The sequence below is a fragment of the Hymenobacter pini genome (assembly GCF_020421205.1).
GTDB classification, from domain to species: domain Bacteria; phylum Bacteroidota; class Bacteroidia; order Cytophagales; family Hymenobacteraceae; genus Hymenobacter; species Hymenobacter pini.
The window spans coordinates 113,712-171,382 of sequence record NZ_JAIZZH010000006.1 but is presented as its reverse complement, the minus strand read 5'-3'; the positions used below and the strand labels follow the sequence as shown (position 1 = coordinate 171,382).

Annotated in this window: 50 protein-coding genes (1 of these 50 only partly in view); 30 read left to right on the top strand and 20 right to left on the bottom strand. The window is 60.2% G+C overall.

Features of this window, described 5'->3' with window-relative positions; translation table 11 throughout:
* Positions 1 to 132 precede the first annotated feature (132 nt).
* Entirely contained in the window at positions 133 to 1,785 is a 1,653-nt protein-coding gene (gene glgP, locus LF252_RS20410; RefSeq protein ID WP_226271441.1) for an alpha-glucan family phosphorylase, read from the top strand.
* Positions 1,786 to 1,880: 95 nt separating this feature from the next.
* Here the strand turns inward: glgP and LF252_RS20405 are convergent, their stop codons facing one another.
* The 3 genes from LF252_RS20405 to LF252_RS20395 all read right to left on the bottom strand — a co-directional run bounded on the left by LF252_RS20405 (position 1,881) and on the right by LF252_RS20395 (position 4,528).
* A complete protein-coding gene (locus tag LF252_RS20405) occupies positions 1,881 to 3,056 on the bottom strand; it encodes a glutathionylspermidine synthase family protein (RefSeq protein WP_226271440.1) in 1,176 nt (391 codons plus the stop codon).
* Between the two features lie 119 nt (positions 3,057 to 3,175).
* The gene (locus tag LF252_RS20400; RefSeq protein WP_226271439.1) at positions 3,176 to 3,865 is read right to left on the bottom strand and encodes a hypothetical protein; all 690 of its coding nucleotides are present in this window, start codon (positions 3,863 to 3,865) and stop codon (positions 3,176 to 3,178) included.
* Positions 3,866 to 3,931: 66 nt separating this feature from the next.
* The gene (locus tag LF252_RS20395; RefSeq protein WP_226271438.1) at positions 3,932 to 4,528 is read right to left on the bottom strand and encodes an arylesterase; all 597 of its coding nucleotides are present in this window, start codon (positions 4,526 to 4,528) and stop codon (positions 3,932 to 3,934) included.
* A 272-nt stretch (positions 4,529 to 4,800) separates the two neighbouring features.
* Between LF252_RS20395 and LF252_RS20390 the strand changes: the two genes are divergently transcribed.
* From LF252_RS20390 to LF252_RS20360, 7 genes are all read left to right on the top strand, one after another.
* On the top strand, positions 4,801 to 5,931 hold the full coding sequence (locus LF252_RS20390; protein WP_226271437.1) for a hypothetical protein: 1,131 nt from the start codon (positions 4,801 to 4,803) through the stop codon (positions 5,929 to 5,931).
* Positions 5,932 to 5,958: 27 nt separating this feature from the next.
* On the top strand, positions 5,959 to 6,615 hold the full coding sequence (locus LF252_RS20385; protein ID WP_226271436.1) for a phage tail protein: 657 nt from the start codon (positions 5,959 to 5,961) through the stop codon (positions 6,613 to 6,615).
* A gap of 184 nt (positions 6,616 to 6,799) precedes the next feature.
* On the top strand, positions 6,800 to 7,324 hold the full coding sequence (locus tag LF252_RS20380) for a phage tail protein (protein ID WP_226271525.1): 525 nt from the start codon (positions 6,800 to 6,802) through the stop codon (positions 7,322 to 7,324).
* A gap of 2 nt (positions 7,325 to 7,326) precedes the next feature.
* On the top strand, positions 7,327 to 8,004 hold the full coding sequence (locus tag LF252_RS20375) for a phage tail protein (protein WP_317197876.1): 678 nt from the start codon (positions 7,327 to 7,329) through the stop codon (positions 8,002 to 8,004).
* A 19-nt stretch (positions 8,005 to 8,023) separates the two neighbouring features.
* The gene (locus LF252_RS20370; protein WP_226271435.1) at positions 8,024 to 9,535 is read left to right on the top strand and encodes a T9SS type A sorting domain-containing protein; all 1,512 of its coding nucleotides are present in this window, start codon (positions 8,024 to 8,026) and stop codon (positions 9,533 to 9,535) included.
* A gap of 124 nt (positions 9,536 to 9,659) precedes the next feature.
* A complete protein-coding gene (locus LF252_RS20365) occupies positions 9,660 to 9,977 on the top strand; it encodes a thioredoxin family protein (protein WP_226271434.1) in 318 nt (105 codons plus the stop codon).
* Between the two features lie 12 nt (positions 9,978 to 9,989).
* Complete coding sequence (locus LF252_RS20360) at positions 9,990 to 10,232, top strand: DUF6952 family protein (RefSeq protein ID WP_226271433.1); 243 nt, start codon at positions 9,990 to 9,992, stop codon at positions 10,230 to 10,232.
* 78 nt (positions 10,233 to 10,310) lie between these two features.
* On the opposite strand, the gene LF252_RS20355 is transcribed toward LF252_RS20360, so the two are convergent.
* Complete coding sequence (locus LF252_RS20355; RefSeq protein ID WP_226271432.1) at positions 10,311 to 11,723, bottom strand: hypothetical protein; 1,413 nt, start codon at positions 11,721 to 11,723, stop codon at positions 10,311 to 10,313.
* 147 nt (positions 11,724 to 11,870) lie between these two features.
* On the opposite strand from LF252_RS20355, the gene LF252_RS20350 reads away from it, so the two are divergent.
* The 7 genes from LF252_RS20350 to LF252_RS20320 all read left to right on the top strand — a co-directional run bounded on the left by LF252_RS20350 (position 11,871) and on the right by LF252_RS20320 (position 19,221).
* Complete coding sequence (locus tag LF252_RS20350; RefSeq protein WP_226271431.1) at positions 11,871 to 12,317, top strand: ribosome-binding factor A; 447 nt, start codon at positions 11,871 to 11,873, stop codon at positions 12,315 to 12,317.
* Between the two features lie 106 nt (positions 12,318 to 12,423).
* On the top strand, positions 12,424 to 13,233 hold the full coding sequence (locus tag LF252_RS20345) for a class I SAM-dependent methyltransferase (protein WP_226271430.1): 810 nt from the start codon (positions 12,424 to 12,426) through the stop codon (positions 13,231 to 13,233).
* A 95-nt stretch (positions 13,234 to 13,328) separates the two neighbouring features.
* Positions 13,329 to 14,558 carry an FtsX-like permease family protein gene (locus tag LF252_RS20340; protein ID WP_226271429.1) on the top strand — a complete coding sequence of 410 codons (1,230 nt, stop codon included), beginning with the start codon at positions 13,329 to 13,331 and terminating at the stop codon, positions 14,556 to 14,558.
* Positions 14,559 to 14,884: 326 nt separating this feature from the next.
* On the top strand, positions 14,885 to 17,854 hold the full coding sequence (locus LF252_RS20335; RefSeq protein ID WP_226271428.1) for a DEAD/DEAH box helicase: 2,970 nt from the start codon (positions 14,885 to 14,887) through the stop codon (positions 17,852 to 17,854).
* A 25-nt stretch (positions 17,855 to 17,879) separates the two neighbouring features.
* A complete protein-coding gene (locus LF252_RS20330; RefSeq protein WP_226271427.1) occupies positions 17,880 to 18,086 on the top strand; it encodes a hypothetical protein in 207 nt (68 codons plus the stop codon).
* 52 nt (positions 18,087 to 18,138) lie between these two features.
* The gene (locus LF252_RS20325; protein ID WP_226271426.1) at positions 18,139 to 18,591 is read left to right on the top strand and encodes an SRPBCC family protein; all 453 of its coding nucleotides are present in this window, start codon (positions 18,139 to 18,141) and stop codon (positions 18,589 to 18,591) included.
* Between the two features lie 96 nt (positions 18,592 to 18,687).
* Complete coding sequence (locus LF252_RS20320) at positions 18,688 to 19,221, top strand: hypothetical protein (protein ID WP_226271425.1); 534 nt, start codon at positions 18,688 to 18,690, stop codon at positions 19,219 to 19,221.
* A 7-nt stretch (positions 19,222 to 19,228) separates the two neighbouring features.
* On the opposite strand, the gene LF252_RS20315 is transcribed toward LF252_RS20320, so the two are convergent.
* Positions 19,229 to 19,699: a GNAT family N-acetyltransferase gene (locus LF252_RS20315; protein ID WP_226271424.1), complete on the bottom strand. Its 471-nt coding sequence runs from the start codon at positions 19,697 to 19,699 to the stop codon at positions 19,229 to 19,231.
* Between the two features lie 144 nt (positions 19,700 to 19,843).
* Between LF252_RS20315 and LF252_RS20310 the strand changes: the two genes are divergently transcribed.
* Together LF252_RS20310 and LF252_RS20305 are read left to right on the top strand one after the other, a co-directional pair.
* A complete protein-coding gene (locus LF252_RS20310; protein ID WP_226271423.1) occupies positions 19,844 to 21,034 on the top strand; it encodes a class I SAM-dependent rRNA methyltransferase in 1,191 nt (396 codons plus the stop codon).
* A 436-nt stretch (positions 21,035 to 21,470) separates the two neighbouring features.
* Entirely contained in the window at positions 21,471 to 22,448 is a 978-nt protein-coding gene (locus tag LF252_RS20305) for a hypothetical protein (protein WP_226271422.1), read from the top strand.
* Between the two features lie 347 nt (positions 22,449 to 22,795).
* Here the strand turns inward: LF252_RS20305 and LF252_RS20300 are convergent, their stop codons facing one another.
* The 7 genes from LF252_RS20300 to LF252_RS20270 all read right to left on the bottom strand — a co-directional run bounded on the left by LF252_RS20300 (position 22,796) and on the right by LF252_RS20270 (position 38,560).
* Entirely contained in the window at positions 22,796 to 23,665 is an 870-nt protein-coding gene (locus LF252_RS20300; protein ID WP_226271421.1) for a glycoside hydrolase family 16 protein, read from the bottom strand.
* Positions 23,666 to 23,782: 117 nt separating this feature from the next.
* Positions 23,783 to 25,042, bottom strand: a complete 1,260-nt coding sequence (locus tag LF252_RS20295) for a PKD domain-containing protein (RefSeq protein ID WP_226271420.1) — start codon at positions 25,040 to 25,042, stop codon at positions 23,783 to 23,785.
* 104 nt (positions 25,043 to 25,146) lie between these two features.
* On the bottom strand, positions 25,147 to 26,634 hold the full coding sequence (locus LF252_RS20290) for a RagB/SusD family nutrient uptake outer membrane protein (RefSeq protein ID WP_226271419.1): 1,488 nt from the start codon (positions 26,632 to 26,634) through the stop codon (positions 25,147 to 25,149).
* Positions 26,635 to 26,706: 72 nt separating this feature from the next.
* The gene (locus tag LF252_RS20285) at positions 26,707 to 29,841 is read right to left on the bottom strand and encodes a SusC/RagA family TonB-linked outer membrane protein (protein ID WP_226271418.1); all 3,135 of its coding nucleotides are present in this window, start codon (positions 29,839 to 29,841) and stop codon (positions 26,707 to 26,709) included.
* A gap of 654 nt (positions 29,842 to 30,495) precedes the next feature.
* A complete protein-coding gene (locus LF252_RS20280) occupies positions 30,496 to 32,499 on the bottom strand; it encodes a 7TM diverse intracellular signaling domain-containing protein (RefSeq protein WP_226271417.1) in 2,004 nt (667 codons plus the stop codon).
* Positions 32,500 to 32,534: 35 nt separating this feature from the next.
* Positions 32,535 to 34,406 (bottom strand): cellulase family glycosylhydrolase, encoded by a 1,872-nt coding sequence (locus LF252_RS20275; RefSeq protein ID WP_226271416.1) that lies wholly within the window; start codon positions 34,404 to 34,406, stop codon positions 32,535 to 32,537.
* A 152-nt stretch (positions 34,407 to 34,558) separates the two neighbouring features.
* Entirely contained in the window at positions 34,559 to 38,560 is a 4,002-nt protein-coding gene (locus LF252_RS20270; protein ID WP_226271415.1) for a galactose-binding domain-containing protein, read from the bottom strand.
* A 488-nt stretch (positions 38,561 to 39,048) separates the two neighbouring features.
* Between LF252_RS20270 and crtD the strand changes: the two genes are divergently transcribed.
* The 3 genes from crtD to LF252_RS20255 all read left to right on the top strand — a co-directional run bounded on the left by crtD (position 39,049) and on the right by LF252_RS20255 (position 42,025).
* Positions 39,049 to 40,548, top strand: coding sequence for a 1-hydroxycarotenoid 3,4-desaturase CrtD (gene crtD / locus LF252_RS20265; RefSeq protein ID WP_226271414.1), 1,500 nt, complete (start codon positions 39,049 to 39,051; stop codon positions 40,546 to 40,548).
* Positions 40,549 to 40,660: 112 nt separating this feature from the next.
* Positions 40,661 to 41,344: a carotenoid biosynthesis protein gene (locus LF252_RS20260; protein ID WP_226271413.1), complete on the top strand. Its 684-nt coding sequence runs from the start codon at positions 40,661 to 40,663 to the stop codon at positions 41,342 to 41,344.
* A 69-nt stretch (positions 41,345 to 41,413) separates the two neighbouring features.
* A complete protein-coding gene (locus LF252_RS20255; RefSeq protein ID WP_226271412.1) occupies positions 41,414 to 42,025 on the top strand; it encodes a TetR/AcrR family transcriptional regulator in 612 nt (203 codons plus the stop codon).
* 90 nt (positions 42,026 to 42,115) lie between these two features.
* On the opposite strand, the gene rpiB is transcribed toward LF252_RS20255, so the two are convergent.
* The 3 genes from rpiB to LF252_RS20240 all read right to left on the bottom strand — a co-directional run bounded on the left by rpiB (position 42,116) and on the right by LF252_RS20240 (position 44,947).
* The gene (rpiB, locus tag LF252_RS20250; protein WP_226271411.1) at positions 42,116 to 42,544 is read right to left on the bottom strand and encodes a ribose 5-phosphate isomerase B; all 429 of its coding nucleotides are present in this window, start codon (positions 42,542 to 42,544) and stop codon (positions 42,116 to 42,118) included.
* Positions 42,545 to 42,653: 109 nt separating this feature from the next.
* Positions 42,654 to 43,511: a twin-arginine translocase subunit TatC gene (tatC, locus tag LF252_RS20245; protein WP_317197875.1), complete on the bottom strand. Its 858-nt coding sequence runs from the start codon at positions 43,509 to 43,511 to the stop codon at positions 42,654 to 42,656.
* A 143-nt stretch (positions 43,512 to 43,654) separates the two neighbouring features.
* Positions 43,655 to 44,947: a serine hydroxymethyltransferase gene (locus LF252_RS20240; protein WP_226271410.1), complete on the bottom strand. Its 1,293-nt coding sequence runs from the start codon at positions 44,945 to 44,947 to the stop codon at positions 43,655 to 43,657.
* 361 nt (positions 44,948 to 45,308) lie between these two features.
* Here LF252_RS20240 and LF252_RS20235 point away from each other — a divergent pair, with 361 nt between their 5' ends.
* From LF252_RS20235 to LF252_RS20225, 3 genes are all read left to right on the top strand, one after another.
* Complete coding sequence (locus LF252_RS20235; RefSeq protein ID WP_226271409.1) at positions 45,309 to 47,534, top strand: beta-1,3-glucanase family protein; 2,226 nt, start codon at positions 45,309 to 45,311, stop codon at positions 47,532 to 47,534.
* A 132-nt stretch (positions 47,535 to 47,666) separates the two neighbouring features.
* Positions 47,667 to 48,179 (top strand): hypothetical protein, encoded by a 513-nt coding sequence (locus LF252_RS20230; RefSeq protein WP_226271408.1) that lies wholly within the window; start codon positions 47,667 to 47,669, stop codon positions 48,177 to 48,179.
* A 113-nt stretch (positions 48,180 to 48,292) separates the two neighbouring features.
* Positions 48,293 to 49,099, top strand: coding sequence for a hypothetical protein (locus LF252_RS20225; protein WP_226271407.1), 807 nt, complete (start codon positions 48,293 to 48,295; stop codon positions 49,097 to 49,099).
* An 86-nt stretch (positions 49,100 to 49,185) separates the two neighbouring features.
* On the opposite strand, the gene LF252_RS20220 is transcribed toward LF252_RS20225, so the two are convergent.
* The 3 genes from LF252_RS20220 to LF252_RS20210 all read right to left on the bottom strand — a co-directional run bounded on the left by LF252_RS20220 (position 49,186) and on the right by LF252_RS20210 (position 50,759).
* Entirely contained in the window at positions 49,186 to 49,887 is a 702-nt protein-coding gene (locus tag LF252_RS20220) for a metallophosphoesterase family protein (protein WP_226271406.1), read from the bottom strand.
* 72 nt (positions 49,888 to 49,959) lie between these two features.
* Positions 49,960 to 50,175: a hypothetical protein gene (locus tag LF252_RS20215; RefSeq protein WP_226271405.1), complete on the bottom strand. Its 216-nt coding sequence runs from the start codon at positions 50,173 to 50,175 to the stop codon at positions 49,960 to 49,962.
* Between the two features lie 83 nt (positions 50,176 to 50,258).
* Entirely contained in the window at positions 50,259 to 50,759 is a 501-nt protein-coding gene (locus LF252_RS20210) for a hypothetical protein (RefSeq protein WP_226271404.1), read from the bottom strand.
* A gap of 111 nt (positions 50,760 to 50,870) precedes the next feature.
* On the opposite strand from LF252_RS20210, the gene LF252_RS20205 reads away from it, so the two are divergent.
* The 7 genes from LF252_RS20205 to LF252_RS20175 all read left to right on the top strand — a co-directional run bounded on the left by LF252_RS20205 (position 50,871) and on the right by LF252_RS20175 (position 55,938).
* A complete protein-coding gene (locus tag LF252_RS20205) occupies positions 50,871 to 51,428 on the top strand; it encodes an NADAR family protein (protein WP_226271403.1) in 558 nt (185 codons plus the stop codon).
* Between the two features lie 12 nt (positions 51,429 to 51,440).
* The gene (locus tag LF252_RS20200; protein WP_226271402.1) at positions 51,441 to 51,704 is read left to right on the top strand and encodes a 4a-hydroxytetrahydrobiopterin dehydratase; all 264 of its coding nucleotides are present in this window, start codon (positions 51,441 to 51,443) and stop codon (positions 51,702 to 51,704) included.
* A 173-nt stretch (positions 51,705 to 51,877) separates the two neighbouring features.
* Positions 51,878 to 52,621 carry a 16S rRNA (cytidine(1402)-2'-O)-methyltransferase gene (gene rsmI / locus LF252_RS20195; protein WP_226271401.1) on the top strand — a complete coding sequence of 248 codons (744 nt, stop codon included), beginning with the start codon at positions 51,878 to 51,880 and terminating at the stop codon, positions 52,619 to 52,621.
* The gene (lnt, locus tag LF252_RS20190) at positions 52,605 to 54,299 is read left to right on the top strand and encodes an apolipoprotein N-acyltransferase (RefSeq protein WP_226271400.1); all 1,695 of its coding nucleotides are present in this window, start codon (positions 52,605 to 52,607) and stop codon (positions 54,297 to 54,299) included. The genes rsmI and lnt overlap by 17 nt, the downstream gene beginning before the upstream one ends.
* Positions 54,300 to 54,347: 48 nt before the next feature.
* Positions 54,348 to 55,151 carry an inositol monophosphatase family protein gene (locus LF252_RS20185; RefSeq protein WP_226271399.1) on the top strand — a complete coding sequence of 268 codons (804 nt, stop codon included), beginning with the start codon at positions 54,348 to 54,350 and terminating at the stop codon, positions 55,149 to 55,151.
* A 111-nt stretch (positions 55,152 to 55,262) separates the two neighbouring features.
* Entirely contained in the window at positions 55,263 to 55,463 is a 201-nt protein-coding gene (locus LF252_RS20180; RefSeq protein ID WP_226271398.1) for a FeoB-associated Cys-rich membrane protein, read from the top strand.
* Positions 55,464 to 55,596: 133 nt separating this feature from the next.
* On the top strand, positions 55,597 to 55,938 hold the full coding sequence (locus tag LF252_RS20175) for a hypothetical protein (protein WP_226271397.1): 342 nt from the start codon (positions 55,597 to 55,599) through the stop codon (positions 55,936 to 55,938).
* A 78-nt stretch (positions 55,939 to 56,016) separates the two neighbouring features.
* Here the strand turns inward: LF252_RS20175 and LF252_RS20170 are convergent, their stop codons facing one another.
* Positions 56,017 to 56,991: a hypothetical protein gene (locus LF252_RS20170; protein WP_226271396.1), complete on the bottom strand. Its 975-nt coding sequence runs from the start codon at positions 56,989 to 56,991 to the stop codon at positions 56,017 to 56,019.
* Between the two features lie 132 nt (positions 56,992 to 57,123).
* A protein-coding gene (locus LF252_RS20165; RefSeq protein ID WP_226271395.1) for a helix-turn-helix domain-containing protein crosses the window boundary here: on the bottom strand, positions 57,124 to 57,671 show its 3' portion. Its footprint extends 64 nt past the window's final position; only the last 548 of its 612 coding nucleotides appear in the window; its start codon lies off the right edge, out of view; it ends in the stop codon at positions 57,124 to 57,126.

Here is a 57,671-nt window from a genome sequence, read left to right as displayed (position 1 = left end):
CATTTTGGCATTCTTATTTGAATGCAATCCGGATGGTCCGCAGTTTTCCGCTTTTTTTGGGCTTTCAACCAGCCGGCTGGTTCTATATGAGCTGCCGGTAAGCTCTCACTCACCGCACATTCTTTGCTTCTGATGGCATTCGAGTTTAATCCCTATACCCCCGCTCCCGAGTTCAGCACTCCTGCTGCCTACTTCTCCATGGAGTTTGCCCTGGACCAGGCCCTGAAAACCTACTCCGGTGGCCTGGGCTTCTTGGCCGGCTCGCACATGCGCTCCGTGTATGAGCTCAAGCAAAACCTGGTAGGCATCAGCATTCTGTGGTCGTTTGGCTACTACGACCAAGGCCGCAATGAGGACCAGACCATGCGCGCCGACTTCCGCCTGAAGTATTACAGCTTCCTGCAGGATACCGGCCTGGTGTTCCCCATCACTATTCACAACGCGCAGGTGCTGGTGAAGGCCCTGTACCTGGCCCCCGACACGTTCGGCACGGCTCCCATGTTCTTCCTCACGACGGACATTCCGGAAAACGACTACCTCTCCCGCACCATCTCGCACCACCTCTACGACGCCGACACGGCCGCCCGCGTGGCCCAGAGCATTCTGCTGGGTGTAGGTGGGGGCAAATTGCTGGATCTGCTGGGCCGTCACACGGAGGTATATCACCTCAACGAGGGCCACGGCCTGCCCCTGGCCTTCTACCTCTACGATAAGCACGGCCGCAACCTGGACGAGGTGAAGAAGCGCCTGGTGTTTACTACGCACACGCCCGAGCTGGCCGGTAATGAGGAGCACCCCGTGAAGCTGCTGCACGATATGTCGTTCTTCGGCAACGTGCCGCTGGAGGAAGTGCGCGCCATGGGCCTGGTGGAGAATGAGCGGGTGAACTACACCCTCACCGCCCTGCGCTTCTCGCGCATCTCGAACGGCGTATCGAAAGTACACGGTGAGGTGGCCAACGATATGTGGGGCACTAACGCGGGCATCTGCCCCATCATTGCCATTACCAACTCGCAGAACGGCACCTACTGGCGCGACAAAGCCCTGCACGAAGCCCTGGAAGCTGGCGACGACGCGGCCCTGAAAGCCCGTAAGCGGGAGCTGAAAAAGCAGCTGTTCGACATCGTGGCCGACCAGACCGGCACCCTGCTCGACCCGGAGGTGCTAACCGTGGTATGGGCCCGCCGCTTTGCCGGCTACAAGCGCTCCGACCTGATTCTGCGCCACTTCGAGCGGTTCCTGGACATTGTGAACAATGCCGAGCGGCCCGTACAGGTAATCTGGGCCGGCAAGCCCTATCCCAAGGACTTTGGTGCCATCGGCCTGTTCAACAGCATCATTGAGAAGACCAAGAACCTGAAAAACTGTGCTGTACTGACCGGGTACGAGCTAGCCCTATCTGCGGCCCTCAAGAAGGGCTCTGATATCTGGCTGAACACGCCCCGCTACCCCCGCGAGGCTTCCGGTACCAGCGGCATGACGGCCGCCATGAACGCCTCCGCCAGCCTGAGCATCGCCGACGGCTGGATTCCGGAGTTCGTGCGCCACGGCGAAAACGGCTTCATCATTGAGCATACCGATATCAACCAGCCCGATGAAGTGAAGGACAACATCGAAGCCACCAACGTGCTTGACGTGCTCGAAAACGAAATTGTGCCTCTGTATTACGGCCAGCCCGAGAAGTTTCTGGAGCTGGTGAAAACCGGCATGCGTGAGGTAGAGCCCGAGTTCGAATCGCACCGCATGGCCACCGAGTACTACCAGCGCATGTACGACGCCAAGTAGTAGTCAAAAGGCAATAAACCGAAAGCGGGTTTTCCCTTCTCAGCTGAGGAGGGGAAACCCGCTTTCGGTTTTAACTAAACCGCGTGGGCCAGTTGCTACTCGGTGAGAACGTGCGGCACAAACTCCGAAAGGTTGGTGATGATACCCACGTCCCGGCGGAAGCTGAGGGCGCAGGCTTCGCCGGCCCAGAACACGCCGGCCTGGTAGCAGCGGCCTTGGGCATCAGTAGGGAAGTCGAGCCAGCGCTGGCGCACCTGGGGCTGGTCGGCAAAGTCGCCGGGCTGCTCCTGGCGTGTCTGCGTACCTTCCAGCTCGGTTAGGTTCTGGCCTTCGCGCCCGAACAGGGGCTTGCGTACGTGGTGACCCGGCAGGTCACGCAGGCTGGCTTCTACCAGCAGCGGATGGTGCGGAAACACCTCCCATAGGCGGGCCAGCAGGGCTTTGCTCTGGAACAGGAGTGCGTAGGCCGGGTTAGCAATGATCAGGTCACGGGTGAGCAATAGGTGAGTGAGGTCGGCGGTAAGCTCGGGCTCCTCATCAGCCAGCAGCTCCCAGGGTACCAGCTTAAACAGAAAGTCGAAACGCTGCCACTGCCCTGGAGCCACTTCGGCCCAAACACCCCGGTCCTCTCCTTCCACCGCCACGCGCATGGCGTCCGCGGAACAGCTGAAAGCGGTTTCAAACCCGGCCGCGCGGGCGGCTTCGGCTATTACGGCGCAGTTGGTTTCGTCCTCGGCGCTGTCGGGCAGGTGTACCAGCAGCAGATGGGGCACCAGGTCGGGGTTCAGCTCCCGCCAGTGATGCAACTGGGCTTCCAAAGCCTCAAACAGGCCGTTGGCCTGCCGTTCCTCGGCGGGGCGGCCGGCGGCCATCAGGCTGGCCCATTGCACCACGGCCGTTTCGGGGATGCTGGTGGCCGTGTCGGCGTTGAACTCCACTAGCTTGGGACCGTCGGGCGTCTGGGCCAGGTCGAAGCGGCCGTAGAGGTGCCAGTGCCGCTCGTCGTTCCAGCTGTGGCGCACGGCTTCCCAGAGGTTTGCGGGAATACCGAGCCGCTGCAGGAAGTCGTCGGGAATAGGGTCGGGCACGGCCTGTACCAGCATCTCGTAGAGCGTGTCGGCGGCCTGGAGCAGAGTTTCGGCCTCAGCTTCAGGCAGGGCCACGGCTTCGGGGGCCAAATAAGCGGCACAGGCGTCTTCCACGGCCCAGTCCCAGCCCAGCTGGCGAATGGCCGGCTCCACATTGCCCGACAGCGGCAACAAACGAATCATACGGTATTGGTTTAAGCGTCAGTTTTTAAGCAAACCGCACACTCACGGCTTATTGAAGCCCATTTTAAATTTCTGACAGTACTCCGAGGCACCGTTGAAACACGTGGACAGTGAAGAATTTATCCGCCGAAACCCCGGCTACCGCCCCGGCTGCCGAAGCCGCTGCTGCGGCTGCTGCGGGGTGCGGAGCTGCGGTAGGTGCTGCGCGACACGGTGCGCCGCACGGTGGGACTGGCGCTGATACCGGCGTTGCCGCTGGTGCGGCTGCCCGAGAAGCCCCGTCCGAAAAAGCTGCGCCGCTCATTGTCCCGCTCCTGGGCAATGGTTTGCCGCCAGCCGTTATTTCGCTGAAAAATACCGGGGGAGGCGTAGTAGCCGGGGTTAGGCGTAAGCCAGCGGCCGGCCATATACCCGATACCGCTCCACATGAGCACGTCCATCATGCTGGTGCCACCTACGCGGTTTTCAGGGTTGCGGCGGGTGTAGTCTTGCATCTGCTGCTGCAAGGCCTGGCCCTGCAGCGTGTCCACCTTGCCATCGAAATGCCGCAGGATGGCGGCTACTTCCTCCTTACCAGCGGGCCGCTCGGCCGTAATTTTCCACTGGCCCGGTTGGGTTTCCGTCATTTCGGTGATGACGCCCTGGCTGTAGGAGTCGGAGGCGGCATTATCCCAGGAGGAATCTGCCGCATCGGTACGGCTGTCATTGGAAGAGCAGGCGGGCAGGATACCCAGGCCCAGGCTTGCAGCCGCCGTGAGCAAGAACAGGTTGCGGCGCCAGTCGCCGAGGCGGTAAAAGGGGCGTTTCATAGCAGGAAAAGTGAGGAGGCAGAACGTGGGGCTAAAGTAGCAGATTTACCCTTCCGGGCTACCGCTTTACGGCTGCCGCTCCAGCACCGGGCGTAGCACTTGCCATACGTTGGCGGCCAGTAACTTCTGGCCCTCGGCGTTGGGGTGCACGCCGTCGGGTAGGTTGAGGTGGCGCTGGCCCATTACGCCGTGCAGCAGAAAGGGCACGAAATCGACCTGATTTTTCTCGGCCAGCTGCCGGAACAGGGCATTGAACTCCTGCGCGTAATGACCCAGCCGCCCGCCGCCCAGCGTGGCCAAGGGTCCCAAATCAAAGGGAAATTCCAGGCCTACCAGTACCACGCGGGCCTCTGGGTGGGCCCGCCGCACGGCATCCAGAATAAACTGCAGATTCTGGGTGGTTTCGCGCACTGGAATACCCCGCAGGCCGTCGTTGGCTCCCAACTCCAGCACAAACACGTCGATTTTCTCAAAGCGGGGCAGCACGGTGCTGATGCGCTGCCGGCCGCCGGCCGTGGTTTCGCCGCTCACACCGTAGTTGTAGACTTTGTAGGCGAGGCCGGCGGCGTCAATCCTTTCTTGAATACGGGCCGGAAACGACTCACTGGCGCGGAGCTGATACCCGGCCGTGAGGGAGTCGCCGAAGAAAAGAAGAGTGCGCATGGTAGGGAGAAAAGCGTGCGGAAAGGCCGGGGTACAAAGGCTACCCGGTTAATACGGTACGGGCACCGGGCTGGCCGGGCGGGCAGATGGCTGGGCTAAGAATTTGCTGGACTGAATAACCCCTTACATACGTAGGCGGTCATGGTCAAGGTTGCTACTATGGAGCTAGGGTTTTATAATATCCTCAGATTCAGTAGTAACAATCTGGTCTATACTTTCTAGCTTTGACACCTTATTTAGCACCGGTGGGTGCAGTTCTCTTTTTGGCGCGTATGGACAAAAATCTACAGTTTCAAGTGGTGGCCGCCGTGGTGCTGGCAACCGGCTCATTTTCAGCCCGCGCCCAGACCGGCGGCGTAAGTATTGGTACTCCTACGCCGAATGTGTCGGCGGTGCTGGAGGTGGCCACCACTACCACCACGCCTAAAGGGTTTCTGCCCCCGCGCCTGACTATGGCCGACCGGGACAGGATTGCCAGTCCGGCCGAAGGTCTGGTAGTGTATCAGACCGACAATACTCCCGGCATTTACGTGCGCACCGGCAACAGCTGGGTGCGCATGGTGGCCGATAACCTTGGCGACCATACCGCTACCCAGAACCTGAACCTGAACGGCAAGCTGCTCACTGGCTCGGCCGCCGCCACGGCTGGCTTGGCCGTGGATGGCAGCGGCAACGTGAACGTGCCCGGTAACACGGGCGTGGGCGTTACGGCCACCAACAAGCTCGACGTAGCCACCGCCACCCGCACCACCGCTAACCACCCCACCGCCCGGCCCCTGTACGTGACGGGTGCCCTCACCAGCACCAGCGGCGCGGAGTTCCGCACTTCCGATGCCAGCCAGGGCGTGGGCATCGGCTCCAACTCGGTGTACGCGGCCGGCTCGGCTGCCAATCAGGATTTGATTCTGCAGCCCAAGGGCACCGGCACTGTGGGCGTCGGTGGTGCCGTTACCGCAGTTTCGGCGGCCCTGGAAGTGAATGGCACCCGCAAAGGCCTGCTGCCCCCGCGTATGACAAAGGCCGACCGAGACCTGATTTCCAGCCCCGCCGTGGGCCTGCTCATCATCCAGACCGACAACACGCCCGGCCTCTACCAGTACACGGCCACGGGCTGGTCGACGGTGGGCGCGGGCAACTACACGGCCGAGAGCAACTCAGTGAATCCGGCCCCAACAACGGCCGTGACCGTGAATCCGGGCGTTACCAACATCGTGTACACCAACAACGCTGCGGCTAATGGCGTCGTGACGCTGGGCACGGGTACGGAAGGCCAGCGGCTGGTTATCGTCAACAACGACAATGAGTACCTGCAGGTGGTATCGGGCAGCGGCACGGGCAACATCCTGCCCAAATACGCGGCGCGCTACATCTACACGAACAGCGCCTGGCGCCGCGAGTCGTAGGCAGCCTGTTTTTTCCGTATTTCCGCTTTGAGTTCTGCTCGTTTTATGGCCGACTTCACTTCTTCGGCATCCGGCTCCGCGGCCGGTCGCCGCACGTTGCTTCAGCGCTTCCGGCGCTGGCTGCAGCCCACAGCGGCGGCCCAGCCCCGGCAGCTGGTGTCTATGCGCCCCACCGGAGGCCAGCCCTACGTGGGCGAAATTTCCATTTTCGCCGGCAACTTCGCCCCCGCTGGCTGGATGTTCTGCGAGGGTCAACTGCTGCCTATCTCCGAGAATGAAACCTTATTCAACCTGATTGGCACCACCTACGGGGGCGACGGGCAGGAAACCTTCGCCCTCCCTAACCTGCAAAGCCGTGTGCCGGTGCATCAGGGCAACGGCTACACTATGGCCGAGACGGGCGGAGTAGAAACTGTGAAGCTTACGCTCAACCAGATTCCGGCGCACACGCACACGGTGGGCGTTACCACCACGGCCGGTACCTCCGCCTCCCCCCTCGGAGGGGTCTTTGCCGACAGCGGCTCCAACTCGGCCCAGTACACACAGGCGACTACCGGCCTAGTAACCCAACCTAGCCAAACGCTGGGTGCCATGGGTGGGAGCCAGCCCCACGACAATATGCAGCCCTACCTGGCCGTGCGGTATATCATTTCATTGTTCGGAATTTTCCCCTCTCAGACCTAAGCCCCCTTCTATCATGCCGATACATAATGAGTTGCCAGCCGACGGCTCCTCGCGCCGGAGCTGGTTTAAGAGGATGGGGGCCGTGCTGGGTGGGAGCTTGCTGCTGGGTAAAAGCCGGGCTGCCGCGGCCAACCCGTTCGGCGTTGCCGGTACGCAGAGCAACGAGCCGTTCCTGTCGGAAATTATGCTGGTGGCCTTCAACTTCGCCCCTAAAGGGTGGGCGCAATGCAATGGCCAATTGCTGCCCATCAACCAGAACCAGGCCCTGTTTTCCCTGCTGGGTACTACCTACGGTGGCGACGGCCGAGTGAACTTTGCCCTACCCGACCTGCGGGGCCGGGTTATCGTGGGCGACGGCGACGGCTATATTCTGGGCCAGAAAGGCGGTGCTGATAGCCACACGCTGCTGGCCACGCAGATTCCGCCGCACGTGCACGGCATGAAGGCCAGTACGGCCCCAGGCACTACTCCACTGTCGGGTACATCAGGGCCCACGGTGCACAACTACCCGGCCGATAACGGCGGTGGCGGGCCCCAGTATGGTGCGGCCGGCACCGTGAATGCGGCATTGGCTAACTCCACGAGCACCACCCCGCCCGTGAACGTTTCGAGCTCGGCGGGCGGCAACCAGGCCCACGAGAACCGCCAACCTTACCTTACCCTCAACTACGTTATTGCCCTACAAGGCATCTTCCCCAGCCCCAACTAGCCGTGTCAGCCTTATCTATTGCTTCTTCCGCTCCCAGTCAGCCGGGCCGCCGCAGCCTGCTCAAGCGCTTGTCGGGCCTGGTGGCCGGAAGTTTTCTGGCCGGACCTCTGCAGGCCCTGCTGGGCCGCAGCACACCGGCCACGGCGGGCACGCTCACGGGCGGCTCCTCTCCTTTCGTGGGGGAAATAGTGATGTTTCCCTTCAACCACTTCGTACCTAAGGGCTACGCCCGCTGCGACGGGCAGCTTATGCCCATATCCCAGAATACGGCCTTGTTTGCTCTGTTAGGTACTATGTACGGGGGGGATGGAAAATCTACGTTTGCTCTGCCCAATCTGAACGGCCGCGTAGCCATCGGAACCGGCCAGGGTCAGGGGCTGAGCCTCTACGACCAGGGCCAAACCGGGGGCAGCGCCACTACCACTCTGGTGGAATCAGAAATGCCTACTCACCAGCATACCCTGGCCCTGACGTACAGCACAGAACTGGGCACGCTGGGCTCCCCCGAAAATGCCTACCTCGCCAGCAATGGCTCCGGTGAGCCCCAGTACGAGGCTACGGGTACCGGCACAATGGGCAGCGGGGCCAGCGGCAGTGCCCAGCCCCACAACAACATGCAGCCTTACCTGGTATTTTCTTACTGCATTGCCCTGCAGGGTGTTTTTCCCCCACGCGGCTAACCCGCTTTCCTCTTTTTCTATGAAGCAACTTCTACTTATTGGAGGAGTGTTGGCCACCGCTGCCCCAGCCTTGGGACAGGGCCTGACCAACCAAGGGGCCGTTCTGACAATTCAGGCGGGCGCGCAGGTATCGGTGGTGGGTGATGTAACTGTTAGCAGCGGCGGCACTATCGATAACGCGGGTACCCTCAGCCTGACCGGCAACTGGAGCAACGCTACCACCGGCGGCGTACTCACGCCCGCTACCGGCACGGTGAAGCTGAACGGTACGGCCGCCCAGCAGATTGGCGGCACTACGGCCACCACGTTTCACTCTCTGGATGTAAGTGAGGCCGCGGGCCCGGTGCAGTTGGCGGCGGATGTGGCAGTAGGGGCCAGCGGCGGGGTGCTCACATTGGGCGCCACGCAGGTGCAACTCAACTCCCGCACGGTTACGCTCAACAACGGCGCCGCCTCAGCCCTGAGCCAGACCACGGGTCGGCTGGTAGCCGAAAGTACACCCAGCGCCGGCTATGGCCGTCTGGTATGGGTGATTGGGGCCAACACGGGCACCTACACCGTACCCATGGGTACCAGCGCCGCCCCGCTCTCTATGACGGCGGCCATTACCAGTGCTGGCAGCAGCAACGGCAGCCTGGCCTTTACTACCTACGCCACGCCGGCCACCAACCTGCCCTTGCCCGCCGGGGTTACCTCTCTGCAGGGCGACGCCAACTACGCCCTCGACCGGTTCTGGATTATCACGCCGGCCAACTACACCATCACGCCCACGTCCACGCTCACGCTGGGCTACCAGGATAGTGAATGGAATACCAGCCCTAACACCATTATCGAAAGCCGGCTGCGCCTGCAGCGCTGGAATGGCAGCAACTGGGAACCTTCGCAGGGTAGCGTGAACCCCACGGCCAATACCCTCACCTCTGACCTGCAGAACACCTATGGCGTCTTTGCCTCCTCCGACCTCAACCGCCCGCTGCCCGTAACGCTGGTTAGCTTCACAGCCCAGGCCCAGGGCCAGAATGCGCTGCTAAGCTGGAGCACGGCCCAGGAACTGAGCAACAAGGGGTTTGAGGTGGAAGTGAGCCTGGATGGCAGCACTTTCCGCCGCCTGGGCTTTGTGGCCGGGCACGGTACCACAGCCAGCCCCCAGCAGTACCGCTACACCGACGCCGATGCGGCCCGCCGCGGAGTCCGGCAGTATTACCGTCTGCGCCAGCTGGATACGGACGGTACCGCCACGTATTCGGCGGTACAGATGGTAGCCTTCCCGCTGCCACCGGCCTCCATTGCCACCTGGCCTAATCCCGCACACGACACTTACACCATTCTGCTGACGGCGGCCCGGCCGCAAACCGTGCAGCTGACCATGCACGATGCCGTGGGCCGCCAGGTAAGCCAGGTAACGGTGCCGTTACAGGCCGGTGAAAATCAGTTGCCCGCCACCTTTGCCGCTACGCAGCCAGTGGGCGTGTATGTTCTCTCGGGTGTGGTTGATGGCCGGACGGTACGCACGCGGGTAGTGCGAGAGTAGCAAAGAGCTTCGGGAGGAAAGTTGGCACCGGCAAACTTTTTTGGTCGATTTGGGCTTTACCTTTGCTGCCAGATGAGAATCATTCTCCTCTGTTGAGCTCGATTTCATACCAACCAACTGCATAATGTCCGTAACGAAAGCCACCGACGCCGATTTTCAGCAACTGCTTCAGGAGAATGAAAAAGTAGTGGTGAAATACTACGCCGATTGGTGCGGCAACTGCCGCCTGTTTTCGCCTAAATTCAAGCGCTTGGCCCAAGCCGAGGAAAACCAGGGCATTGCCTTCCTCGACGTAAACGCTGAAACCAGCCCCGAAGCCCGCAAGCTGGCCAGCGTAACCAACCTGCCCTTCTTTGCCGTGTTCCGCAACGGGGAGCTGGTAGATACCGTGGCCGCCAGCAAAGAGGAGGCCGTAGCCAGCCTGATTTCGCGCCTGAACTAAGCCTGAGTTGCTATGAAAATGCCCGTAATCAAGCGCCTGGTAGAAACCCAGACGCTGGAAAGCCTGGTAGCGGCCGAAGAGGCCCTGCTGGAAGAGCAGCCTCTGGCCATTGAGGTGGAAGGCGAAGATGAAGGTGAGCAACTCACCCACGTGTTTGCCGCCATCTTCATCCTCAACCACATGAAGGACACCGGCTCCGACTTCAAAACCGCCCTGCGCGAGTACACTGCCAAAGTGCGCGTGAGCATTAGCTAGAAAAGCTGTAGAGCAGCAAAAAAGCGCTGACGTAGCCTCTAAAGGGTATGTCAGCGCTTTTTTCTTTTCCCCCAAAGCTTATTTCAGCCGGTACACGCCGGGGGTGTTGGTGGCTTCGTAGCGGTTGAAGATGGCGGGTATCTTGTACTGCAGCTCCGGCACGAGGCCGCGCTGGTCGATGAGGTAGCGGGGCGGGCTCGTTTGGAAGTTACGGGCTACCCTGAATACCGCGTCATACTCACTGAGGCGGCCCAGGTCGGTTTGAGCCAGCTGCCAGTCGAGGTAGGGCGTGGCCAAGTGGTTGTGGGCGTAGGGCCGCATATCGGGGCCCAATACCAGAATCGGCTGACCCTGCAGAAATGCGTAGCGCGGGTTGGGCTGCACGGCGTATCGGCTTTCCAGCGGGATGGGAATAATGCCATCCAGAAACAGCGCCGACCGGTAGCGTACCACCAATACGGCCCCGGTTACCAGCAGCAACAGTACCTCCGGCACCCAGGCCCGCCGGTTTTTCTGCCATACATACAGGCTGAAATACGTAAGTGGTGGCAGCGCCAGCACCAGCGTGCCCGGAGCCCGGCCCCCGCCCGCGGCGGCCATGGCTACGGCTACCAGCAGCCACACCAGCATCAGCTGCTGAAACTTCACCTGAAATACCAGCCCCGGCGGCAGCGTAAAGCTCCGCCCCAGGCCTAGTAGTAGCACCACGCCCGGCAACACCAGCAGCCGCAGCTGCACCCACAGCGGCAGGCCATCTGCGCCGGCTACCAGACCGTTGAGCGTGGGCCGCAGGTGAAACTGGGAAAAGCCCGGTAGCGAGTCGGTGTACAGGAAGAACGTGGCCACCACCGCGTAGGGAAACAAAAAGCCGCACACCAGCAGCAAAAAGCTCCGGAACGAGTTAGCGGCGAAGATGATAACGGCAAACAGCCCCAGCAGCAGAAACAGCGCCAGCGGCAGGTAGCACAGGGCCGCCACCCCAAGCAGGAACCCGGCCCGAAACAGCCGCCGGTTATCGTACCCTTCCCGCGAAGTTGGCAGTAGGGCACTGAAGGCGGCAATCAGAAACGAGTGGCCCAGCAGCAGCGGCGACAGAATATCCAAGTCGGTGGTGATGGAGCCCAGCAGCAGATACACCAGCGCCCCCACGTAGCCCCGTTCGGGGTGCACGTCGGCGCGGTTGAGCACGAAATTGAACCGCAGCGCCTGAAACGTGAATAGTGCCAGGGCCAGCAGCCGGTTCAGCCAGAGCAGGCGGTTGCCTACCAGTTCCGTAAGGCCAGCCAGGGCCGCCGCCAGCGGGGCCGTACTGTCGTATAGGTCGCGGTAGAGCAGGGCCCCGGCGTGCAGCCGCTCCCCAATCAGCAGACTGCGCAGCTCAACCGGCATCAGCGGAATACCCCACCACAGCAGCGGCAGCCGTAAGGCCAGCAGCAGCACCAGCAGCACAAACAGGCGCGTGGGTAGGGAGCTTTTAAAAAATTGAAGCAAGTAGGTAGAGACTTAGGAACGGAGGGTTTCTGGACTGAGAAACTGCATCAACGCGCGTCAATGGTTGTTCCTCAAGTCCTTCAGGCCTTATCCAGCAAATATACTCCCCTTGCCCAGTCTCCTAAGTCCCTATCTTTGCGGATTCTTATGGAAAGCAAACGACAACAAAAGGTTGCCAGCCTGCTGCAGCAGGACTTAGCCGCCGTATTTCAGCGTGATTTACCGCACCTGTTTCCGGGCTTGCCGCCCGGTATCAGCCTTGTGCGCGTCTCTCCCGACCTAGGCGTGGCCCGCGTGTACCTGAGCGTACTCACCGTGGGCACCGGCAGCTCCGATACTCAGCAGCTGGAACTGGTGCAGGATAGCATCAAGGAAATCCGGCAGGCGCTGGCCAAACGGGTGCGCAAACAGTTGCGCATTGTGCCCGAGCTGGTCTTCTTTCTGGATGACTCGGCCTCCTACGCGGCGCACATGGACAACGTGTTCGGCAATCTGCACATTCCGCCGGCTACCCCCGAGCAGCCGGCTACCGACGAGCCAGCAGCGCCCAAGCGCCCCAAACTCTTCGCCGACGAAGACGACGACAATGGATGAATGAGCGAATGAGTGAATGAGTGAATAGCCAGTGGCTTCTGCTCCTTCGCTCAGTTGTCTGCTCATCTTCGCCCATTCACTCATTCACTCATTCACTTATTCACCCTTGTACTACGACCCGATTAAGAAGTCGCTCGGCGAAGTCTTCAACCGTACTCCCTGGCTGCGGCAGCTATTTTATCATCTGCTCGATTTGCTGCTGCTGCGCACCTGGCACGTACACCGCGAGCTGCGCCAGTGGTCCAAAGGCCGTACCAATGAGTCCCTTACCATTCTGGACGCCGGCTCGGGGTACGGACAGTATACCTACTGGCTGTCGGGCCTGAGCCGCAAATGGCAGATTCTGGCCGTGGATGTGAAGGACGAGCAGGTGGCCGATTCTAACCGCTTCTTCCGGCAGATTGGACGCACCAACGCCCAGTTTGCGGTGCAGGACCTGGTGCTCTACCAGCAACCCAACTCCTTCGATTTGGCTTTGTCGGTGGACGTGATGGAGCATATTCTGGAAGATGTAGAGGTATTCCGCAACATCCACACCTCCCTCAAGGACGGCGGTATGCTGCTCATCTCCACTCCTTCTGACCAGGGGGGCTCCGACGTGCACGCCGACGGCGAAACCAGCTTCATTGAAGAGCACGTGCGCGACGGCTACAACATTCATGAGATTCAGCAGAAGCTGCGCACCGCCGGCTTTGAGCGTATCGAGGCCCAGTACAGCTACGGCGAACCGGGCCAGATTTCGTGGCGCCTGAGCATGAAGTACCCTATTTTGATGCTGGGTAAGTCGCGGCTGTTTTTCCTGTTGCTCCCCTTTTACTACCTCGTTACTTTTCCGTTCTGCTTACTACTGAATTGGTTCGACGCTAATTCCAAGCACGAATCGGGCACGGGGCTGATTGTGAAGGCCTGGAAATAGACCTTTTTCGCGCATCGGCGTATCTTGCTCCTAATTATACCGTTGCTATTTCCCCAACGTAGCCCCTACCCTAGCTCCGCCCCCGCGCCCCGCACGTGAACGTACCTTTGCTCATTGCCCGGCGTTATTTTCTCTCGAAGAAGAAGCGCAACATTATCAGCATCATCTCCAACATTTCCATGGTGGGCGTAGCCGTGGGAACGATGGCGCTGATTATTGTGCTATCGGTATTCAATGGGCTGGAGGACTTGGTGCGTAGCCTCTACGGCAAATCGGACCCCGACCTGGTGATTACCGCCGTGCAGGGGAAATCCTTTGAGTTGAGCCCCGCCCTGCTGGCCAAACTGCGCGCCACGGCCGGCGTGCGGCTGGTTACGGAGGTAATCGAAGACAACGCTCTGCTACAGTACCACGACCGGCAGATGGTGGTGAAGATGAAGGGCGTCTCCGACAACTACTACCAGCAGAGCAACATCGATTCGGCCATTGTGGACGGCAGCCACCAGCTGCACCGCGACGGCCTGGATTACGCCCTGGTGGGGGCCGGCGTGCAGCACGAGCTCAGCATCACACTCGATAACCGGTTTTCGCCCATGCATCTGCTGTACCCGCGCAACACGGGCCGGAAAACACTATCGATGAACCCCGAAACGGCCTTCAACGAGCAGAATATTCTGGCCGGCGGCGTATTCCTGATTGAGCAGCACATCGACGACAGCTACATCTTCGTACCCCTGGAGTTTGCCCAGAACCTGCTGCGCTACGGCAACCGCCGCACGGCCCTGGAGGTGAAAGCCAAACCTGGCCGCGACATCGGTGATGTGAAGGAGGCCCTCAAGAAAGAGCTGGGTAAGGGATTCAAAGTGCTGGACTCCGATGAGCAGCACGTTTCGTTGCTGAAGGCCATTAAGGTGGAGAAGATGTTCGTATTCATCACCTTCGCCTTTATTCTGCTTATTGCCAGCATCAATATCTTCTTCTCGCTTTCCATGCTGGTAATTGATAAGCGCAAGGATATTGCCGTGCTCATGGCCGTGGGCGCCAGCTCCCGCACCATTCGCAATATATTCTTGCTGGAAGGCGCTATTGTGGCTCAGGTGGGCGCCATAACCGGCTTGGTGCTGGGGGTAAGCGTCTGCTGGCTGCAGCAAACCTTCCACATCGTGAGTATGGGCATGGCTACCAGCGTGGTGGACTCCTACCCCGTAAAAATGCAGCTCTCCGATGTGGTGCTTACCGGTATTGCCATTGTGGTTATTACCATTACCGTATCCATTCGGCCCGCCCTCAACGCCGCCAGCCTTGACCTACGGGAAAATCTGTAGCCCGACCGTTTCGAAACACCCACTTCTCATTCATAGAAAAGCGCCTTTTTAGCAATAGAAAGGCGCTTTTCTATATTCAAAATGAGCGCTACCAAGGCTTTAGAGGCGAATATGTATCATAGAGTATGTTGTTTCTTAACAAGAAAGTATAACTATAAAAAGGGAACTCCGTTACCTTCGTAGACTGCAAAGGGCAGTCTGGTAGGTCTTATTGGCTAGTTGAACAGAATAATGTAATTATTCTTGGATTAAATTTTACTTTTTAGTAAAAAATATAGTATTTGGCCTTTGTTACTACTTTCAACGCTGCATTTTAGTCATTGACTATGAAGGTCTCTACTTCACAGCCATTCCAAATTGTCTATTCTTTACTCGAACACGAGTATCTGGGCTATCTGTTTGAGTCTTATGTAGTGCAGCGCAACCAGCGCGGCCAGCTCACCTTGCAGCACCAAACGGTATCCGCCAAAAACGCCCCGGAATTTGCCGATGGGCTGGATGAAATTGACTTTGAACTGATTGCCCTCACCGACCAGATTCAGCAGGACGCAGTTATCAAAGAATTCTGGTCGAAGAAGACCACTCCTGCAGACTTCTTCCTGAAAATCTACGATGCTGAGAAGGGCGACAAAGGTTTGCAGGATGCCATTTGCCTGTATGTGCAGGAACGCATGGGGCAGATTTTGAGCCGTTTAAAAGGCAAGTGTGTGTTTATCATGGGGAAGGACGGGGAGCCTACATGGCGCGAAATCAGCGTGGCTGCTGAACCAGCCTCGGTGCTGTTCCACTTCCGCCGGAACGAGGAAAGTACTCACTACTTCCCCACCATTCAGTACCAGGGTCAGAAGCTCGATTTTCAGTACAAAAACGCTGTAATTGTGTGTGAGCAGCCTGCCTGGTTGCTGCTGAGCGATACGCTGCACAACTTCCACAACGACGTGGACGGCAAGAAAATCAAGCCGTTCCTCAATAAGAAGTTCATTGTAATTCCGCGTCAGGTGGAGGACAGCTACTTCCAGCGGTTTGTGGCCCCGCTGGTGGAATCGTTCGACGTGCACGCCCGCGGCTTTGATATTCGCTCGGAGCGGTACGTGGCCCGGCCCCAGCTTACCTTCACGGATGCTCCGCGTGCTACGGTGCTCACGGCGGCTCCGGCAGCCCGCACCGCTGCCCGCCGCAGCCCGGCCGGGGCATCGGCGGCTGTGGCAACGGCCGAGGCTCCCTCCGACCACATTCACTTCGACCTGAGCTTCCGCTACGGCGACCATACCGTGCACACCGCCAACGACAAGCGGGTGTGCGTGAAGCTGGAGAAGAAGGAGGATAACTACATCTTCCACCGCCTCATCCGCAACCTTGACCGGGAGCAGGAAATCATTGCCGAGCTGGCCGACCGCGCCCTGGAAGTGCGCAACGGCCGCGCCGTGCTGGAAAAAGCCACTGCCTTTCGCTGGCTCCACCACCACGCCGATGAGCTGGTACGCCTGGGCTTCACAGTGCAGCAGGGTAGCAGCTCGGGCAAAGACTACTTTATCGGGGCCGTTACGGTGCAGGTGGGCATCACGGAAACTAACGACTGGTTTGATGTGCACGGCACGGTGCGCTTCGGCGAGTTTGAAATTCCCTTCATCAAGCTGCGGCCCTACATTCTCAACAAGCGCCACGAGTTTCGGCTGCCCAACGGGCAGATTGCCATTATTCCGGAGGAGTGGTTTACGCAGTATCTGGAGCTGTTTGCCTTCTCGGAGGAGCATAACCACACGCTCACGCTACGCAAGCACCACCTGGCTTTAGTTTCGGACCTGCAGAACGGCAACCTAGCCACGGTGGTAATGAGCCGGAAGCTGGAGAAGCTGCGCGAATTTGAGACCGTGGAGGACCGGCCTCTGCCGGCCTCGTTCCGCGGGGAGCTGCGCCCTTACCAGAAAGCCGGCTACAACTGGCTGCATTTTGTGCAGGAATACCAGTTTGGCGGCTGCCTGGCCGACGACATGGGTCTGGGCAAGAGCGTGCAGACGCTGGCTCTACTATTGCAGCGCAAGGAAAGCGGCGCGGCGGGCGGGGCGGCCTCACTGCTGGTCATGCCTACCTCACTGGTATACAATTGGATGGCTGAGGCCTTCAAGTTCACGCCTACGTTGCGCCTGCTCATTTACACGGGCACGTACCGGGACAAAAACGTGGAGCAGTTTGCCGATTACGACGTGGTGCTGACCAGCTACGGTATCGTGCGCCTGGATGCGGAGCTGCTGAAAACCTACAAGTTCGACTACGTGATTCTAGACGAGTCGCAGGCTATCAAGAACCCAGGCTCCACCACTTCGCAGGCCGTGCGGCAGCTGCACTCCCGGCACCGCCTCATCCTCACGGGCACGCCGGTGGAGAACAGCACCATGGACTTATGGTCGCAGATGTCGTTTGTGAATCCGGGGCTGCTGGGCACGCAGGCGTTTTTCCGTAAGGAGTTCCTCAAGCCCATCGAGAAAGGCAAGGACGAGGCCAAAACGCGCCGTCTGCACGCGCTTATCAAGCCCTTCATCCTGCGCCGCCACAAAGCCCAGGTGGCCCGGGAGCTGCCCGATAAGATTGAAAACCTGAGCTACTGCCCCATGACGGAGGAGCAGCTGCAGTGCTACGAGGAAACCAAGAGCTTCTACCGGAATAAGATTCTGCAGAGCCTGGAGGAGCATGGCACGGCCAGCACCCAGTTTATGCTGCTGCAGGGCCTCACCAAGCTGCGCCAGATTGCCAACCACCCCCGCATGGCCGACGAGGAGTACGAGCACGAGTCGGGCAAGCTGCGCGAGGTCATTCGCATGATTAAGAGCGTGGTGTCGGAGGGACACAAGGTGCTGATATTTAGTCAGTTTGTAAAACACCTGGATATTGTGCGCGGCGCGCTGGATGAGCGGCAGATTGAGTACGCCTACCTCGACGGCAACACCCGGGACCGGCACCTGGAGGTAGCCCGCTTCCAGGAAACCGAGGACCTGCGCGTGTTCCTGATCAGCCTGAAGGCCGGGGGCGTGGGCCTCAACCTCACCGCCGCCGACTACGTGTTCATCCTCGACCCGTGGTGGAACCCGGCCGTGGAAGCCCAGGCCGTGGACCGAGCCCACCGCATCGGGCAGCAGCGCACGGTGTTCACCTACAAGTTCATCACCCAGAACACGGTGGAGGAGAAAATCCTGGCCCTGCAGAACAAGAAAATCCAACTCGTTACCGACCTCATCACCACCGACGAAGCCATCATCAAGAGCCTCACCCGCGAGGATATTGAGGAGCTGCTAGGGTAGAAATTTTATTGGCCAATCTAATAGAATGAGTCTGTTTGACGCGCCTCAGCCCGTGCGGGTAGAAATCAAGGGCCGCACGCTCCGGTGCGTTATCTGTGGGCATCAGGGCTTTCACCGCAACGAGGTGAAGCTGGAGCGGGCTGGCTTGTTTACTTCTGATTGGTCGGATCTTCATGCCATCTGCTATGAATGTGACAATTGCGGCTACCTGCACTGGTTTATGCCGAAGTAAGCGCGGGCTACAGTAAGCACAACCCTGGGTCACCAGCCGGAGTTAAACCGGCATGCACCTCTACCTTCGCACGCACGTTGCTGCCCCACCCGCCCAAGTGTGGCAGGGCTTCACCCGGGAGCTGTTTTTGGCTTTGGCTCCACCGTTTCCGCCATTTCGGCTGTTGCGCTTCGATGGCTGCCACCGTGGCGACAAGGTGCACATTGAGCTGGGAGCCGGCCCGCTGCGCTACCCCTGGACCTCTCTCATCACCGACCACGGCACCACGCCCGATGGCACCTACTACTTTGTGGATGAGGGCCGGCAGCTGCCGCCGCCCCTGCGCCACTGGCAGCACCGCCACCTGATGCAGCCCGCCCCCGATGGCGGCACTTACATTGTGGAGGACCTGGAATATACCGCCGGTAACGCGGTGCTGGACCGGCTGCTGTGGCCGGCCATGTGGGCCCAGTTTGCCTGGCGGCGGCCTATTTACCGCCGCTGGTTTGGTCGGCCGGAGCAGTAACAGCATCGGAAAGTTACGCGCAGGCAGCGGTGAGCGGGCAGCCGCCGTATACCACCCCGGCAAGTCGTGTATCTTGCCGCGCCTCCGGTTTTGCCTATGTCTACTTCTTCTACTTCTGGCCGCTTTTTTAAGCAGCTTTTCTATGTACTGGTGCTTGCGGGAGGGCTGATGACCGGCTGCCGTAGTGCGCAAACGGCCTATCAGTTTAAGCCCGCGGCGGAGGCGGTGGCAGTACGTCCCATGCCTGCCGATATAATTACTTACCTGCCCAGTACCTCAGCCCAAACGAAAGCGCCGGTAGGAATGGAACCGCAGGCGGCTACCAAAAACCACTACGCCCGGCCCCACCTGAAGCGGCAGCTGCGCCAAGCTGTGGCCCAGGTGCAGAAGCAACTTGTAGTTACGGCCGCTACCGGCCGCAAGTCAGCTGCGCAGGCTGTGCGCCGGGCGGCTGGGCCCCGGCACACTACCGAAGTGGGTCTGGGCACTACGGTGCTGGGCGTGCTGGGGCTGGTGGTGTTGCCCATCAGCCTCATCGGGCTGCTGATTTGGGGCGGGCCGGTGTGGGCGGTGCTGGCCGGCTTAGCCGCCCTGGCCGTGCTCATTGCCTACCTCGACCCGTTTGCGTAGCTGCGGCTCACAGGTTGAGTACCATTCGGATATCGGCGCGCTGGTAGGCGGTAGGCGCCAGCGGAGCCTCCACGAAGCCTAGCCGGCGGTACAGGGCCAGCGCAGTAGTCAACCGCCGGTTGGAGAGCAGCTCCAGGTGCTGAGCCCCGAGGGCGCGGGCCTGCGCAATGGCCGCTTCGCCCAGTAGCCGGCCAATGCCCAGCCCCCGCGCGTGCGGCGACACCGCCATTTTGGCCAGCTCGTAGCTGGTGGAGGTTTCGTACAGCAGCGCACAGGCACCCACGGGCTCATCCTCGAGTAGCGCCATAAAAATGTGCCCTCCGGGGTCGAGAATATGCTGCTGAGGCGCGCGTGACTGCCGGTGGTCCGTCTCCTCCAGCTGAAAATAGTGCGTAATCCACTCCTCATTGAGGGCCTGGAAAGCGGGCTGATGCTCGGACCGGTAGGCCACTATGCGGGCGGTGGTAGCAGAAGGCATGGGGGGCAGCAGAAAGGTGGAGGCCGCAAAGATATTAGCCGATACCCGGTTGTCCGGGGCCGGCGTGGCATAATGGTGAGCTGGGCACCCTTGCGGCCCGACTGATTGGGTTACCTTTGTAGTCCACTTCACCAGCCATTTGCCATGTCTCTTGCCATCATCACCCTCAAACCCGGAAAAGACCAGTCCCTGCGCCGTCGGCACCCGTGGGTATTTTCGGGGGCCATTGGCCGGATGCAGGGGGAGGTGGTAGAGGGCGAAGTGGTGCAGGTGCAGGCCGCCAACGGCGAAGTGCTGGGCGTGGGCCACTACGCTCCCGGCTCCATTGCCGTGCGCATGCTCGATTTCGGACCCGCCGCCCAACTGCCCGACGCGGCGTTCTGGGAAGGCCGCCTACGCAATGCTTTTCAGCTGCGCCAGGGGCTGGGCCTCACGGGCAGCGGCAATACCAACGTGTACCGCCTCACCCACGCTGAGGGCGACGGGCTGCCCGGCCTTATCATTGATGTGTACGGCGACACGGCCGTGGTGCAGGCCCACAGCGCCGGCATGTACAAAGCCCGCCCCCTCATTGCCGAAGCCCTGCAGCAGGTGATTCCCGGCCTGCGCGCCATCTACGACAAAAGTGCCGAAACCGTGCCGGCCAAAGCTGCCCCGGGGGCCCAGAACGGCTACCTGTTCGGGGGCAGCAGCGGACAGGAGCACGTGGTGCACGAAAACGGCCACCCCTTCGCCGTGGACTGGGAAACGGGCCAGAAAACCGGCTTCTTCATCGACCAGCGTGACAACCGCAGCCTGCTGGCCCGCTACGCGCCCGGCCGCCGGGTGCTCAACACGTTCTGCTACACTGGCGGCTTCAGCTCCTACGCCCTGCAGGCTGGGGCCGAGCTGGTACATTCCGTGGATAGCTCGAAGCGCGCCATTGAGCTGACGGAGCGCAACGCCGCCCTCACCGGGCTGGAAAGCAAGCACGCCGCCTACGCCGAGGACGTGTTCAGCTTCATGAAAAACAGCCAGGAAACCTACGACCTGATTGTGCTGGATCCCCCGGCCTTTGCCAAGCACCTCTCGGCCCGCCACAACGCCCTGATGGGCTACAAGCGCCTGAACGCGGCCGGTATCCGGCAGATTGCGCCCGGCGGATTGCTGTTCACCTTCAGCTGCTCGCAGGTGGTATCGGCTGAGCTGTTTGAAGGAGCCGTGCTGGCCGCCGCCATCGAAGCCGGCCGCCCGGCTCGCATCCTGCACCGCCTCACCCAGCCCGCCGACCATCCCGTAAGCCTCTTCCACCCCGAGGGCGAGTACCTGAAAGGGCTGGTGCTGGCCGTTGAGTAACCCGAATTCTACCATGCTGAAGCCCGGCTTTTCCACCAGGAGAAGCCGGGCTTCGGTGCGTTTCGGGAGTTGCATGAACTGTCGGGCCGGAACGCGGGCAAACCGCTTTATATTTCTGGCCGATGACGAACTACTGGAAATGGCTGGCTGGCTGCGGTGCCGGTTGGCTGCTGCTTGCAGGGTGCGAACAACGGCCGGCGGCTCGCGCTGAGCTTGTCACCCCGGCACCCGCCGACACAGCGGCTGCGGCTGCTGGTAACGCCGCGCCGCATCCGGTAGTTCTGCCTGATACCACCGATGCCAGCCGAACCGGAGCGGCCCTGTTTCAAGCTGGCCACGATACCGTGTTTCGGGTGGGGCGGCAGCGGTACCGGCCAGCAGCGGCCGGGCCGATACCGATTCGGCCCGGCCGCTGCTGGCCGGTACCACGGGAGCGGTGGACAGCTTTTTCGCCACCGATTCGGCCTCCTTTGCTCGCAACGGGCAGGTGCGCGGCTACGAGGGCTGGCACACCATCATGCTGCTCGACTCAGTGGGCCGGATGGTGTTTCGGCAGCGGCTGCGCAAGGCCGATTTTTTCGGCGTAGCCGACCCCGACGTGGTAACGGTGAGCCAGCCGCAGGCCCCGCGCCTGTTGGGTGTGCACGGCCCCAGCCAGCGGCTGGCCCTGGCGGTGGAAATCGGTATTCCGTACAGTGATGTTTCGCAGCGCGTGGTGGTGCTGAAGCTGGATGGTACCGGGCGGCAGTTGTTCAGCAGTTACCGCTCCAACTGGGATGCGGCCGATTGTGTGCCCCGCCTGCTACCCGATGGTACGCTGCTCACCTGCCAGGAGCTGGTGCCGCCGACCGGCCCTCGGATATCCTTGCAAAAGCCGCGGGCTGAGCTGGTAGCCGTTTTCCCACTCACTGATACTACGTTGTTCACGGCTTACCACTACGGGCAGTACCGGCCGGTCAGGCGCGCAGCCGCTGCCGCCTCATCCGAAGCTATACAACCCATCGAAGGTGCGGCCCCCAGCGCCGAATTTCAGGAAGAGCAGCAATGGGTAGAGGATGCTCGTCGCCGACATAGCCCCAACGCTTTTATTATTACGCCAGGCGGACGGGTACGGCAACGGCTGCGCTACACCGGCACTGAGGGTACTATGGCCTACGAAGTACCGCGCTGCTACGTGTGGCAAACGCATATCTACTACCTGCTGGACGGGGAGCGGGGCCTGCTGGCCATCGACAAGCACCGGCCCGGCACCGCAATAACCCTTCCATTTCGGCAGATGACGGCTTTCCGTGCGCCTCGCCAATCCGCTGAAATCCGGTTCGATCTGCGTGGCGTCAATGCCCGGTACGCCTTTTGTCTTAACCCCCAGCAACCTCGCCAGCTCAGGCTGGAGCGGCTGCCGGCCGCGGAGTAGCGGCGGCAAGGGGGAGGCATTTATGCAGGTGTACACAATATAATGCTGGAAGGTATGAGCTCTTCAGGAGCAATGGTGCACTGACTCAGCTTATGAACAGTACTTCAACCGCCGCCTACAAAAGCCAAAAGCCGGCCCACCCCCCTAACTGGTGAACCGGCCCTGGTTTGAGCCAACCCGGCAGCGGTAGCCGGGCCATAAAAAGCGTGTTTAAAATTGAGCGAGGAGCGGAGCCCAATAACCACAATCGAGCTCCACTCTCACCCTTGCCAGCTGCCTCACGGCAGAAGTGTCACCCTCAGGCTCGGTTTGTTTCCCACCCCCTTCGCCTGAGCAGTGGCGCTGGCTTATTTGTATTGGTAGTAGCGCACGTAGTCCACTTGCATCTGCTGCGGGAAAGTGGTGGTGGCATCGGGGTTGCCATCGAAGTTACCACCCACGGCTACGTTCAGAATCACGAAAAACGGGTTATTGAAGGGAAAAGGGCTGGCGTCGCTGCCGGTGAATTGATAGTAAGGTTGCGTTTCACCATCCACGTAAAATCGTAGAAGGTCTTTGCTCCGAACCACTGAGTAAATGTGGAAGTCACTGGACAAATCAACCGACATGCTCTTGGTGGTACCCTTGTACTTGTGGTCGGCGGAACTGGTGCCGTAGTGCATGGTGCTCAGGAACTCCCGGGGCTGGCTGCCTCGTAGCTCCATAATGTCAATTTCGCCGCAGCGGGGCCAGTTGTTCTGGTCGATGTCGGAACCCAGCATCCAGATGGCCGGCCACACGCCCTTGCCTTTGGGCAGCTTGGCGCGTACATCAATTCGGCCGTACTGGAAGCTCTTTTTGCCTTTAGTAATCAGGCGGGCCGAGGAATAAGAGTTGGCCCCCGTTTGCTTGGCCTGAATTACGAGGTTGCCCCCGCTCATATAAGTGTTGTCGTTGCTGTTGGTGTAGGTCTGCAGCTCGTTGTTGCCCCAGCCGCCGGCTCCCAGCTCGTAGGTCCACTTGGTTTGGTCGAGGGCCCCAGTATTAAACTCGTCGCTCCACACCAACTCGGTGTATTTGTCGTAGTCACGGGCTTCCTCGTTCACCACTGGGTCGGTGGGCGTGGGGGTTGGCTGCGGGACGTTCTTGGTTTTGGTTTCGGTGCAGGCGCTCAGGCTCAGCAGAAGGGCTATACCAGTGGTGAGCAGCATGGCGGGCAGGCGGGGGGTAGTCAGCATACAAAAGTCAACAGCAGAAAAACCCGGGAAAGTGCCCAAACGGCCTCCCCGGCACCGCCAAAGCCGGCCAGCACCGAAGTACTGGCCGGCCCATTGGCGGCAAAAAAGCGCGGGGGCTTATTTCACTACCATTTTAATGGTGAACACCGTGCCGCCATTCTGGCCGCTGCCGGCGCGCAGAGTCATCTTCTTGTTGTCGATGCTCAGAATGCGGTACACGCGCTCCGTGGGCGAGGCATCGGTGGCGGCGATGAAGGCGCCGGCCCGCGTGAGCGTGAACTGGGCCAGACCCGCGCCCGACGAAGGGCCAAATACGTACGTTGACGTGCCCGACAGCGGTGCCGAGCAGGTGTAGCCGGCTGCTGCCGAGAAAGTTTGGGTTTTGGCGTCGTAGGTAAAGACGTTGTTGGTCGAGAAGGTATACTCGTCGTCCGACTGGCAGGCGGGTAGCTCACCGGCCTTTACACCCGCAAAGTACTCCAACGGATTAGCCTCGGTGCCAACCGTAATGGGAGCGTCGACGGTGTTGTCCAGCATCCAGGTGCGCGAGGAGCCACCCGTGAGCAGCAGCTTGTAGGGAGCCGTGGCATCGTAGGGGGCCAGCGTGAGTACCGTGCGGGTGCCGTCGGGGTTGGTGCCACGCAGCCTCAGCTTGGTATCGGTAGCTTCCAGAATGTCGTAGGTTTTGTTGGCTACCGAGTCGGCGGTGCCAATAAAATTGCGTTTGCCCTTCAGCACAATTTGCGGGTTGCCGCTGCTGTTGGGCCGGAACACAAAGCTGCCGCCGTTTTCCAGGGCAGTCCCGCAGCTACCGTTCCTGTACGTCTGACCCCCGCTAATGTAGCCCAGCGTGAAGTTTTTGCTGAACGCGAACTGGTCGTCGAGCTGGCAGGCATTTAAGGTAGTCGAGGATGACAGCACCGAGCCGGTGGACGACTCGCGCACAATGGCCCCAGGCTCCGAGGAAAGGGACCAGATACGGGTGCCGCTGCCGCCGCAGTCTACCAGCTTGCTGAAGGCGCTGTTGGCGCAGGCATCCGGAATGGTTACGTTCTGCTTGCTGGAGATACCCGTGCCGCCCCGGCCGGAGGTATACAGTTGCGCCTGGTAAGTGCCGGGCTGGTAATAGGTGTGGCTGGCGGGGCTGCCGGTACCCCGCGAGTTGTCGCCGAAGTCCCACTCGTACACAAACCCATCGGAGCTGGTGCTGGTGAAGGTAACCACCGTGGGAAACTCCGTGGTATTGGTCTGGTAGGTGAAGGAGGCCTGCGGCACAGCACCTTCCAGTTTGTTATCGTCGCCGTCCTTTTGGCAGGAGGCCAGCAGCAGCGGGGCAGCCAAAAGGCCCAGAGCAGCTACGCGTACTATATGTTTCATGAGAAGTAAAGCAAGGGAATGAGTGGGAAGGGAATGAAGGCGAAAAATGGCCGGTAGTATACACCAGTGGGCCCGCTACCGGCCATTTTTGCATTCGTGGGGGCTTAGTACCCTTGGTTCTGGCTCAGGCCAGGGTTTACGTCGCGCTCCGACTGCGGAACGGGCAGTACCACGTTGTAGGGCTTCACGCCTTTGGCAATGAGTTGGGGCGAGGTCAGCAGCTCGCCGGTCCGCTTCATGTCAAACCACCGGTCATTTTCGAAGGCCAGTTCGTATTTCCGCTCCCGCCATACGGCCCGCTTGAAGTTATCGGCGCTGATGCCGGCCTGCAAATCGTGGGTACCGGGCGTGTTGATGGCTTCGCCGAAGGCGCGGCGGCGCACTTTGTTGATTGCTTCCAGGCCCGAGGCCGTGGGTCCTTCGGCTTCGGCCTGAATCAGGTACATCTCGGCCAGGCGCAGCACCGGAATGTTCAGCTCCGAATCCCAGACGTTGGTGTTCACTTTGCCCACAAACCACTTCTTGCAGCCGTAGCCGTTGGGTGAGCCGGGCAGGGAGTTGGGCTGCACGCGGCCGTCGGGGTATTTGTCGCCGGGCTTCCAGATGGTCACGTCGCGGCGCAGGTCGCCGCTTTCGTAGCCGGCCACAAAGTCGGGTTCCGGAATGTTGAAGCCGTAGCCGCCCTGGGGCACGATGCCCTGGCCGCGGGGGCCAAAGAACTCGTTGCCGCAGAAGCCCAGGCCATCAAAGGTGTACTGGTTGCGGCCCGATACGTACTGCACCTCAAACAGCGACTCTTTGCCGTTCTCGTTGCCTACTTTGAAGTTATCGCCGTAGTTGTCCCACATGGCTTTGCCGCTGCCGGCAATAACCTCCTTGGCGCGGGTGGCGGCCCCCGTCATGTTGCCCTGGGTGAGGTACACTTTGGCCAGTAGGGCCGTAGCCGACCACTTCGTGGCCCGGCCGATGTCGTCGCCGCTGTAGGAGGTGGGCAGGTTGCCGATGGCGTCGTTCAGGTCCTGTACAATTTGGGTGTACACCTGCGCGGCGGGGGTGCGCTGCACGTTCACCTCTTCCAGCGTTACGGGCGGCTTGGTCAGCAGGGGCACGTCGCCGTAAGCCCGCACCAAGTCAAAGTAGTACTTGGCCCGCAGGAACTGGGCTTCGCCGATGCAGCGCTTCTGAATGGCCGGGTCAATGCTCATGGCGGGCACCTTCTGCAGCACAATGTTGGCCCGCCCAATGCCGATGAAGCAGCCGCCCCACAGGCGGTTTACAATGGGGTTGGTGGTAGGAATATTGAAGAAATCGAGCTGTTGCTGCTCAATCCCGTCGCCGCCGCCGCCACCGCCGGTCGTGGAGATGTCGGAGCCAATGTCGCCGAGGCCCCACAAGGCGTAGTTGTACTGGCCGCCTTTGCCCAGCTCGCTGTAAATAGCGTTAGTGGCCTGAATGGCGTCGGTGGCCGTTTTGTAGAAGTTAGCGTCCGTCACCTGGTCCGTCGGCGACTCCGAGAGGAAGTCTTTGCCGCAGCCCGTGAGCAGCCCCAGCGTGAGCAGGGTGGCGCTGGTATATTTCGTGATGGGGTTCATCGTAGAAGCTGTTTGGGAATTTTGGAAGGTTGGTTCGGGGGAAGAACTGTGCTGATTGCCAGTAAATTCCGCTTAGAAACCAAAGTTTACGCCGGCCAAGAACACCCGCGGCTGCGGGTACACGCCCAGGTCAACACCGCGCGAGCCCACTTCGGGGTCGTAGCCGGTGTATTTGGTGAGGGTCAGCAGGTTCTGAGCCGTCACGTACACCCGCAGCTGCTTGGCCGCCACGCGGCTAACCAGCGACGTAGGCAGGCTGTAGCCCAGCGTGAGGGTTTTAATGCGCAGATAGGAGCCATCCTCCACGAAGTAGGAGCTCACGCGCAGGTTCTGGTTCGGGTCGCCGGCAATGGCGCGGGGCACCTCGTTGCTGGTGCCGGGGCCCGTCCAGCGGTCCAGCACCCGCTTACTGCCGCTGCTGTTGCCATACAGCGGGCTTTCCAGAATGTAGCGGTTCTGGTTGTAGATATCGTTGCCCTGGGAGCCCTGAATAAACATGTTCAGGTCGAAGCCCCCGAAGGTGAGCGTGTTGTTGATGCCGTAAGTGAAGTCGGGGTTGGGGTTGCCAATGAACTTCCGGTCAGAGGCATTGATTACACCGTCGCCGTTCAGGTCTTTAAACCGGATGTCGCCGGGCGCGGCTCCGCTCTGGGTGGCGTGGTTTTTCACGTCCTCCGGCGTCTGGAACAGGCCGTCGGCCACGTATCCGTAGAACGAGCCGAAAGGTACCCCCTTGTCGTAGCGCACAATCACGCCGCTCAGGCCACCAAGGCCGTCGTAGGGCTGCCCTACACCCAACGACTCCAGCTTGGTTTTGTAAGCCGAGAAATTGAGGGTGGTGGTCCAGCTCAGGGCGCGGCCCGTACCCTGCACGTTGTGCGAGGTGAAGGAGAAGTCTACGCCGCGGTTGTAAGCGTTGGCCGCGTTGCGGTTTACGGCTTCGTAGGTGCCCGATACCAGTGACACGGGCACAGGGGCAATCAGGTTAGGCGAGGTCCGGTCGTAGAGGTCAATGGTGGCCTCAAAGCGGTTGTCCAGGAAGCCCAGGTCGATACCAATGTTGGTCTGGTTGTTGGTTTCCCAGCGCAGGTCGGGGTTGGCCAGGCGGGTCGGGGCAGCACCCGTCTGAATGGTGCCGTTAGGCCCGAAGGGATACGAAATCTGCGAGTTGATGGAGTAGAGGTAAGCGAAGCGGCCGGCGTTGTTGGGGTTACCCACTTTGCCGTAGCCCACGCGCAGCTTCAGGTTGCTCAGCACGCGGTTGCCCTTCAGGAAATCCTCCTCCGAGATGCGCCAGCCGGCCGATACGCCCGGGAAGAAGCCGAACTGGTTGCCGGGCTGAAAGGCGCCCGAGCCGTCGTAGCGCACAATGCCCTGGAACAGATATTTACCGGCAAACTCGTAGTTCACGCGGGCAAAGTAGCTGGCCAGGTGCGAGGTGGGGTTAATGATACCCGCGTTGGCCAGGGAAGTGTTCAGCGGGCCGGTGTTAATCACCTGCAGGTCGTTGCGCAGGTAGCCGGTGCGGTAGGCCTCCACGTTGCTGTAGTTGAACCACTGCGCCGACTGGCCTAGCAGCACCGTTACCTGGTGCTTGTCAGCAAACAGGTGGTCATACTTGGCCGTGTTTTCAATCAGGTAGCTGGGCGCGTACGACGAGGTAGCCGAGGCCCCGGCCAGGTTGTAGCGGGTGCTGTATACCTCGTTGCCCACCCGCAGCTCGGGTACCGTGGGCTGGAAGGAGTTGTAGTTGTCGAAAATGAAGTCGGCCCCGATGTTGGTGCGGAAGGTGAGGCCCTTCAGTGGCTCCAGCTCGGCAAATACCGTGGTGAGGGCCCGGTTGCGGGTGAAGCGGCGGTTGGCCAGGGTGGCGTTGGCCAGCGGGTTCTCCTCAATGAAGTTGTCCTGGGCACCGCGGGGCTCGTAGTAATAGCCATCGGGGCGGTACACGGGAATAATGGCCGGAATGCGCAACGTCTGCTGCACGGTGCCATACTCGCCGCTGTTGGTGGTAATCTGACGGTCGGAGAGGTGGGTGAGCGAGATGCTGTTGCCCAGCTTCAGGATTTTGTTCACCTGCACGTCGCCGTTGGCCCGTAGCGTGAAGCGCTCAAAGTTGGAGCCAATAATGGTACCGTCCTGCTGGAAGTAGCTACCCGATACGGCGAAGCGGGCCTTATCAGAGCCACCCGTGGCCGAGAGGGAGTAGTTCTGAATGGCAGCCCGGCGGAACACTTCATCCTGCCAGTTGGTGCCTTCGCCCAAGGAAGCGGGGTCGCGCAGGCGGTCCACCACAATAGGCTCGCCGGCGGCAATGCGGTTTTCGTTGTTGATAACGGCGTACTCCTGCGCGTTTAGCAGCGGGAGCTTGCGCCACACCTGCTGCACCCCGCGGTAGGCATCCAGGTTGATGGTGGAGGTGCCAGCTTTGCCGCGCTTGGTGGTGATGATAACTACCCCGTTGGCGGCCCGCACCCCGTAAATGGCGGTGGCCGAGGCGTCCTTCAGAATGTCAATAGTCTCGATGTCGTTGGGGCTGATGGCGTTCAGCTGGTTCTCGCCGCCTTCTGGCAGCGGGAAGCCGTCCACTACGTACAGCGGGTTGTTGTTGCCCGCCGAGGTAATCCCCCGCACCCGAATAGAAGTACCGGCCGCGCCACCCGGGGCACCGCCATTGGAGGTTACGGTAACACCGGCCGCCCGACCCTGCAGGGCCTGAGTAGCGTCGGCCACGGGCTGCGAGGCAATTTCCCGCGCCGATACCGATGATACGGCCCCCGTTACGCTGCCGCGCTCCTGGGTGCCATAGCCTACTACCACTACCTCGCTCAGGGCGCGGGTGTCTTCGGCCAAAGAAACCGTCAGGTTGCTGTTAGCCCCCGTAACGGGTATTTCCCGGCGGGTAAAGCCCACGTAGCTGATAATGAGCGTGGAGTTTTCCGGGACATTTAGGCTAAAGCGACCATCCGCATCCGTAGTAGTGCCCAGGGTGGTGCCCTTGACGATAATGGTAACGCCCGGCAGCGGGTCGCCGTTGGCCTGGGTTACCCGACCCGACACAGGCACGTCGGCCAGCGGGGTGGTAAGGAGCTTGGCAGCGTTCAGGGAGGTGGCCGGGGCGGCAGCCAGAGCGGGTGCTGCTGTCAGCCCACAGGCCGCCAGCCACATTGCCCGGCGCAGCGCCTGAGTGTAGAGGTATTGGTTCATGGATGTGTGGGAATTGAGGGAAGTAAAAGCAGGTGAAAAAAATGTGGGCTTGCCGCGTCTTGGGGTGAGGCAGCTGCCGGGAAAACACTGGGGCTCCGCTGGGATTCACTTAACTTATGCAGGAGGGGCGGAGCAGGGGAGCAGGCTGGCCACGGTTTTTATCTTGGGAAGTGCTTTACCTGTATGTGAGCGTAGTAAAGTGGAAAGCCAGCACTCAAATATATCCGACCTTGTTTCGGAAAAGCAATAGCAAAAACTGCCTGTACGGCCTGAAAAAGCGGTTTTTAATGTTATTGCACAATCCGTCTATACACTTAGCGCACACGCGCTACCCAGCACTTACGGCCCGTATAGAGCCCTGCGGCCCTTCGGCAAAGGCGGGCGTAGCACGTAAAAAACAATCAAATAAATTGACCTTAGGGACACTTTTTTTGCATCAATGCCGCAAAAAAAGTGTCCACTTACCTACTGCCATCGGGTTGCAGCGGGTACGGGGCGTAAGCGGCCATGGCAGGCAATGAGTAACAGACAGCCGAACAGCGGGATACCCGATAGTGTGGAGCAGAGGGCTACCGGATACGCAACAACAGAAAAGGTCACAATTCCGGGCCTATAAGGCTGGAATTGTGACCCAAAAGTTCTACAATACGGTGCTTAAGCGTGTGCCGCCGATTCGGTACTGATACTCTCCTCAGGCTCCGTGCTAGTGGCATCCAGCAGCACGTGCGTCCAGCCTTCGTTCTCATCAAAATCGGGGGCGAGGCGGCGGCGGCGCATAGCTTCCAGCACCTTCTGGCTAAAGCTCCAGCAGGTACCCTGCCGCAAATCGAGCAGGCGGGAAAGCTCCTGCGAGGAGTAGTTACCCTTGTGGGTATAGATAAGGAAAACGGCGTAGAAAGCCTTGATAATAGAGAACTTACACTTTTGCAGCAGCGTGTAAGCCGTGGCTGACTCTACGTAGCGGCACTTGGTACAACGGCGGGAGTGGGGCTCCCGGCCGTCGCAATACTTTTCGTGGCCGCACTTCCGGCAGTGGTAGCCATCAGCCCATTTCAGGTTGGCCAGGTAAGAGAGGCAGGCATCCTTATCGGGATAAATCTGGCTGAATTCGCCAAAGTCCACTTCTTTCGAGAGCACCCGAGCCGTTTTCACCTCCTGCAAGTCGCGCTGCAATTCAGTGTTGAGCTTCTCAATGGCCGCCGATTGCAGCGCCAGCAGCCCGTTGGCCTGTAGCAGTTCCCGGTTCTGGGCCGCAATGGTGTCGCTTTGCAGGCGCAGCTCATCGGTGCGTTGGGCTACCAGCCCTTCCAGCTCGGTGTTCAGCTGGTCTTTCAACTCCTGATTGTGCTGCAGCTGCTCTACCAACTGTTGCTGTACCGCATGTTTCTTGCGCAGCTGCTTTACCAGCTTATCCTGGGCCCGAATGGTGGCATCCTTGATAGCCTTGATTTTTTCGCCGAGGGCATAGGACAGCACCACCACTTCAATTACAAACGCCACGTTCATGCTATACACCGTGGCCGTGTTGGTGAACGTGCTGATACCAAGCTTTCTAAGAATCAGGAAGCCAACGCTGATAGCCACCAAAGCATGCGCCAGCAGGAAGAAGCGGGCTGTGCGCTGCCCGCGCTGCCACACCCGCACGGCGGCGTAGTAAATGAGGCCGTAGGGCAGCAGATAGAACCAGAAGCCCCAGCCGGAATTCAGCCACAGAGCGTCAATCACCAGCCCAACCACGCTTAGGATAACCACGCCCCGCACCCACCGGTCGAAGTGCGGCAGCCGCAGGGGCATATCCAGAAACTGGCGGGCATAGTAGCTGAATGTGAGCAGCAGCAGGATAGGGGAACCGGCGACAATCAATTCATTCAGAGCCGGGTAGTCGGGCCAGAGGTACTGAAAGCCGAGGCCATCTTCCGACAGGAACACGAGGCTGCAGCTCAGCACGTAGAGCACGTAGCGCAGGTACGTCTGCTCCCCAATGAACAGGTAGAGGCACAGGTTGTACACCACCATAATCAGCAGGATGCCATAGAAGCCGCCCAGCAGCCCATACTCGGCCTGAAAATGGTTGGCCAAGGGCTGCTCGGTGCGCAGGCGGCTCAGAAAAGTGGTTTTGGAACTGGATTGCAGCCGCAGGTAGTAGGTCTGGGTTTGGTTGGGCTGCAGGGGCAGGCGGAACAGGAAGTTCTTATAGGGGAACTTGCGCGTGAACAGGGGCAGGTCGGAGCCGGTGATGGTAGGAGCAGCACCATCGGCCGGAAAGAACTCCACGTGGTTGAGGTGGGAGTCGAACATTTCCAGGTACCAGTGCTGCTGCAGCGGCCCCTTGGCCCGAATAATCAGGCGCATCCAGTAGGCTGCCCCCGGATGGTCCATGGTGGTAGTGGGCAGCAGGTTGCCAGCCCGAAACTGGCGGGCTCGGGCCGGCTGGCGTATTTGGTCAAACGTGAGCTGGCCGGTGGGGTCTTCCAGCACACTATAGAAGGATGGATCTACAAACAGCTCGTCTAGGGTCGAGCTTACCCGCAGAGTATCAGCCGACCGGGGAGCCGCCCCGGCTGGGCACAAGAAGGTCAGAAACAGCAGGCTGCTGAGCGTCAGGAAAGAAAACCAGGTAGCCCGACGCGGTGGGAGTTGGGGGGATACAGGCTTCATGGCAGCTTCTAAGGTACGAAAACCGCAGTGTTTAATTACTCACCGGCACCACCAGCGGGGGCTACTGGGGAAAAGCGCAGCCAGCCCAGCTGCTGAATGGGCGCGTCAACCAGCACGCGTAACGTATGCTGGCCAGCAGGCAAGGTAGGCGTGTTTAGGGTGATGGTAGTCCAGTCAGCGCTGGTTGGTACTACCGCCGTGCCAACGGCCAGGTCGCCTAGCTTCAGACTGATGCGGCCGGTGTCAGGGCCAGGCTGGAGGTGTAGTTCGGCCTTGTAGCTACCGGGGGCAGTTACCGTAACAGTGTACGCAAGCCATTCGCCCGCCGTAAGCTGCTGTACGGCAAAGCCGTTGGGCATGTCGGGGCACTTGGCTATGTCTACTCCGTCGTTGCGGTAGGCGCCGCCTTTGTTGGTGGGGGTATAGTCGCGGTAATCAGTACGGGCCGAGAAGTCGTCGTGATAGGCTATACCGTCGCGGCCCAGGTCATAGTCGGTGGCCGGAATAGTACCCGGAATGGAGAACGGAGTAAAAGGCTGACGGGCAGCGGGCTGCGTAAGGGCAGCTGCTACGTCGCGGTTTACCTGGCAGTTGGCAAACTGCGCATTCCGCAGTAGCGCAGCCCGGCCTTGCGGCGTGAGGATGCTGCCGTAGGGGGCTACGCGGAGCAGGCCCGCGCCGGAATCAACCCGCTTGATGTTCCAGTGGCCCCAGCCAATACCCCGTTCGTTGAGGCCCTGCACGGCGGCGGCAAACCACTCGTTGGAGTTTTCGCCGGTTTCGCCCACCCATACGGGCACCTGCCACTTGTCGCGGAAGGCCGTCAGGTTGGTGAGCAGGTTGATTTGGTTGGGGTTGGGGTCGGTGGCCTCGGCCGTATTGGGGCACCAGTAGCGGTGAGCGTTATACACAAGGTTGGCAGTACTTTTTACATGCAGCTTATCGGGCGTGAGGTTGGTGTATTCATTGCCATAGCCGTTGCCTTCCAGCATAATCAGGTGCTGGTCGTTTCGGGCCCGTACGGCATCAATCAGCCGAGAATAGAACGTATTCAGCTCCTGATTATCAGCCGACATGCCATTAGCCACGTTCAGGTTATGCGGCTCGTTGATGAGGTCGTACATAGCAATGGCCGACTGGTTGCGGTACCGGTCGGCCAGCATTTCCCAGAGACGCACGGTAATATCCTGGTAAATCGGACGGCCCTTGGCATCCCGCCGCTTCCACATATCCAGGGGCCGGAAGTTGTCGTTGATGTTTCGGTCGGTGCCCTGGCCACCGGGGGCCGCGTGCAGGTCCAGCACCACGTACATGTTGTTGGCCGCGCACCACTTCACTACATCATCAATGAAGCGGATACCGTCCAGCTTCTGGGGTGTGGCGAAGAGCTGGCCCTTATCGTACCACTGGCTGAGCTGCTGCACGTAGGCCGTCAGCTTTTGGTCGTTCTTCGGGTCCCGGATTACTTCGGTGCGGGCGTGGCGTTGCTCCGGGGTCAGAAACAGGTCGTAGTGCAGTGGTAGTCGGACGCAGTTAAAGCCCTGCCGGGCCAGAAAGTCGATATCAGCCTTGGTGATGAACTGCTGCCGATACTGGCGGTAGAACTTCTCCATCTCGGCCTCGGAGGCAGTCCGGAGAATACCCTGCTTAATACGCCACTGGCTGTTCAAGGTATCCGTATCGAGAATGTAGCTTTCCTGGAGCAGCCAGCCACCCACGTTGTACCCCCGCAGCACCACCTCGTGGCCGTTGGCATCCACAGTTTTGGGGCCGGCCGCGTGCAGCGGGCTGAGCTGTTGCCCGCTAGCCGGGCTGGCGGCTGCCAACAAGCCGCTTAGCAAGCCTATACACCCAAGAAAAACAGACGCTTTGCGTTGGCCCGGTACCGGCCGGTTGCGGCAAATCATAGCAGTAAAGATTAAAAGAAGGAGAGGGCAAGGGGAAGAGAAAAAAACAGGGCGGAGAAACCCCGCCCCGTTTCCGCTTTTTCTCACTCGTGTAATGCTGTTCCGCCATAGGCGGCCGGTGCCGTTGCAGCGGAGCCGGCCGCTGGCGGAGGTTATTCTTTGACGAACTGCTGCACCGTAACTGGGCCGCTGGTGTTGCGCAGGGTGAGGAAATAGAGCCCCGGGCGCAGAGCGTGCACATCCACAGTGGTTAGCGTTGGGCTGGCAGCTACTGCCTGCGTAAGTACTACCCGGCCCACGGCATCGGTAATGGTGATAGTGCCCGTGCCAGCTGTGGGCACCATCAGCTGAGTACTGGCCGGGTTGGGATACAGGCGGGCTTCCGGAGTAGCCGCCTGGGCAGTAGCCAGCGTACGACCAGCGCAGGACGTGCCAACCGTGTAGCTGTGCGGGGTAGCGCTGGAGTTGCGCTCTGCAGTGGTAGCGCCCACGCGGTAGGTAAAGTAGAACGACAAGGCTGCACCAGTAGCCTGGGCCTGGGCAAAAGTGAAGTTGCTGCCCGCGGCTGTCATGTTGTAGCCCGCGTAGCCGCCCGTGCCTACTTTCACATAAATCAGGGCCATGGTGCTGCCGGCAATGGGGCTGAGCGGAATAAACTTCCAGTTCACAGTGCCATTGGTGGTCGATACCTCATAGCTGTAGTCGCCGTTGGCCACGGTGCCGGTGCAGGCGGTACTGCCGGTGCCGCCCCCGCTGGCGGCGGTGCCGTACACCTCCAGCTCATAGAGGGAGTAGCCGTAGCTGGCTCCGTTGATAACCGCCCGGGCCGTACCGTACATCCGCACGTAGCGGCCGGTGCCGGTCAGGCCGGTGTGGTCGTTGGTGAGGGTGCTGTTGCCGGTTACTGTTTTGATGGTGGTCCAGGTGGTAGCATCCGGAGACACCTGCACCAGATAATCCTTGCCGTAGGCGGCTTCCCAGGTCAGCTTCACGCGGTTCACGTTGTAGCTGGCGCCCAGGTCCACGTAAATCCACTGCGGGTCGGCGAAAGTGCTGCTCCAGCGGGTAGAAGTGGTGTTGCCATCCACGGCGGCCGAGCCGGGCGTACCGCTGTTTTCGGTGGAGGAAGTGAAGGTGGGCTTGTTGAGGGCCAGGTTGGTGGCGGTGGGCGCCGAGCCTACCGTTACGCTCACCGCCCCCGAGGTAGTGGTAGCGCCGGCGTTGTCGGTGGCTTTGGCCGTGAGGCTATAGGTGCCGACTGCCACATTGCTCCAGGTGTAGCTGTACGGGCTGGTGGTAGCTGTGCCCAGCAGCGTGGTACCCTGGTAGAACTCCACTTTGCTGATGCTGCCATCCGAGTCGGCGGCGTTAGCGCTGATGCTGATGCTGGCCGGGGCCGTAAAGGTGGCGCCGTTGGCTGGAGAGGTCAGGCTAACGGTGGGCGCCACGTTTGAGGGGGCCGTGCTGGCCGTGAGGCTGCGCAGGTTGTCGATGTAGAACACCGTGCCGGTGGTGGAGTTGGGTGCAAACAGCAGCACCACGTTGTCCACGTCCGCATCGGGTGTGCCGGCATCGGGGGAGTTGGCGTAGCTGAACGTGAGCGTATGCCAGGCGTTGCTCTGCTTCACCACGGCCTGGTAGATGCTGTGGCGGCCGGTAGGATAGTTGTTGGGGTTGGATGACGTGCTGCTTTCCAGCTGCCACGATACCACCGTGCCGGCCGGAGCCGAGGTGTACACGTCCAGGGCAAATACTTTCTGGCCCGCCACGTAGGCGCTGCCGTCCTTTATCTGGGTGCTGGCCAGGGCCAGGGCATCGTACTGCGAGGCCGAGTTACGAGTGTACTGCCCTACTTTGGCCGAGGTGTTGATGCCCGTAGCCGAGGGGTTGGTGGCCGCCGCAACGTAGGTACCGTTGGCCGTGCGCAGGGGTAGGTTGCGTACCGCGTCGTAGTTTTCGAAGGTGGTGCCAGCCGAGTACGTCGGGGTAGCCTTCTTGGCAATCCGAATGTTATCGAGGTAGTACGTTTCGCCGGTATAGGCCCCGCTGTTAAACAGGATGGCCAGCTGGTCGATGGCCACGTTGGCCGTGCCGGCGTCGGGGGCCGTGTTGAAGGCAAACGTGAGGGTTTCCCACTGGTTTTGCTTGGTTGTGTTGGCCAGGTAGGTGCTGTTGCGCCCGGCCGGGTAGCTGTTGGTACCGGCCGCCGCGGCCTTATTCTGCAGCGTAATGTTGATGGGCGTACCCACCGGGGCTGAGGTATACACGTCTACCTGCAGCTGGTACGTCTGGTTCTTGAACAGGCCCGCATCCTGAATTACAGTACCCGGAGCGCCGGCGTCGAAGAACAGCACGTCGTACTGCTGAGTGGAGTTGCGCACGTACTTGGCCACGTTGGCGGTGGTGTTTACCCCCGTTGCCGAGGGGTTAGCCGTGGGGGCAGTGTACGCGCCGTTGGTGCTGGCCGCGTTGAAGGTAAGCTTAGCCGTGCCGTCGTAATTCTGCAGTACTTCCGTAGAAACTACGGCGGCTTCGGGTTGCTTCTTAATCAGGAGGTTATCCAGGTAAAACGTGGCACCGGAGTTGGTGGCAGGCTGAATCAGGAAAGCCACATTGTCGATGGAGAAGATGTTGGTGCCCGCGTCGAGGCTCTTCTCAAACTCAAATTCCAGGGTTTCCCAGGCATTCTGGCGGGTAGTATAGGCGCGGTAGGCGCTGTGCCGGCCCGAGGGGAAGTTGGTGGAGGTAGTTACCTGGCTGTTCTCGAACTGCATGGTCACTTTGCTGCCCACCGGGGCCGTGGAATACACATCCACGAACACCTTGCGCCGCCCCGCCACAAAGTCGTTGGCGTTGCCGATGCCTAGGTTTTTCACGTACAGCACGTCGTACTGCTCAGCCGTATTGCGCACGTACTTCCCCACCTTGGCCGAGGTGTTGATGACCGTGGAAGGGTTGGCAACGGCCTGGGTGAGCGTGCCCGTAATGGTGCCGTACGTTACCACCCGGTTGCTCTCGTAGTCTTCGTACACACGGTCCAGCTGCAGGGCCGGCGTTACGGTCAGAGATTTGGAGTACGTGGCCGTGGCGCAGCCGCTCACGGCCACCGAGGCCGTTACGTTGCCGCTGGCCGCTGAGCTGCTGAAGTTTACCTGAACCGCGTTGGTGCCCTGCCCACTCACAATAGTAGCTCCGCTGGGTACCGACCACGTGTAGGTGCCGCCCGTAATGGCATCCAGCCGGAAGGTCTTGTTCTGGTCGCCCTGGTGTACCTGGTCGGGGCCCAGCACGGCGTAGTTGTAAGTTCCTTTGTACACCCGCACGTAGTCCACCTGGGTGGTCACGGGGTAGTCGGAGGGTGTGGGGTTGGTGTAGCCCGTAAAACCGGTGCCGGGGCCACCCACGGCCGTATTCAGAATGATGTAGAAGTTACCGTCGTTGAAGGGCCAGGAGCCGCCCGTGGTAGTTTTAGGCGAAGCCGTGTGGAACAGTGTTCCATCCACAAACCACTTGATCTGGTCGGGGCTCCACTCTACGGCGTACACGTGAAAATCCTGCGACAGATCCACGGTGCCCACGTAGTCGCGTCCGGTGAAGTGCCAGCCGCCCGCATCGTAGTGAATGGTGCCACTGGTGCTTTTGGGGTTTTTGTGCTTGGCCTCCATGATGTCAATCTCGCCCGTATAGGGCCAGTTGCCGGGGTCGGCCAGCATCCAGAAGGCGGGCCAAATGCCCTGGGCCGAGGGCAGCTTCATGCGGGCCTCAATGCGGCCGTACCGGAACGTTTGGAGGGCTCCGCTGGCCTGCTTGGAAAGCAGCTTGGCGGAAGTGTAGTTGTAGGTGCGCCCATTCTGCACCGAGTTTTCGTAGCGGGTGGCAATGTTGAGGTAGCCGCCCGTTACGGTGGCATTGGCGGGGCGGTACACCTGCAGCTCGGCGTTGCCGAAGTTACAATTGCCTTCGGCGCACCCGTCACCATCGTACACCTGCCATTTACTCAGGTCGCCGGCCGTGTTGAACTCATCCTGCCAGACCAGCTGATTGCACTGAGCCTGGGCGGTGGCGGGGAGCAGCGCCCAACCCAGGCCCAAGGCCAGGGTAAGCCGTGCCCAACGCCCGAGCCAACGGCCCGGGGAAGCGGTAGAAATTTCCATGAAATGTGTGGGTGTTTTGGTAGATAGGGCAAGGGCCGCTCCGTTCCTGGGGAGAAGTGAAGCGGTAAGCAGAATGGGTGCCGGGCCGGAACTTCCCGCGTCAGCTAGCAACGACAAGCGGAGAATAACTGTGCCAGCACCTGACCAAATGTAATGGGGTGTGATTTAGAAAATCAAGGTATAAATCCTTGCCTACAAGCCAGAAACGGTGTTTTTGCTTTACATCACACGCGCAGTTATACACTTACTGCACACGCAAAAAGCCCAGCCGGCCGGTTAAGATGCGCAGGGGCTATTACCCCAAGGGGCGGCTACACAACACGTAAAAAAAGTGTGCCTTCTGCGCAATTATTTTTCAAGCTGGCCAACTTACGGCTTCCGCAGCCCCGGCGCGCACAAACATTTCCGGAAAGTGGGTTGTGTTACCGGCCCGGATACTCCGTTCTTCGTAGGGGCATTTACTCCTGCCTACATTTTAGCTTCCGCACTTGGCTGTTCTTCGCTCTAAACCAAAAGGTCCTTCCCAACCTGTTGCCATTATTGGGGCAGGTATTGCCGGTATAGCTACGGCAGTACGGCTAGCTACGCAAGGGCACCGCGTTACAGTGTTTGAGGCGCAGGAGTCCTTCGGTGGTAAGATGCACCAGCTGGAACTGCCCGGTGGTTACCGCTTCGATGGGGGACCATCCTTATTCACGCTGCCCCACCTGGTAGATGAGCTGTTTCAACTGGCCGGCCGCAACCCCCAGGACTATTTCCGCTACCAGCGCCTCGACCCCATTACGCAGTACTTTTTCGCCGATGGTACCCGCCTAACGGCCTGGGCCGATGAGGAGCGGTTTGCCCGGGAGGTAGAGGAAAAGCTGCAGGTGTCTGCTGCTGAAGTACTCCGGTTTCTGCGCCGCAGCGGCCGGGTCTACGAGGCTACGGCCGGTACTTTTCTGCAAAAGTCCCTGCACAAAGCCAGCACCTACCTGAGTCCCGAGGTGCTGAAAGCCCTGGCGGCTTTGCCGCAGCTGGGCCTTACCAGCACCATGCACCAGCACCACGCTCAGGCTTTCAAAGACCCGCGCCTGGTGCAGCTCTTCGACCGGTTTGCTACCTACAACGGCTCCGACCCCTACCAGGCCCCGGCCACGCTCAGCCTGATTCCGCACCTGGAGCACGGATTGGGAGCATATTACCCCGAAGCCGGGATTTACGCCATTGCCCAAAGCCTCGTGCGGCTGGCTGAAGAGCTGGGCGTACAGTTCCGCTACCAGGAGCCAGTGCTGGAAATCCTGACGGCTGACAGGCGCGTGACGGGCGTACGGACCGCCCAAGATGTATATGATTTCAGCCTGGTGGTCAGCAACATGGATGTGGTGCCTACCTACCGGCGGCTATTACCCACGCAGCCCGCCCCGGAACGTACCCTTAGCCAGCCCCGCTCTTCCTCAGCCCTGATTTTTTATTGGGGCATTGCCCGGCGCTTCCTGGAATTGGGGGTACACAACATCTTCTTCTCTCAGAATTATAAGCGGGAGTTCGAGGCCATCTTCCAAGAGAAAACCATTGCCGACGACCCCACGGTGTACGTCAACATCACCTCGGGCCACACGCCCACCGATGCGCCCCCCGGCCATGAAAACTGGTTTGTGATGGTGAACGTACCCCACCACCAGGGCCAGGACTGGCCCGCGCTGGTAGAGCGCACCCGCGCGGCGGTGCTCAGCCGCGTCAGCCAAGCCTTGGGTACCGACGTGGGCAGTCTCATCCGGGCCGAGCACGTATGGGACCCTCCGGGAATCGAGACGCGCACCTCGTCGTTTGGGGGGGCGCTCTACGGCAGCTCCAGCAACAACCCATTGGCGGCATTTCTGCGGCATCCCAATTTCTCGGGGCAACTGGAAGGGCTGTACTTTTGTGGCGGCTCGGTGCACCCCGGCGGTGGCATCCCGCTGTGCCTGCTCTCGGCCCAAATCGTTTCTGATCTTATCAAGCAGTAAAAAGGAAAAGAGAAAACGTATAGCTGACACACTGGGTAGCAGGTGGCATCAGTTTGCTGCTTCCATCCGGAACTCTATTCGGCCTTTTACTGCTTTTCTCCTCACGCTCTCCATGCCCGAACCTACGCAACAACTCTCCCCGCCGGCCACGGCCCTTTCCGATGTGCAGACGCGGCGTTTGCGCTGGGCGCAGGGTATTCTGCTGCTGTTTCACGTCACCGGCTTTCTGGGGCTGGCCTTCTCGCAGGACCCCGGTTTCTACCTGCGGTTTGTACCGCTAAATTTGCTGCTTACCCTAGGGCTGCTGCTGGCGTTTCAGCCCCGGCGCACCCCGGCGTTCTGGAGCTTCTGCGTGGTGGCCATGGTGGTGGGCTTTCTGGTAGAAGTGGTAGGCATTCGTACGGGGCTGCTGTTTGGGCAATATGAGTATGGGGCTACCCTGGGGCTGAAGTGGCTGGATGTTCCCCTCATGATTGGGGTAAACTGGCTGATGCTCACGTATTCGGCCGGTATTCTGGCCCGCTACCTGCCGCTGCCCGATATTTTGCGGGCGGTGGTGGCGGCCCTGCTTATGGTTGGGCTTGATATTTGCATCGAGCCCGTAGCCGTCCGGTACGACTTCTGGCGCTGGCAGTACGATGTGATTCCCCTGCTGAATTTTAAAGGCTGGCTGGCCGTCAGCTTTATTCTGCAGGTGTATTTCAACCGGGTGGAGTTCGACAAGCGTAATCCCTTGGTGCCCTTCGTATATCTGGTGCAGCTATTATTTTTCTTTGGCTTGGGTATGCTACTCTGAGCCACTGCGGCGTTATGGCAACGTCGGACCGTGCGGATAGGAATTTAGCATCAATTTTTTGCCTGTTCTATGGAGGAACTTGTACTCCACCAACTGCTCGACCGCGCCAATACGTTGTTTCGCCAGGTAGGCGTGGGGCTGGTGCACGAAGAGCAGCTAGCCGCGGCCCTCGACCTCTCTCCGGCTGGTTTTCGGGAGATATTCGGCTCCAAGGCCGAGCTGCTCCGGGCCGTTACGCAGCGCAACCTCATGCGCCAGCGCCTGGAGCACGATCAGCTGCTGGCTAATCTGGCCACTCCCGCCGAGTGCCTGCTGGCATTGCTGCACCATAGCCTGCACGAGTTGCGCCGCTCGCCCCACCACGACTACCACGTGATGCGGGACCGTTTTCCGGAATCCTGGGCCCTTATTCAGGAGTATCTGACCGCCTATACTCAGCCACTGCTGGTTCGGCTGTTGCAGGAAGGTATCCAGGAAGGCCAGTTTCGCGCCGACTTAGATGCCCGCGCTACGGCCCACGTGCTGCTGGCTCTGTTTGGGCTGGTAGTGAACGAGCAGTACTTCCCTACCGAATACTTCAACTTGGCCGATGTGTACCGCAACGTGTGCGGCCCCTACGTGCGGGGCCTGTGCACTACCGCCGGCCTGCGGCTGGTAGGTCCCCTGTTCGACCGAATGTAAGAGCAAGGGTATAAAGCCAAAAGGAGCCGTGGGGCAAAGACACTATATGTCTGCACCACCGCTCCTTTTGGTTTGTTTACTACGCTCTATCTAACAGCTAATCTTATCCACGCGGGTTTGGTGGCGGCCACCTTCGAAGGCGGTGTTCAGGAACTGGCTGGTGATGGCGCGGGCCGTTTCCTCGCTCACGAAGCGGGCCGGAATGCAGAGCACGTTGGCGTCGTTATGCTGGCGGATGAGGGAGGCTACCTCCGGCTCCCAGGCCAGCCCGGCCCGGATGCCTTGGTGCTTGTTGGCCGTGATGCACACTCCATTGGCGGAGCCGCACAGCAGAATGCCACGCTCAAACTCGCCGCGCTCCACTGCCAGGGCCAGCGGGTGCACGTAGTCGGGGTAGTCTACCGAGTCGGCGGAGTGGGTACCGAAGTCCTGCACCTCGTAGCCGTTGTCGCGCAGCCACTCTAGCAGCATCTGTTTGTATTCGAAGCCGGCGTGGTCGGAGCCGATGGCAAGTTTCATAGGAAGGGTATTGATGGTCGAAGGAAGGCGAAAAGACAGAACATACAAAAGGTGCCGATGTAGCTGTGTAAGCTGAACATCGGCACCTTTCGTTTTTGCATTTGAGCGGTTAGGCTACTCCCTGGTTTTCGGCCAGTTGGGCGTTGAGAGCGGCGGTGCGTGAGCGGCCCACAATGCGGGCAATATTGATGCTCAGCTCATACAGCAGCATAATAGGTACCGTTACAATCAGCTGGGCCGAAATATCGGGCGGAGTGATGATGGCCGCAATGATGAGGATGACCACAATGGCGTGCTTGCGGTACACCCGCATGATTTCGGGCGTAATCAGCCCGGCCTTGGCCAGGAAGAACACAATCATCGGCAGCTCAAACACGAAGGCGCAGGACAGCGTCATGGTGGTGAGCGTGCTGATGTAACTCTGCATGTCAATCTGGTTTTCGATGGTAGGGTCCACCACGTAGCCGGCCAGGAAGTTGATACTCATGGGCGCGGCAATGTAGTAGCCGAACAGCAACCCTAGTATGAACAGAATAGACACGAAGAACACCGCCCCGCGGGAGTTGGCCCGCTCGTGCGGATACAGACCCGGCTTAATGAAGCGCCAGATTTCCCAGAACAGGTAAGGAAAGCCTAGCACCAGCCCCACAATAAAGGCCGAACTCAGGTGCATGGAAAGCTGCCCGCTCATCTCGCGGTTCTGAATCACAAAGCCTAGTTCATTCACGCACAGCCCATCGGTGTGCAGGGCCGCGCCAATGCGGCATAGCGTCTGGTACGTCCAGAAATCGGGGCGCGAAGGGCCCAGAATCAGGTCGTGGAACAGAAAGTCTTTGGCAAAGAATGCGCCCGTAGCAAAGAGTACCACGGCAATAACCGCCCGGATAACGTGCCAGCGCAACGCCTCCAGGTGGTCAATAAAGGACATTTCCTGCTGGTCGCCCAGCGCAGGTTGAGGTTGGTTCACTGAGTGAATAAGTGAATGAGTGAATGAGCGAAGTGGTGGGGAGCGGAAAGACAAACGTAAAAGGAGGCCAACAGGATGTTAGGCCCGTTGCTTCAATACGTTTGCGCAATCACCTATTTACAACTCGCTCACTCACGCATTGATTACGAAAAGAGCGGGTACTGCTGCATCCACTCGTTGATTTCGCCCCGCACCCGCAGAATGCGGCTGTCGTCGGCGTTGTGGGTCAGCACCTCGTCAATAAAGCCCACGATGCGGGCCATATCGGCTTCCCGGAGGCCGCGGGTAGTTACGGCGGCCGAACCGATGCGCATGCCGCTGGTCACGAAGGGCGACTTATCATCGAAGGGCACCATGTTCTTGTTGATGGTGATGTCGGCCTTAATGAGGGTGTTTTCGGCCAGCTTGCCGGTGAGGCCCTTGCTGCGCAGGTCAATCAGCATCAGGTGGTTATCGGTGCCGCCCGAAATAATCTGGTAGCCGCGCTCCAGGAAGCCGTTGGCCAGGGCCTGGGCATTGCGGATTACCTGGTGGGTGTAGTCGGTGTAGGCGTCGCTGAGGGCTTCACCGAAGGCCACGGCCTTAGCTCCAATTACGTGCTCCAGCGGGCCGCCCTGGGTACCGGGGAATACGGCTCCGTCGAGCAGGCTGCTCATCATCCGGATTTCGCCTTTCGGGGTTTTCAAGCCGAAGGGGTTTTCGAAGTCCTTACCCAGCATGATGAGGCCGCCGCGGGGGCCGCGCAGGGTTTTGTGGGTGGTGGTGGTTACGATGTGGCAGTGCTGGAAGGGGTTGTTCAGCAAGCCCTTGGCAATGAGGCCCGAGGGGTGCGAAATATCGGCCAGCAACAAGGCGCCTACTTCGTCGGCGGCTTCGCGCAGGGCCTGGTAGTCCCAGTCGCGGGAGTAGGCCGAGGCTCCGCAGATGATGAGCTTGGGCTGCTCGCGGCGGGCCGTTTCCTTTACTTTCTGCCAGTCGATGAGGCCGGTTTCAGGCTCCACGCCATAGAAGCTGGGCTGGTAGAGCTTGCCCGAGAAGTTAACCGGCGAGCCGTGGGTGAGGTGGCCGCCGTGCGAGAGGTCGAAACCGAGGATTTTGTCGCCGGGTTGCAGCACGGCCAGCATCACGGCGGCGTTGGCCTGGGCTCCGGAGTGGGGCTGCACGTTTACCCACTCTACCCCGAACAGCTCCTTGGCCCGGTCAATGGCCAGTTGCTCAATCTGGTCAACCACCTCGCAGCCGCCGTAGTAGCGCTTGCCAGGCAGGCCCTCGGCGTACTTATTGGTGAGGATGGAGCCCTGGGCGCGCATTACCTGCTCCGAAACGTAGTTCTCGGAGGCAATGAGTTCCAGGCCGTGGGTTTGCCGCTCTTTCTCCTTCTGAATCAGGTCGAAGACGGCGGTATCAAGGGTGCGAGTAGGGGCGTGCGTTTCCATACGGCCAAAGGTAAGCGGAAAAGGTGAGGCCCGAACAGGCTTCGACAGTAGATGAGGGTCGCCCGAACAGGTAGGAGCTGCAGGCCGGTACAAAATTTCGGCATTGCCGGGGGGCATAGGTGCGGGCTGCGTGTGCCGTAAGTGCGGCCGCTTGGGTGGCCAACGGCTGCCCGTGGCTGCGGGGGAAGCTGGGCGTGTGTGCTAACCCAACGGAGCGTGTGAAGTACCGCTAAAGTGGGAGTAACGGCCGAAAAAAGAGACTGTTGCGGGGTAGTGGAAGCCAGTATTTTGGCGGGCCGTTCCTGCTTTTACCGCAGAACGGTTCGTGCTTTTTTCTTTTCCACAACCCAATTCCTACCCTATGAGAAACCGTACTCTTTTTGCCTGGTGCCTGCTGGTACTGGGCAGCCTGCTTCCGCTACTGGGCCGCGCCCAGGGCAGCATTCCATTCACCATTGCCAACAACTCGCCCTACGCCGACACGGACTTGTACGTGGCCATTGTGGGTATTGACGGCTCGGGCAACCACGTCTGGATTAACGCCGCCAACGGGCAGGTATTGCCCATGTCCTCTTCGTACAACACCGTAACGGGGCCAACTTACAATGGCAACACCGGACCGGGCCAGAACTCCAAGTACGCCGCCTGCTTTACCAAGCTCAGCAACATTCCGAACAAGACGTTCACGCTGCCCTACATTGCGGGCTGCCGGGTGTTCATTTCGCAGGGCCAGCAGCTGTACCTGTACTTCTTCGGGTCTTCGGGCGCGCCCTCGGGCTACGCCGCCCCCGACTTCCAAAACCCCAACGACCCCAACAAGGGCATCCGCTACGAATTCATCGAGCTGACGAACAACCAGTACGGCTTCTTCGGCAACACCACGCGGGTAGATTCCTACAACTACCCCATGGGCCTGGAGCTGTGGGGCAACGGCTTCTACAAGCGGGCCGGCGAGCAGAAAAGCCACGCCGATATTCTGGCCGCTTACCAGAGCTTCGCGCCTACCGAGTTCCAGGGCCTGCGCAATGCCACGGCCGGCACCATTACCTGTCCTGGCAAATCGGCGCAGTTTCAGAGCGGCGGGGCCCAGGCCAATTACTTCGGCTCCTACATTGACGCCATCTGGAGCAAATACGTGAACGAGGACCTGATTTTCTACGCCGGCGACGCGGGCGTGTTCAAGGGCCGCGTGAGCAACGGCCGCCTCACGGTGGTGGGCCAGTCGGGCGGCTTTGCCGGGCGCACGGGCATTGTGGCCCGCAAGCCCACTACGCAAGAGGTGCTGGAAGGCAAGGGCGCCCTCGATAACCGCGTGGGCGACGGGGACTGTGACTTGGTAGTACAGTCGCAGCTGTGCGCGGCCATCAACCGCCACGTGGTGAACACCACCACGACCAACCCCGGCCAGCAGAACTGGTACAACGCGGCCGCCTACTACGCCGCGGCCCCGGCCAACTACTACTCCAAGTTCTGGCACCAGGGCGGCATCAGCGTGGATAACCTGAGCTACGGATTCGCCTACGACGACGTGAACGACCAATCCTCCACCCTGCACACGCCCCAGCCCACTAAAGTGGTAGCCACCTTCGGGGGCTTTGTGGGCCTGGGGCAGCCGAGCAGCGGCGTGGCCACCATGTATAAGGACTGCAACTACACGGGCACCGCCGTAGCCCTGCCCGTGGGCGACTACACGCTGAGCGCTCTGCAAAGCCGCGGCATCCTGAACGACGACATATCCTCGCTCAAGGTGAACAGCGGCTACGAGGTAGTGCTGTACGAAAACGACAACTACACCGGGGCTTCCCTTACGGTGGGCAGCGCCGGCAACAGCTGCTTGGTGAACAACGCCCTGGGCACCAGCAACTGGAACGACAAGGCTACCTCCGTGCGAGTGCGCGCGGCCACTACCAACTCTACTTTCAGCGTAACGCTGCAGGCCGAAGCGGCCAACGTGAACAACGGCATGACGGTGGAGACCTGCACCGACACTGGTGGGGGCCAGAACATGGGCTACGTAGATGCCGGCGACTACCTGGTATGGAACAACATCAATTTCCCCACCACCGGCACCTACACCATTGAGTACCGCGTGGCCAGCGGCGGCAGCGGCGGCACCATCTCTTCGGATTTGAACGCTAGTAGCATCCAGTTTGGTAACTCCACTATTCCGGGTACCGGTGGCTGGCAGAACTGGACTACCGTGTCGAAAACGGTGACAATCAACGCGGGTACCTACAACTTTGGCATCTACGCGCAGACGGGTGGCTGGAACATCAACTGGGTGCGCATCACCAAAAGCAGCACGGCCGCCCGCATGGCTACCACGTCGGCAGTAACCACTAAGCAGGATGCCGAGCAACCGGCGCTGGCCCTGTACCCCAACCCGGTGGTGGACCGGCTGGAGCTGACGTCTGCAACCTCGCTGGCCGGCAGCCAGTACCGCATCGTGAATCAGCAGGGCCAGACGCTGGCCACCGGCACGCTGGGCCGAGGCGCGGTAGATGTGGCCAAGCTGCCAAATGGTATGTACTCGCTGGTAGTGCTGCGGCCCGATGGTAAAACGACGGTACACCGCTTCCTGAAGTAATCCTTGCCACTGCCTAGGTTTGTTGAAAGGCTGCTCCAACTTGGGGCAGCCTTTCTGTTTGCAGAGCCACCCCACCAGCAGCCCAGTGGGGGCAAGTGTTACCAAACGCCCTTTCCCTCGTATCTTGCCTGTATGAACTCTCCCCAGCAGCTTGCCGAAGTCCTGACCAGCCTGCGCGTCGGTAACCAGTCGTTTCTGATTACTTTCTATGAGCAGAACCGTGACCTGTTTGCCCGCTGGGCTCGTCGGCAGTACCAACTCTCAGCCCCCAAGGCCCACGACCTGCTGCGCACGGTGCTGGTAGAGTTCTATGACCAGGTTTCCGACGGCCGCCTAACCAAGCTGCCCCCCGATCTGCGGGCGTACGTGTACGGTATGGCCGATGAGCAGGTACGGGCCGCCCGTACGACTGCCGTATTGCCCCTGGCTGAGGCTGGGCGGCGGCAGCGGCTGCTGGGCCTGTTCCGGCAGCTGGGCCTCGATTCGCAGAAGATGTTAATGTATTTTTACTTCCGGGGCTACAACTTTGAGAAAGTAGCGGGCAAGATGGGTTTTGCCAATGCCAATGTGGCCCGAATGCAGAAATCCATCTGCCTGCGCAAACTCTACGAGTTGCGGCTGCGTACCGAAACCGCAGCTGGCTAGCGGCTATGCCGGCTTCTGCGTAGCTTAGAAGCCAAAATTCCTGTTCTTCTTCTGATTCTGCCGCACCGGTAATTCTAACTGGTGTCTTCCCCGACCTCCGCACCGCTGCCTCAATGACCCTGCCTTCTTCTGACCTGCGCCCCTACCTCGATGAGTTGGAACGCTTTGCCGATGGCCAGATGGGAGCCGCTGAGCAGGATGCTTTTGAAGCCCGCTTGGAGCAGGACCCGGTACTCTACCAAGCCTATCAGTCGTACGAGCAGTTGGCGGCCGACCTGCGCTGGGTGGCCGGGCACGAAACGCTGTATCAACGGTTACTCGCTCTGGACCAGCGCCTTGACCAGCGGCAGGAGGCCTTACTGCGGATCAAGCGCCGCCAGCGCCGGACGCAACGGCAGTGGGCATTAGTAGCCGGACTTAGTCTGGTAGCTGTTCTGTTGATATGGTGGTTTCTGATGCGGCCGGCCGCCCCGAATATGCAGGCTGCCTGGGCGCGCTATTATGTACCCGATGCGGGCCTGGCCGATGATGTAATTCGGGAAAACCAGCGCCCGTTGCTAGCGGAAGCCATGCGCCAGTACCGCGACGAGCATTACACGCCAGCGCTGTACACCTTGCGGCGAGTGCCCACCAGCACCGTTGGGCAGGATACACTCACATACTACAACGGCATCTTCTTGCTTAGCCAAAACGAGCCGGAGCAGATTCGGGCAGCTCAGCCGTTTTTGCGCCGGGTGGCCATGCAAAGTAGCTCCCGGCTGGCTGGGCGGGCCCGTTACCACTTAGGCATGGCCTACTGGCGCAACCAGCAGATTACCGCAGCCCGCAATACCCTGCGGTCTGTAGCCAACGACACCCGCAACCCCTACCAGGACGCTGCCCGCCAGCTGCTCCGCTCCGATGCTCTGCCACAGGAATAAGTGATGAAGTAAAAAGGGATGAGGTAAAAGGTGAGGCCAGACAGCAAACGTCCGCCTCACCTTTTACCTCATCCCTTTTTACTTCATCACCCTCTTACACCAATCGGGTAATCAGGTTCGATGTTGGGCTGCAACGTCAGCTCCTCGGTATCTAGGTTGAGGGCGGCTAAATGGCGTAGCCCCGGGTTGTGGCGATACACACAGCCAGTGTCTAGTCCGATGGCGCCAGCGTGGGCTTTTACCCGCTTCTCTACTTCCGCGGTGGGGGTTGGTACGTGGCCGTGCACCAAGCGGCGGCCTTCCAAGCGGGATGCATCAAACACAAACTCTTTGATGTTGAGCATGGTGTGCCAGTTCCGGCGCATTTCGGCGGGAGGGAGCCGGAAGTTGAAACCGGCATGCACCAGCACCCAGCCTGGCACCTCCAGCTGGTACGGCAACTCCTGAATCCAGCGCAGGTAGGGGGTGGGAATATCCTCGGGACGCTCCACGCCGAAGCTGCTCAGGGTAAGTTGACGGTCAGTGGCCGAGGCCCAAGTGAGGGTGGCGTTGCCTTGGGCGGCGTCAAGCAATTCCTGGTCGTGGTTGCCGCGCAGGCACACTACGTGGTAGCCTTGTTGCGGCAGCTGCATCAGGTAGTCGAGCACACCGCGGGTGTCAGGGCCTTTGTTCACGTAGTCGCCCAGCACGTACAGCTCGTCCTGGGGGCGCAGCTTCAGTTTTCGCTCTACCAAGTGCTGGAAGGACTGCAGGCAGCCGTGCAAATCGGTGGTAACGTAGCGGGCCATGGGTCAGCAGATGAATAGGTTACACAAAAAAGCACCTGCCAGGGCAGGTGCTTTTTACAGGTAGTGCTCAGCTTAGTTATAGGCCGGCTTGTCCAGGTCGGGCTTTTCGGTGTTGCGGTTGGGGTGGCGCTGGCCCGCGTCCTGGGCCTCGTCGGCCAAGCGGTTTTCCTCGGCCTCGCTCCGCTGATTCACAGGCAAATTGCCAGTGCCTTTGGGCTGCTCGCTTTGGGTGGGGCTACCGTGGTTTTCCTTGGACTGCTGGTTGGTGTTATTGCTTTTGTAAGGCATGACAGGGAGTGTTTTTGTTTGTTTTCACAGAGAAGAGCGGGAGAGAAGCAAGTGCGAATTGGCCAGCCGCAGCTGGGCTTCCGTTACTGGATAATAGCCGTGTCGGAAGCGTCGGGGTCGGTTAGGTCGGCGTTAGTGCCCTGGCGGGCCAGGTCGGCGTTGGTGCCGGTTTTGGGCTCCATCTGGCCCATGCCTACGCGAGAGTTAGGGTTCTGCATTTCGTCGCGGCCGGGGCGGTCATCGTCCAGGTCCAGCTCATCCACGGGGCGGCGGGCTTCCAGATCCGGGTCCTCGTCGGCGGGTAAATCCTGGTTGGGGCGGTCGGGGCGGCCTTCGTCGGAGGTCCGCATGTTATCGGCGGGGTGCTCAATCTTGTCGGTATCCTCGTTCACCGATACGGCCGAAATGCCAGTGCCGCTGTCGGTGCCGTAGCCTTCTTTGCCCTCCCGGTTGCCGAAGCCCCCGCGGGCGGCTTCGTTCTTGGGTGGGTCGCCGCCGGGCGTGATGTGGCCCGCAGCCATTTCCTGTTCAGTGGTATCGTCGTTGATGACGCGCACGGGGCGGTCTTTGGGGTCAATAGCCATGGTTTCCTCGGGGTTGAAGTGGGAGGGAGAGTACTGGGTAAGTGTACTGCGGTTCCCGGATTTGGGTTTAGATTTGGTGGTCTTGCGTATCAAATTATCCGCCTTACTGTTGTGTCTGCCAATCAGTTGCCGCCTATTCGTTCCGTAGAAACCCTGCTTCAGCACCTGCACCACGGGGCCACACCTAAGTATCTGTATTTCTGGGGGCACACCAGCAAGGGCAGCCTCGGCAAAGAGGTGTTCAGCCAGTGGTACCCGGCCCCGTTTACGGTGGATGGTGATACCTATGCCACGGCCGAGCACTACATGATGGCCGAAAAAGCCCGCTTGTTTCAGGACGAAGCCACCCGCCAAGCCATCCTGCAGGCTACCCACCCCGATGTAGCCAAACGCCTGGGCCGCAAAGTGCAGGGCTTCGATGAGGCCAGGTGGAATGCTGCGCGGTTTGAAATTGTGGTGCGAGGCAACGTGGCCAAGTTCAGCCAGCACCCGGCACTACGAGAGTTTTTGCTGGGTACCGGCAACCGGGTGCTGGTAGAGGCCAGCCCCGTTGACAGCATCTGGGGCATTGGGCTGGCCCAGGACCATCCGCAGGCCGCCAATCCCGCCGAGTGGCCCGGCCTGAACCTGCTGGGCTTTGCCCTGATGGAAGTGCGTAACACCCTCTAACCCCAACCTTCTATGTGGACCGAAACCGACAACACCCTCACCCGCACCTTTCGCTTCAAAGACTTCAAAATGGCCTTCAGCTTCATGACCGATGTGGCGGAGGAAGCCGAGTATCAGGACCATCACCCGTGGTGGAGCAACGAGTACAACACAGTGAGCTTCCGCCTACGCACCCACTCCGCTGGCAACCGGGTTACGGACAAGGACCACCAGCTGGCCGCCGCCATCGATAAGCTGGCCGCCGAGTACGGCGGGGAGGAAGTTGCTGGTTTGTAAAGCAGCACGTCATTTCGAGCGTAGTCGAGGAATCTCGCGTGCTGATGTTGGGATACTAACTCCTGCGTCAGCACGCGAGATTCCTCGGCTGCGCTCGGAATGACGTGTAGTATCTCCTGCTAACTGGAAACCAGCAACCAGAAACTAGCAACTCCCCCGCTACCTTTGCCCGCATGGCTGAACCCCAAGAAAAAACGTTGCTGTACCTGGTGCCCACGCCCATCGGCAACCTGGAGGATATAACCCTGCGCGCCATTCGGGTGCTGGGGGAGGTAGATACCGTGCTAGCCGAGGACACCCGCACCAGCGGCCGGCTGCTGCAGCACCTGGAGCTGAAAAAGCCCATGCTCAGCTACCACCTCCACAACGAGCACCAGCAGGTGCAGCGCCTGCTGGAGCGCCTGGAGAAAGGCGAAACCATGGCGTTGGTATCCGATGCCGGCACGCCCGGAATTTCCGACCCCGGCTTCCTGTTGGTGCGGGAGTGCCTGGCCCGGGGCCTCAAAGTGGAATGCCTGCCCGGGGCCACGGCCTTTGTGCCGGCCTTGCTGAAATCGGGGTTTGGGGCGGAACGGTTCACGTTTGAGGGGTTTCTGCCGGTGAAAAAGGGCCGCCAGACGCGCCTGCAGGAGCTGGCCCAGGAGCACCGCACCATGATTTTCTACGAGTCGCCGCACCGCATTGTGAAAACGCTGGAGCAGCTGGCTGAGGTGCTGGGGCCCGAGCGGCCGGCCTCCGTAAGCCGGGAACTAACCAAGCTGTTTGAGGAAACCGTAACCGCTCCTTTGGCCGACCTGGCCCGGAACTTTGCCGCCCGCCCCACCATCAAAGGCGAAATAGTGCTGGTGGTGCAGGGCCGCAAGGAGGAGCGCCCCGCCAAAGAAGACCGATACAAGAACGATGACCGTGACAAATAAACCGGCCGAAGCGCCTACTGCGGCTCCGGCCGCCACAACCCCGGCCTTCTGGCTACCCACCATGCTGGCGCTGCTGGGCGCGTTTCTGCTGTGGCTGGGCTGGCCGGTGCACCCGGCTCCGCTGGCGGCGGCGCTGCTGGTAGGCTGGGTACCCTACCTCACGCTGGAGCACCTGCTCACCCAGCGCAACGCCAGTAATTGGAAAGTGTGGCGCTACAGCTACCTGCTGCTGCTGCTCTGGAACGTGTTTACCACTTACTGGGTAAGCTACAGCACCCTGGGCGGCGGCATTACGGCCGTGGTGGCCAACGCGGCCCTTATGAGTTTGCCGCTCACTGCCTTCCGGCTCACTAAAAAGCACTTCGGCCCCAAGCTGGGCTACGCCTCTTTGCCCATTTTCTGGATTGCCTTCGAGCAGCTGCACCTGCATTGGTTCCTGACGTGGCCCTGGCTCACGCTGGGCAATGGCTTTGCCCAGGCCAACCAGTGGGTGCAGTGGTACGAGTATACCGGCTTTCTGGGCGGCTCCCTCTGGATGTGGGTAGTGAACTTGCTGTCGTTCTTTGCCTTCCGCGACTACCGTGCGGCTTCCCGGCCGGGGGGCGTGCCTCTACCACGGGTGCATCTGCAGCGGCTGGTGCTGCTGCCAGTGCTGGCAGCGGTGTTGCCCATTGGGCTGTCGAAACTTATTGCGAGCCGCTACCAGGAGAAAGGTGAAACGGCCGAAGTGCTGGTGGTGCAGCCCAACGTGGACCCCTACAACGAGAAGTTTGAGGGCGGCTCCCGGTTTGTATCCTATGATGAGCAGCTGAACCGCCTGCTGACCCTCACCGAGCAGAACCTGACCCCGCAAACCAAGCTGGTGCTCTGGCCCGAAACGTCGCTCGACGAAACCTACTTCGAGGGGACCTTTAACAGCTACCCCAAAGTGCAACGTTTGCGTAACTGGCTGACCCAGCACCCTGGCCTCGACCTCATCACCGGCCTGACCTCGGTGCAGCAATACGGCCCCGATAAAGCCAAAGCCAGTCCTACGGCCCGTTTTCGTGAGGATTTGGGGTACTACGACATCTTCAACGCGGCCGTGCATTTGCCGGGGCCGGGGCAGTTCTACCACAAAAGTCGGCTGGTACCGGGTGTGGAGGGTGTGCCGCCGTGGCTGAGTATGTTCGTCATTGACCTTGGCGGTACGGCCGGCGGCCTTGGCTCCCAGGAGGAGCGCACGGTGTATCAAATGGCCACGCCCGCTCTCAAAGTAGCCCCCGTTATCTGCTACGAATCGGTGTACGGCGACTTTGTGAATCAGTACGCCCAGAACGGGGCCACCCTCATCGGTATCATCACCAACGACGGATGGTGGTCCGACTCGCCGGGCCACCTGCAGCATCTGCAGTACGCTACCCTCCGCGCCATCGAAACCCGCCGCGACATAGCCCGCTCCGCCAACACCGGCATTTCGGGCTTCATCAACCAGAAGGGCGAAGTCACCCAGCAAACCGGCTGGTGGGTGCCCGCCGTAAGCCGCGCCACCGTGCACCTGAACACTGAGCTGACGTTTTACGTGAAGTACGGTGAACTGCTCGGCCCCGCTTGCCAGGTGCTGGCGGTGCTGCTGTTACTACTCACTGCAGTACGAGCCGTATTACAAAGACAAACCAAACAGCCTGAAATGGCTTAGAATATTCTGCTTCGACTTCGGTCAGCATGAATCAACACGACTAATTGCATGGATTACAATCAAATCAGCTTTCAGTTGGCGGCTGTAACGCGCCACGCGGGCCAGTTTATTCGCCAGGAGGCGGCCACCTTCAACCGCAGCCACATTGAACTGAAAGGCGTGCACGACCTGGTGTCGTACGTGGACAAGGAAACCGAAAAACTGCTGGTCGCCGGCCTGCGCGAAGTGCTGCCCGAGGCCGGTTTCATCACCGAAGAAGGCACCGAAGGCGCCGACCGGGCCGAGGAATATAACTGGATTATCGACCCCCTGGATGGCACCACCAACTTTGTGCACGGCCTGCCGGTGTACTGTGTGAGCGTGGGCCTGGTGAAGGGCCACGAGCTGGTGGCCGGCGTGGTGTACGAGGTAGTGCGCGACGAGTGTTTCCGGGCGGCCAAAGGGGCCGGGGCGTTCTGCAACGAGCTGCCCATTCACGTTTCCGACGTGCCCGACCTCAACAACAGCCTAATTGCCACTGGCTTCCCCTACACCAAATTTGAGCTGATGAACGACTATCTGCAGGTGCTGGGCTCGTTCATGCGTCGCTCCCACGGGGTGCGCCGCGTTGGTTCCGCCGCCGCCGACTTGGCCTACGTGGCCGCCGGCCGCTTCGAGGGATTCTTCGAGTTCAACCTTAACTCCTACGATGTAGCTGCTGGCATTCTGCTGGTGCGCGAGGCCGGGGGCCGCGTAACGGAGTTCCTGCAGGATGGTGACCCGCTCTCGGGTCGGCAGGTAGTGGCCAGCAACGGCCTAGTGCACGAGGAAATGCAGGATACCATCCGGGAGTTCTGGCACGAAGCGGAGTAGAGTACACCTAGGCACCATTGTCCGTCATTCCGAGCGAAGCCGAGGAATGACGGGCAGGCGGGTTCTGTCTCCGATAAACTTTCCGGCGCGCATCGTAGTTTTGTGAGCATCATGTGGATACAGTATCTCATCATTGCCCTACTATTTGTGGGAGCGGCTTGGTACGTGGGGCGCATCTTCTGGCGCTCCTTTTTCTCCAAAGACCAAACTGCCTGCGCTAAAGGCTGCGGCGGGGCGTGCTCGACTATTGATGTTGACCGCCTGCAGCGTACCATTGAGTTGGCTGCCGCCCGCGAAGGAGCTAAGGCCTGACGGCGTAATATTCTTGCCCCCGGATATAACCCGCCCCCGTCCCGGCTACGTATAGCCCGGCACGGGGGCTTTTTCGTGGCCGCCGTATTCCTACTGACCGCATCCCTTCCTATTCCCTAAAACACCCCTCGCCATGCAGGACAAAGAAGAAGAACGCACCCTCGTAAACGTAGAGCGGAGATTAAATAAAGAGGGCTTCACGGCCGATTTCCGCGTTACCGACGGCCGTTTGCATACGATTGATACCGACCGGGACAAGAGCTATTCGCCCAACGAGGTAACCATCGTGGATTTCTACCGCTTCGAAGGGGAAAGCAACCCCGATGATATGTCCATCCTCTACGCGCTGGAAACGGCTGATGGCGTGCGGGGCACTATTTCCTCCGCTTTCGGCACCTACGGCGACTCTGATGCGCTGGAGTTCCTGAAGCAGGTAGAAGACCTGGGCAAAAACTTAGATAAGAAGCACAAGTAGATAACCATACTTGTCTGAGCAGAAAAGGCGTTCCGAACGAATTCGGAACGCCTTTTCTTATGCCGGAGCCTGAGCGGATTACTGTGCCACCCCGAACCGGCCGCCCTGGGCATCCAGCAAAATGGTGTGCTGCGTGAAGGCCTCGTTGCCCAGCATGCCGCCCATGCCCGAAACCTGCATGAGGGCCCGCTGCCAGAAGCTTACATTATCAATGTACGTGACGGAGTGAAGCGGCAGCGCCTGAGTGCCAATGTGCAAAGCGGCCCCCGAGGCTACGGTGTGGGCATTGAGGGTTTTGCCCCAGGAGTTCACTCCCGATACCGTGGGCGTGGCGGCCGGAGTGGCCAGCTTTTCCCATTTGGCCTGGCTGGTGAGCAGGGAAAACGCGCTGCTCCCCGAGTCGAACATGTAGTTCTGTCGGTCGTTTTGCACGGTAGCCTGCACCAGCACCCGGCGGTTATCGAAGCTGAGTTTGGTGAACTGGGCCTGCTGGGTGAGGCTGTCGGGCAATTGGGAGTAGAGGCTGAAGCGCTGATGGGGAAAGTCGATAACCAATGCCTGGTTCACCAGCACATCGGCCCCCAATGAGCCGATGACGAATGGAGCAGTGCTATCGGCGGGTAGGGTAGCGACACCGTAACGCAGCACCGGCGCTTTCGCTACCGCCACCTGCGCGTTGCCCAACCCAAACCGCACGGCCCGGAGCGTATCGTGCTGGGGCAGCAGGACATTTTGAGTGGCAGGGTAGGCGGCCCGCAGGGCAGCCAGCGGGTTGGCGTAGAACACCGTGTACGGGGCGCCGGTATCAAACTGCAGGTAGCAGGTGCGGGGGCAACCGACCAGTTGCACCGGCACCAGCAGCACCGCGTGGGGCCGGGCCGGCGTAACCGTCGAGTCGCCCTGCCAGGTGAAGGTAGTGGTGGCCGGCAAGCCGGCTATAGTAAGCTGATTGGCCGGCGGCGCAAAGGCCTGACGAGCGTAGAAGTAGCCGCCAATACCGCTGGCTACCAGCAGCACAACCAGAACAAGGAGAACTTTAAGCAGGGTTTTCATAGCAGGGCAAGGACAGGTGGTTGATGTCACCAAAAGTGCGGGTTGCCTGCACTCAGCCCTGCGTCATTCTCCCGTCATTTGCCCGTCATTGTGTATATGTTGTTGATTAGAAATGTTTTGTGAAATTGGTGCTTATAGGCGGGTCGGATAAATATCCAGGTTGCCCTGGCGCAGCCGCAGCCCGTTGTAGCCTATCATCAGCCCGTTGAAGCCGTAGGTAAGCACCACCATGCCGATGTACAGCGCGGGGAAAATAGCCCGGTGTGAACCGGCCAGTAGCATCTGGGCCACCAGCACCAGCATGAAGGCGAAGAAGCTGCCCACCTGCCACAAAATCTGAAAGCCCAGCACCCGCCGGCCTACCTCGGCTACGTGAGCGGTAGTATGGCGGCGCGCCCGCCACAGCCACCACGGCACCAGAATATTCAGCAGCGGCAGTACCAGAAAGCTCAGTGCACTGAGGTTGAGCAACTGTAGGAAGTCGGGGTCGGAGCGGAGGGTGGGCGGAGTGGCGGCCGGGGGCGCAGGCGGGACCGGGGCAGCCTGCTCGGGTTCCAGCCGGAAGGCTTCGAGAGGTACGTCGAGGGCGGCAGCCAGGGCCTGTAAAGTGTATCCCCGCGGTTCGGTTTCGCCCTGCTCCACCCGCTGAATAGTGCGCAAACTTACTCCCGACTGCTCGG

Coding starts and splice junctions, on each gene's coding strand:
- LF252_RS20295 (WP_226271420.1), bottom strand. CDS start 25,042: ATGAAACATATAGTACGCGTAGCTGCTCTGGGCCTTTTGGCTGCCCCG.
- rpiB (WP_226271411.1), bottom strand. CDS start 42,544: ATGAAACTTGCCATCGGCTCCGACCACGCCGGCTTCGAATACAAACAG.
- LF252_RS20200 (WP_226271402.1), top strand. CDS start 51,441: ATGTGGACCGAAACCGACAACACCCTCACCCGCACCTTTCGCTTCAAA.
- LF252_RS20320 (WP_226271425.1), top strand. CDS start 18,688: ATGTCTACTTCTTCTACTTCTGGCCGCTTTTTTAAGCAGCTTTTCTAT.
- LF252_RS20180 (WP_226271398.1), top strand. CDS start 55,263: ATGTGGATACAGTATCTCATCATTGCCCTACTATTTGTGGGAGCGGCT.
- LF252_RS20335 (WP_226271428.1), top strand. CDS start 14,885: ATGAAGGTCTCTACTTCACAGCCATTCCAAATTGTCTATTCTTTACTC.
- rsmI (WP_226271401.1), top strand. CDS start 51,878: ATGGCTGAACCCCAAGAAAAAACGTTGCTGTACCTGGTGCCCACGCCC.
- LF252_RS20285 (WP_226271418.1), bottom strand. CDS start 29,841: ATGAACCAATACCTCTACACTCAGGCGCTGCGCCGGGCAATGTGGCTG.
- LF252_RS20275 (WP_226271416.1), bottom strand. CDS start 34,406: ATGATTTGCCGCAACCGGCCGGTACCGGGCCAACGCAAAGCGTCTGTT.
- LF252_RS20260 (WP_226271413.1), top strand. CDS start 40,661: ATGCCCGAACCTACGCAACAACTCTCCCCGCCGGCCACGGCCCTTTCC.
- LF252_RS20315 (WP_226271424.1), bottom strand. CDS start 19,699: ATGCCTTCTGCTACCACCGCCCGCATAGTGGCCTACCGGTCCGAGCAT.
- LF252_RS20300 (WP_226271421.1), bottom strand. CDS start 23,665: ATGCTGACTACCCCCCGCCTGCCCGCCATGCTGCTCACCACTGGTATA.
- LF252_RS20175 (WP_226271397.1), top strand. CDS start 55,597: ATGCAGGACAAAGAAGAAGAACGCACCCTCGTAAACGTAGAGCGGAGA.
- LF252_RS20360 (WP_226271433.1), top strand. CDS start 9,990: ATGAAAATGCCCGTAATCAAGCGCCTGGTAGAAACCCAGACGCTGGAA.
- LF252_RS20390 (WP_226271437.1), top strand. CDS start 4,801: ATGGACAAAAATCTACAGTTTCAAGTGGTGGCCGCCGTGGTGCTGGCA.
- LF252_RS20290 (WP_226271419.1), bottom strand. CDS start 26,634: ATGAACCCCATCACGAAATATACCAGCGCCACCCTGCTCACGCTGGGG.
- LF252_RS20235 (WP_226271409.1), top strand. CDS start 45,309: ATGAGAAACCGTACTCTTTTTGCCTGGTGCCTGCTGGTACTGGGCAGC.
- LF252_RS20280 (WP_226271417.1), bottom strand. CDS start 32,499: ATGAAGCCTGTATCCCCCCAACTCCCACCGCGTCGGGCTACCTGGTTT.
- lnt (WP_226271400.1), top strand. CDS start 52,605: ATGACCGTGACAAATAAACCGGCCGAAGCGCCTACTGCGGCTCCGGCC.
- LF252_RS20240 (WP_226271410.1), bottom strand. CDS start 44,947: ATGGAAACGCACGCCCCTACTCGCACCCTTGATACCGCCGTCTTCGAC.
- LF252_RS20330 (WP_226271427.1), top strand. CDS start 17,880: ATGAGTCTGTTTGACGCGCCTCAGCCCGTGCGGGTAGAAATCAAGGGC.
- LF252_RS20210 (WP_226271404.1), bottom strand. CDS start 50,759: ATGGCTATTGACCCCAAAGACCGCCCCGTGCGCGTCATCAACGACGAT.
- LF252_RS20365 (WP_226271434.1), top strand. CDS start 9,660: ATGTCCGTAACGAAAGCCACCGACGCCGATTTTCAGCAACTGCTTCAG.
- LF252_RS20270 (WP_226271415.1), bottom strand. CDS start 38,560: ATGGAAATTTCTACCGCTTCCCCGGGCCGTTGGCTCGGGCGTTGGGCA.
- LF252_RS20185 (WP_226271399.1), top strand. CDS start 54,348: ATGGATTACAATCAAATCAGCTTTCAGTTGGCGGCTGTAACGCGCCAC.
- LF252_RS20325 (WP_226271426.1), top strand. CDS start 18,139: ATGCACCTCTACCTTCGCACGCACGTTGCTGCCCCACCCGCCCAAGTG.
- LF252_RS20405 (WP_226271440.1), bottom strand. CDS start 3,056: ATGATTCGTTTGTTGCCGCTGTCGGGCAATGTGGAGCCGGCCATTCGC.
- LF252_RS20225 (WP_226271407.1), top strand. CDS start 48,293: ATGACCCTGCCTTCTTCTGACCTGCGCCCCTACCTCGATGAGTTGGAA.
- LF252_RS20220 (WP_226271406.1), bottom strand. CDS start 49,887: ATGGCCCGCTACGTTACCACCGATTTGCACGGCTGCCTGCAGTCCTTC.
- LF252_RS20215 (WP_226271405.1), bottom strand. CDS start 50,175: ATGCCTTACAAAAGCAATAACACCAACCAGCAGTCCAAGGAAAACCAC.
- LF252_RS20170 (WP_226271396.1), bottom strand. CDS start 56,991: ATGAAAACCCTGCTTAAAGTTCTCCTTGTTCTGGTTGTGCTGCTGGTA.
- LF252_RS20230 (WP_226271408.1), top strand. CDS start 47,667: ATGAACTCTCCCCAGCAGCTTGCCGAAGTCCTGACCAGCCTGCGCGTC.
- LF252_RS20380 (WP_226271525.1), top strand. CDS start 6,800: ATGCTGGTGGCCTTCAACTTCGCCCCTAAAGGGTGGGCGCAATGCAAT.
- LF252_RS20400 (WP_226271439.1), bottom strand. CDS start 3,865: ATGAAACGCCCCTTTTACCGCCTCGGCGACTGGCGCCGCAACCTGTTC.
- glgP (WP_226271441.1), top strand. CDS start 133: ATGGCATTCGAGTTTAATCCCTATACCCCCGCTCCCGAGTTCAGCACT.
- LF252_RS20395 (WP_226271438.1), bottom strand. CDS start 4,528: ATGCGCACTCTTCTTTTCTTCGGCGACTCCCTCACGGCCGGGTATCAG.
- LF252_RS20350 (WP_226271431.1), top strand. CDS start 11,871: ATGGAAAGCAAACGACAACAAAAGGTTGCCAGCCTGCTGCAGCAGGAC.
- LF252_RS20255 (WP_226271412.1), top strand. CDS start 41,414: ATGGAGGAACTTGTACTCCACCAACTGCTCGACCGCGCCAATACGTTG.
- LF252_RS20370 (WP_226271435.1), top strand. CDS start 8,024: ATGAAGCAACTTCTACTTATTGGAGGAGTGTTGGCCACCGCTGCCCCA.
- LF252_RS20310 (WP_226271423.1), top strand. CDS start 19,844: ATGTCTCTTGCCATCATCACCCTCAAACCCGGAAAAGACCAGTCCCTG.